The organism is Streptomyces sp. NPDC018610 (genome assembly GCF_044391765.1).
GTDB lineage: Bacteria > Actinomycetota > Actinomycetes > Streptomycetales > Streptomycetaceae > Streptomyces.
Genome location: NZ_JBISAL010000014.1, coordinates 1 through 57671 on the forward strand (window position 1 = coordinate 1; position 57671 = coordinate 57671).

Sequence of the window (57671 nt, forward strand, 5' to 3'; positions counted from 1 at the left end):
GGGGCTGTCTTCCCGGTCCGTTGGGCCGTTCCGACGAGTGAGACTTTAGCGGATTCCGTGTCCCCGTGCGAATCGGGGCTGCGTTCTCGCGAACGTGGATTCCTCATTCCGTAAATGCACGCGCCAATGAAACAACGGCAGACGCATTGCACGACTGTCGTCGAGTAGAGGTGGTGACTTGCGGAGTGGCTGCCCGGGGACCGACCGGAGTCGGCTCTCACGCCGGACAACCCGAAGGACCTTACGGATCGCGGCAAGGCATGTCAACTCGCTGCGGCCCCGAAGCGACGCACCTCCGGCTGCGGCCCACCCTCGACCATGGAGCAGTGCGGGCCGGTGTCAGTGCGTTCGCTTGCGGTGCCATGCGCCCAGGGCCGTGGCGAGGGTGAGTATCGCGAGGACGATCGCCGCTGCCTCGTAGTGGCCCGGGGTGGCCCAGGACGGGCCCGGCCAGACCGACACGGCCACCTCGGCGGTGTCGTCGGCGGGCGTGCCGTCATGGCTGGGGCGGTCGGCATCGCCGTCGGAGACGGTGACGCGCCCGGCCTGGTGGGGGGCGTCCTCGTCGATGCGGAGGGTGAAGGGGAAGGTCGTCGTGGTTCCGGCCGCTCCCGCTCTCGCCGTACACACGTAGCGGCGCGCCCTGGGCTGTCTCGCGGACGGATTGGTCCGAGGCGTGCCGTCCGGGGCGAGAGCACGGCAGTCCTGGTCGATCACTTCCTCCTCCCTTTCGGCGTCGTAGGGGGAGGACACGACGGTGGTGCCCGGCGGTGCCGTGAACTCGACCCGGACCGCGGCGGGCAGCGCCCCGGGGCCGTCGTTGCGTACGCCGACGCGCACGGTGGCCAGGCTGCCGATCGGTCCCCTGGCGGTACCGGCCACGGCGACCAAGTCGGCTTTGTTGTGCACCGTCACCTTCAGTTCCGACAGTTCCGACGACTTCCCGTCCGGCGTGTCCCCGGTCCGGACGCCGACGGGTATCAGTCGGAGTGCGGAGCCGTCGCCGGGCTCGTACTGCGAAGCCAGTCGGTCCGGAGGTATGTAGTCGGTTCCCAGGGCGGCGGCCTGGAACGAGACGCCGGGATACACGGCGTCACGGTCGGCCCTGAGGATCTCTCGTGCGGCGAGGCGGTAGGACCCGCCAGGGGGGATGACGACATCGGCTGCCGGCAGGCGGCACCATGTCGTCGTGCCGCCCTTGTAACGGCAGTTGCTGTGCTTGGCGGTCGGCGCGAGGCCGTCGTGTGTGTCCATGAAGAGGGACACTCCGCGGGCGGGTACGTCGCCGGTGTTGCGTATGGTCAGGGAGACGGCGAGGCTGCCGCCCGGGTCGACGTCGAGACGGTCGGGGTGCGCGTCGACCGCCAACGTCGGCCTGCCGATCATGATGAGGGAGCTTCCGGTGACGGTGGGCAGACCGGGCGAGGTCACTCGGTAGCGCAGCACCGCCGAGTCGCCGGCCTTGGTGCCCCGCGCCGGGCTCAGGTGGAAGTACTGGTGGTTCCCTCCGCGGGCGGGGCCGCCGTCCTGCCCCTCGCATTGGAAGACCGGCAGATGGACAGGGCAGGCGTCCAGCGCCGGTTCGATGATCGCGACGTCCTTCAGGTCGGCGGCGTCGAAGGTGACCGTGACCCGGGCGGCCTGCTTCTCCTCGATGTGCAGGTCGGTCGTGCTGTGGGGGTCGCGAGCGACGTAGAGGACCGACGGCGCGACGAGCTCGGGCCCGGAGGACGGCGCGCAGCCGACGAGGCCCGACAGCACCGCGGTCAGGACAAGGAGCGGCCCGACTGCCGTACGGAACAGCCGGATCGGGGCGGTGGCTCCCTTTCGTCCCGTCCTGGAACGGCGCTCGGCTGCCTCACACGTGTCCATCCTGATCACCTTGCCAGGAGGACATCACGTCCGTGCATCAGTACGGTCACGCGCGCCCCTGCCGTGGGGGGGGTGCTGGTCGCCGCGTCGCTCGTTTGGTCGCTCCTTCTGTGCCGGACGCCTCTACACGGTGTCGGACGTGGCACCGAGCGGCCGCTCCCGGGCGGCCGCTCCCGGGCGACCGGCGCCGCCGGCCGGGGCGTCCGGGTCTGCGACACGGCCCTGATTCACCGTGATCTCTCGCGGGCGGGCGGACCTGGCCGTGCCGGGCGCCGCAATCTCCCCGACCGGCCGTCTGGGCGCCGGGGCCGGGGTGCGGCCGGTCCGCGGCGTCCGGCGCCGCCTGGCACCGCGAGCCGCTGGACCGGCTGTGGGCCGTACCCGTCGCCGAGCAGGTGGCCCGGCCTCCGGCCCGGGAGCTGACGGCTACGACCCCGCCTGCGCCACGGCCCCGGCGTCGGCTGTCACCGCGAACGATCGCGCGCGGCCAGGACGAGCCATCCGCCCAGCGCGCCGACCACGTACCAGAACAGGTCCGGCGCGTTGAAGGCGGAACCTAGGATCAGCCGGGCGGCAGCGCTGTGCCGGGAGAGGTCCGCCGGCACAGAACTGAGCTGCAGGAACTCGACTCCCCAACTGACCGCCAGCGCCAGTGCGCCGGCCCTCCACGCCGTCAGCCTCGGCGCCGCCAGGACGGCGAGGGCGACGATCAGCAGGGTGTAAAGGGCGTCCCCGCCGTACTTGGCCACATCTCCCGCAGCCACGGCCCGCAGGCCCAGTCCCGCGCCGACGACCAGCAGTGCGGCCGCGGTCGCCGAAAGACGCGTCCGACGCGTGCCGTGGTCAACGCTGTTACCGGTTCCCGAAGATGAGGCCATGGGGCCATTCTGCGGGCCGGCCCGGGTCCCGGTGCGGGACCCGGGCCGGCCCGCAGAATGGCCCGCCCGAGTGACCTCGCTTCCACGGGTCGGTGAAGGACCGGCCGGGCACCGGCTTGGCGATGAGCGCCACGGCATCGAACGTGTCGCCATCACCGTCTCCTCCAGCTCGTCACACTGCTTGCACCGTCTGACGGATCGCGACGAAGAAGTGTGACGGCGGCGCGGAAGGTTCCCTGTCCGCCTCTCCCCGGTCCGTCCTATCGGGGTGTGACGGCATCGACCCAGTCGTCGACGGTGAGCACGTCCGCCCATCGCGGGAACAGCCGCTCGGTGAGGAAGCGGTGCACCTCGGGCTCGAGGTCCAGGCAGGCGTCGGCGAGGACGGTGAGGCCGAAGTCCAGGTCGTTCGCCTGGCACAGGGTGTGCAGCACCACGGCGCTGGTGGCGATGCCGGTGAGCACGAGGCTGTCGATGCCGCGCGCCCTGAGGACCACGTCGAGATCGCTGCCCGAGAACGCGCTCGCCCGTCTCTTGGTGACCACCACCTCGCCAGGCCGGGGCGCGATGTCGGGGTGGATCTCCGTGCCGGGGTCGCCCTCGACGTGCAGCCCGGCTCGCGCGACGGCGGCGAGTGCCCTGTTGCTGGCGCCGACCTCCGGGAAACCCGGGCGCAAGGCGATGACCACGTAGATGACGGGGATGCCCGCCGCCCGGGCGGCGTCGATCGCGCCGCGCAGGCGTGGCAGGTATCCGGAACCGTCGTCGGCGATGTCCACGACGGCTCGTTGGACATCCATCACGAGAAGCGCGCTGCTCATGCCACCACCTCCAGGAACGAGATCAGCTCGGCGTCGAAATCGACGGGTTTCTCCATGTTCGGGTAGTGCGCGGCCTCCGGCACCGAGGCGGTTCGCCCGTCGGGGACGAGGCTCACCAGGCGGTCGGCCATGGCGAGGTGGTCCGGGGCGTCCAGGGCGCCGTTGATCGCGCACACCGGGACGCCGATCCCGGGCGCGCGCTCCCAGGTGGCCGTGACCGGCACCCGGTGGTCCGGCTCGCCGGGCGCGTGTTTGCCGAGCGTGCCGAGCGCCATCTCCCGTACGCGGCGCACCACCTCGGGGTCGACGTCGGCCGGGTCTCGGTGGGGGCCGGCGGTGAACCGCTGGAACGCGTCGACCCAGCCGTCCAGGTCGCCGGCGGCCAGCGCCCGTCCCTGCGCGGCGAACACGGCCGACGCCCACGGGTCCTCGAAGAGGGGCTCACTGGTGCCGACGCCGCTGACGACGACCGCGCGGACCAGTTCCGGGTGTTCGAGCGCGCAGTCGACGGCGGTGGCCCCGCCCATCGACACACCGACGAGCACGGCCGGAGCCGCGTCCAGGGCCCTGATCAGTGCGGCGGCGTCGTCGGCGGGCCGGAAGGGGCCGGTCGCGTTGTCGGAGCTTCCGTGTCCGAGGGCGTCGAAGGCGATGACCCGGTGGTGCGGGGCGAAGGTCCGTAACTGTTCCTGCCACATGCGGTGGTCGAGGAAGCCCGCGTGCAGGAACACCAGAGGCCGCCCTGATCCGGTCTCACGGTAGGCGAGGCGGCCGCCCGCGGTCCGCAGGGTGCGGATCGGGAGGGATGCGAGATCGTCACTCATGACGGTCAAGGTGTCATCCTGGGCGGCGACTTGACAACCGGAGTGTCATGATGGGTGCATGACGGACGAACGGGTCGAGGGCCCTTCCACGTCCCTGGCCGACGAGCGCGCCGAACGCCTCATGGAGGTCTTCGACCTGGTCGGCCCGCTCTACCGGCGGGTCCACCGCAAGGTGGAGCAGGGTATGCCGGCCGAGGGCCTGTCGGTCGGTGTACGCGCCGTCCTCGATCTGCTGCGTGCCCAGGGGCCGATGACCGTGCCGCAGATGGGGCGGGCGCGAGCGCTCAGCCGGCAGTTCGTGCAGCGCATGGTGAACGACGCGGCGCGACACGGCCTGGTGGTGGACGTCGCCAATCCGGCGCACCGTCGCTCGTCGCTCATCCGGCTCACCGAGGAAGGCCGCGCCGCGATCGGCGCCGTACGCGCCCGGGAACTCGCGCTGCTGCGCCAGGTGGACGGCGGTCTGACCATGACCGACGTCGACGCGTGTCTCCGGGTGCTCGGCGCGCTGCACACGCTGTTCCACGACATCGACGTGCCGTGAGTCAGGTCAGTGGACGACAAGGGAGCGGCAAGCCCGCGCTGGAACACTTCACGCAGTCAGTGATCCGTCCCCCCTTGCCGCCCGACGCCCGTGGACCAGCCGTCGGAGCGCTCACGGCGACCGGGAGGCATGCGATCTTTGCTCCCCCTGCGACCAGAGGAGTGCTCCATGGACGTGTTGGAAGTCCTGCGGCGCCGGCCCAGCCTCAATCTCTTCCCCATCGAGAACAGGCTCTCCCCGCGGGCCCGGGAGGCGCTGTCCAGCGACGCCAACAACCGCTACCCGTACGTCGAGGGGCCCGTGTCCCACTACGGGGACGTCATGGGCCTGGACGAGGTCTACACCTACTGTGTCGACCTGGCGAAGGAGTTCTACGGCGCCCGGTACGGGTGTGTGCACTTCCTGTCGGGCCTGCACACCATGCACACCGTCATCACCGCCCTGGCGCCGTCCGGCAGCCGTGTCATGGTGCTGCATCCGGAGGACGGCGGGCACTACGCCACGATCACGATCTGCGAGGGCCTCGGGCACTCCGTCTCCCGGCTGCCCTTCGACCGGAAGACCCTGCTCATCGACTACGAGGAGCTGGCCGTACGGCTCGCGGAGAACCCCGTGGACGTCATCTACCTCGACGCGTCCAGCATGCTGCGCCTGCCCGACGCCCGGCTGCTGCGGCAAGCGGCGCCGGACACCCTGATCTGCCTGGACGCCTCACACCTGATGGGCATCCTGCCGGCGGCTCCGCGGACCCTGGTCCTCGACGGGGGCTTCGACACGATCTCCGGCAGCACGCACAAGACGCTGCCCGGCCCGCAGAAGGGCCTGCTGGTCACGAACGACGAGGCCCTCGCCCAGAAGGTCGTGGACCGGGTGCCGTTCACGGCGTCCAGTTCGCACGCGGGAAACGTCGGCGCGCTCGCGGTCACGCTGGAGGAACTGCTTCCCTGCCGGGTGGAGCATGCCGAGCAGATCGTCTCCAACGCGCGGGCGCTGGCCTCGCAGTTGGCGCTGCGCGGATTCGGCGTGGCCGGCGAGGAGTTCGGCTGGACGGAGACCCACCAGGTCTGGGTGGACATCCCCGAGGAGCAGGGGCCGCACGGCTGGGGGCGGGTGCTGACCCGGGCGAACGTCCGCAGCACGACGGTTCCCCTGCCCAGCAGCGACGGTCTGCCGGCACTGCGGCTGGGGACGCAGGAGCTGACGCGCAGCGGCATGAAGGAGGCTCACATGGCGGAGGTGGCCGACATCCTGGAGCGGCTGCTGCTGCGCGGTGAGGCCCCCGAGCGGGTGGCGGGCACGGTGCGCGACCTGGCGTTGCGCTTCCCGGGGGTCGCCTACATAGGCTCCGCGGAGGGCACGTCCGCCGACTGACCCGGGCCGCGGGTGTGCCGGCCCGTTCCACGAAGGCGCCGCTTCCCGGATGCGGGGAGCGGCGCCTCGGCGCACGTGGTGCGGCAGGCGGTCAGTTGTCCACCAGGTCCATGAGGAACGGTCCGTAGCGTTCGCCGTGCACCGCTCCCGGGGGCACCGCCGCCTCGATCTCCCTCAGGTCCCGCTCGGTGAGCGTGACACAGGCCGCGGCCAGGTTCTCGTCGAGGTGGTCCCGGCGGGCCGTTCCAGGGATGGTGACGACGTCGTCACCCTGGTGGTGGAGCCAGGCCAGGGCGAGCTGGGCGAGCGTGAGGTCCAGTCGGCGGGCGACGGTGCGCAGAGCGCCGACGAGGGCCAGGTTGCGGCTGATGTTCTCCCCGGTGAACCGGGGAAGGCCGCGCCGGAAGTCCGCCTCCCGCAGCCCGGCCGCCGAGGTGACGTCGCCGGTGAGGAAGCCGCGGCCGAGCGGGCAGCTCGCGATGACGCCGATCCCCAGCTCGCGGCAGGTGGGCAGGACGTCCCGCTCGATGCCGCGCGTCCACAGGGACCATTCGCTCTGCACGGCGGTGACCGGGTGCACCGCGTGGGCCCGGCGGACGGTCTCGGCGGAGACCTCCGACAGGCACACGTGGCGCACCTTGCCCTCGGCCACGAGTTCGGCCATGGCTTCCATGGCCTCCTCGATGTGTTCGCCGGGGGCGGCCCAGTGCTTGGTGTAGAGGTCCAGGTGGTCCACGCCGAGCCGTCGCAGCGAGCCCTCGCAGCGCTGCCGTATGTAGGCGCGGTCGCCGCGTACGCCCAGGAACTCGCCGCGCGCCGAGCGTTCCAGACCCACCTTCGTGGCGATCATGACGCGGTCGCGCCGTCCGGCGACGGCGGCGCCGAGCAGCCGCTCGCCCTCGCCGAGGCCCTGCACGTCGGCGGTGTCGAGCAGGACCACGCCCCGGTCCACCGCGCGGTGGACGGTCGCGATCGCCTCGTCCGGGTCCGAGAGCCCGTAGAAGGAACTCATGCTCAGGCAGCCCAGTCCCTGGGCCGGGACCTTCAGCGTCCCCAGTCTGCTGACGGGCAGCGGCGCCCCGGCGGGGTCATCCCATGAGTTCGGCACAGCACTCCTCGATGACGTCGACGGCGTCGGTCAGCAGGGGCGCGGGGATGACGAGCGGGGGCAGGAAACGCAGTACGTTGCCATGGGTGCCGGCGGTCAGCAGGAGGACGCCCCGGGCCTGGCAGGCCTTCGCGAGCCGCTGCGCCAGACCGGGATCGGGCCGCTTGCCGCCCGGCTCGACGATCTCGACGCCCACCATCGCCCCGCGCCCCCGTACCTCGCCGACGGCCGGGTGCCGTTCGGCGAGGGTGTTCAGGCGGGCGGTCAGGGCGTCGCCGATGGCCCGGGCCCGGTCCGCGAGCTGGTGGGTGCGCATCACGTCGATCGCCGCCAGGGCGGCGGCGCAGGCCACCGGGTTGCCGCCGTAGGTGCCGCCGAAGCCGCCGAGCTGCACGGCGTCCATGACCTCGGCGCGCCCGGTCACGGCGGACAGGGGCAGCCCGCCGGCCAGCGCCTTGGCCGTGATGACCAGGTCCGGTACGACGTCCTCGTGCTCGCAGGCGAACCAGGCCCCGGTGCGGCAGAAGCCGGACTGGATCTCGTCGGCGACGAAGAGGGCGCCGTGTTCCCGGCACCATCGTGCGAGGGCGGGCAGAAAGCCGGGGGCCGGCACGATGAACCCGCCCTCGCCCTGGACCGGCTCGACGACGACGGCGGCGACGTTCTCCCCGCCGACCTGCCGCTCCAGTGCCTCCAGGGCGCGCTCGGCGGCTTGTTCGCCGGTCATGCCGTCCGGGTCGCGGTACGGGTACGAGGTGGGGATCCGGTGGATGTCGGGGGCGAAGGGGCCGAAGCCCTGCTTGAAGGGCGCGTTCTTGGCCGTCATCCCGAGGGCCAGGTTGGTGCGGCCGTGATAGGCGTGGTCCAGCACCACGACGGCGCTGCGGCCGGTGGCGGCCCGGGCGACCTTGACGGCGTTCTCCACCGCCTCGGCACCGGTGCTCAGCAGCACACTGCGCTTGGCGTGTGTTCCCGGGGTGAGGCTCGACAGCTCCTCGCAGACCTCGACGTATCCCGCGTAGGGGCTGGTCAGGAAGCAGGTGTGGGTGAACAGGCCGGCCTGTTCCCGTACCGCGTCGACGACCCGGGGGGCCGCGTTGCCCACGGCCGTCACACCGAGGCCGGAGGCAAGGTCGATGAGCGCGTTGCCGTCGACGTCGTGCAGCAGGCCGGGCTCGGCCGCGGCCGCGTAGACCGGCAGCGCGCTGCCGACGCCTCGGGCGACCGCGGCGCGGCGCCGCTCCTCGAAGGCGGTGGAACGCGGTCCGGGTAACTCGGTCGCGAGATGGCGTCGGGCCGGCCGTACGGAGGGAATGGAAGTGGTCAAGGGACTTCTCCTGTCCGTTCATTCGGTGGCTGCCGTGGCGACGGAGGCAGGAGCCGCCGTCATGCGTCGGCGTGGGTGAGGAAAAGACCGATCGAGGGGACCCGCTGCGGGCGCCGCGCCGCGCCCGCGGCGGGGTCGTGTTCGACACTAGCCGCCCGCATCGGTGCGGAACACCGCCGATCGCGCCGCGGCGCCGGTGCGCAAGAGAGCGTCAAGGAACCGTCGGGAGCCGGAGTGCGGGCGGAAGCGGGTGCGGCCGTGTCCTCTCGGGTGTGCGCCGGGGGGAAGGCGACGGCGTTCTCCAAGGCGCGTTCAAGGATGCCGTCAAGCTTCCCGCACACCTGCGGTGACTCCCGCTCTCAGGCGCGGGGTGTCGAAGCACGGGGCGGGCAGTTCCCGTCGGAGGGTCTCGCCGCGGGAGGGCGTCGGCGCGCACGGTTCGCCGTCCGGGCAGCCGGAACAGCCGACGGCCGTCAGGCGGGCCATCCGGGCCTGCAGGGCGCGGTCGGCACACGCGGCTTCCCTCTTGAGGGGGCGGGTGCGCAGGACGGCGGACGCCTGTGCGAGCCACATCCACGCGTCGCCCCGCCGGTTCAGCCGTTCGGCCCGGTCGGCCAGGGCGACCATCGGGCGCAGCGCCTGGTGCGGGTCCAGGGCCATGGCCGCCTGGGCGCAGTGGTGGCTGAGCTCCGGGCCGGCGACCGACAGGGCCCCGTGGGCCGTACGGTCGGCGAGCGCCTGGGCGATGCTCAGGTGCAGCTGTGCCTTGAGGACGGTGTCCAGCCCGGCGAGCAGGTGGTCGCGCACCAGGTACTGGCTGAACCGGAGGTCGCCGGGGTCGGCGGGGTTGCGGGTGAGGAGGCCGGTCTGGAGTGCGTCGGCGACGGTGCCCGTCATCTGCCGCTGCGCCAGTACGGCGGTCAGCAGGCAGTGGTCGATGGCGGGGCCGAGGACCGCGCACACCTCGAGTACGGCGATCACCTCGGGCGGGTACTCCGCGAGCCGGCTGTGGAGCACGGTCCTCATGCCGAAGGGCAGGGCGCCGAGCAGGTCGTGGTGGACGCCGGTGAGGTCGGCGCACTCGGCGAGCCCGGTGAGCAGGTACGGGTTTCCTCCGGTGGCGCGGTGGAGGAAGGACACGTGGTGCCAGGAGACGGGCGCGCCGTGGAGTTCGTGGATCAGGGCGTGCGTCTCGACCGGGGAGAGCGGCGTCAGGTGGAGGTTGCCGACGCTGTCCGCGCGCAGCAGGTCGGCCATCGCCCGTCGCAGGTCGGGACGGAGGGCGAGCCGGTGTTCCTGGACCGTCGCGATCACGACGAGGGGGGCGTCGTGGACCTCCATGGTGAGCAGGTGGAGCAGTTCCAGGGTGTAGGCATCCGCGAGGTGGAGATCCTCCAGCATGATCACCAGCGGCTCGTCGGCGGCGGCGGTCAGGAGCAGCTGCACGACGGCGTGCTGGTAGTCGAGGTCGTCGAGCCGGGCCAGGGCGGTGTCGCCGTCCGCGGGCCGGTGGTGCTCGTGACCGGGAGGGCAGGCCCGTAAGCCGGCCGGCACCCGGGCCGGCCCACGGCCCCGTGCCTTCCAGACCTTCTGGACGACCTGGTGCCATGTCCGGCGTGTGGGTTCGCGCGGTCCGGTGCAGTGGGCCCAGACGACCTCGGCGGGTGTGTCCGCCAGTTCCTGTTCGAGTTCCCTGAGCAGGCGGGTCTTGCCGATCCCCTGGTCGCCGGTGATGAGGACGGTGCGTTTGGGGAAGTCCCCGGTCACCAGGGACCGGAGTTGTTCCCTCTCGCGTTCCCGACCGACGAGGCGGCCCAGCGGGGGCGAGGGCCTGGCCGGCCGGACGGGCCGGGCCGTCCCGGCCGTCCGGACCGGTCGGGGCGTCCGGACGGGCCGGTCGGCGCGGCCGGGCGGTGCGGCGACGGCCGCGGGGACCGGAGCGTCGGGCAGCCGCGTGGTCCGGCTCTCGGGAAGCGGCTGGGAACGGGAGGGCGGCAGGTCCTCCTGGCGCAGGATGGACCGGTGGATCTCCTGCAGCTCCTTGCTGGTGTCGGCGCCGAGCTCGGCGGAGACGTGGGAGCGGATCCGTTCGTAGGTCATCAGGGCTTCTGCCGGGGACCCGCTGTGGTACTGCGCGAGCATCAGCTGGCTGCCCAGCCGTTCCAGCATGGGGTTGAGCCGGATCTCCTTGCCCAGGGCCCAGACCACCTCGTCGTAGGAACCGAGGCCCAGGCAGGCGTCGGCCCATACCTGGAGTCCCTGCAGGCGCAGTTGGTCGAGGCGGGCCGCCTCCAGCGTCGCGAAGTCGTAGGAGGCCAGTTCGCTGTAGGGGGTGTCGGTCCACAGCTCCATGGCCCGGCCCAGGGTGCGACGGGCCGAGGCGAGGTCCCCGGCGGTGAACCGGTCCCGGCCGAATTCCACCAGTTTTTCGAACCGGTTGACGTCGGTGCCCTCCGGGGAGATGTCCAGCTGATATCCGGGCACCGTGTGCCGCATGCTGACGAGGATGTCATGATGGGCCGGCGCGGCCTCGGAGAATGCCTTGCGCAGCCGGGAGACGTATGAGTGCAGCGTTCCCATCACGGCCGAGGAAGGAGACGGCCCCCACAGGGAGTTGACGATGTCGTGCACAGGCACCGTCCTGCCGACGTTGATCAGGAGCAGTGCGAACAGGGCACGTTGCTTCGGAGAGCCCAGGGAGACGTCACGCTGACCGAAACGGACTCTCATGTGACCGAATACCGTGATGGACGGGGCGGTTTGGTCGGCGAAGTTGGGGACAACGTTGTCTGCCGGTAACATGAATGCCCTTCCGTTCACATGTGGCAGCGCCCGGGGTCCGGTGCCACATCGTCAACCCCCGTCGTGCACAAGCAGATTCGGCCACCGCACGGTTGAGGCACGACAGGGGGTCTCCGCGTCCGCACACACCGCCTCACCGTCCGGACGGCCGCCAGGGAGGAGTCGCTACGGTCATGCGCGAACTCCGTCCGTCATGCGGGGTGGGGCGCGGCCGAGAACGGCCGCCGCCTCACCCGAAATCACGCGGAGAAATACCGGCCGGGACGCGTCAGGATCACGGAACGGAAGTTCGGTGCTGCGACTTTGGCCATTTTCCAGTCCTTCGCTGGCGCGTTTCCCGGCTCCGGACTCGAAGCCCATTCAAGAAAAGGCCAGGTCACGTCGTGCCGTCAAGTAGCGCTTTCGGCAGTTGAGGAGGATCGTGCGGCATCAAGCCAACGTGATCCGCTGCGGGGACTTCTCCAGACCGACCTAAACGGGATCATTCGGGCCGCCCGATCGGGGCGTGAATGTCATGGTCGTAAGGTTTCCCGGGCGCACGGGAGAGGAGAAGCGTGCAGCCGCAAGGCCGCTGGGACTCCACCCGCCATTCACAGCGGGCAGGCCATTCAATTGCCGAAAACAACGCGTCGGATATCGCCGCGCGCTTACGATGATTCTCTGTGTGACCGGCGCACCGTCGGGCGGGCCGGAGACGCCGCCCCGACGCGCCGTCGGGCGGTAGTGCCGCGCGGTGGCTCCGCGCCGCCCCGGCCGCACGCGGACCGTCCCGGCGGCCGGTGCGCAGTCACCGGCCGCCGCCGGCTTCCCGCACCGGTCACCGGGATCCGCGTTCCGGGACCGTCACACCGTCTACCAGGTGTCGAGGTGCAGGATCTGGTCGAGCGGCTGTCGGGGGGCGGGCTTGAAGTCGGTGCCGATGGAGAAGGCCGTCGGGATCAGCGCCGACTGGATGACGCCGTCGGGGATTCCCAGCAGTTCGGCGATCTCCTTCTCGTACATCAGGTGCAGGGTGGTCCAGGCGGTGCCCAGTCGCCGGGCCCGCGCGGCGAGCATGTAGCTCCAGCCGGCCTGGACGATCGACCCCCACATGCCGGCCTCGTTGTACTCCGGGGCCTCGTTCACGTCCAGGCAGGGGATGACGAGCACGGGCACCTCGCCCATCCTCTCCCCGAGATGGGCGACGCTGTCGCCCACGCGCCGCTGCACCGCGTGACGGGCCGGGTCCTCCGGGTAGAGCGTCCCGCAGGAACCCTCGGACTCCAGGTACGTCTTCACCGCGCGCCGGTAGTACTGGCCGACCTCCGCGCGCTGTCCGGCGTCCGTGACGACCAGCCAGTGCCAGGTCTGGCGATTGCTCCCGGTGGGAGCCTGCAGGGCGATCTCGATGCACTCCTTGACGAGGTCCAGCGGCACCGGGCGGGTCAGGTCGAGCCGCTTGCGCACGGACCGGGTGGTGGTCAGCAGTTCGTCCGGGGTCAGGTCCAGAAGAGGAAGAGACATGGGGATTCCTGGGGGTCGGCGGTCCGGTGGACCGGGTGTGACGGACGGGCACGTGCGCGCTGTCGCGGCACGCTGTTCTTCTCCGCCTGCACTCGTCCCGGGGCGCAACGTCGAGCGACCCGCGAGGTGCCGGCAGTCGGTGGGGGGAGGTATCCCGGTCAAGGGCTGGGGAAGCGGGGTCAGGGCTGGAGAAGCGGGTCCGGGTCCTGCACGGGGTCGCGGCGCAGGCGGGCCAGGACGACGTGGACGGCGGCGGCCACCACGGCCAGCGCCACGCAGGCGTTCCAGACCGCGGCGGTGCCGGAGGCCTCGATCAGCTGGCTGCTGAGCAGCGGCGCGAGGGCCACGGACGAGCTCCACACCAGCAGCAGCCGCCCCTGGTAGCCGCCCTGGGCGTGCGGCGGCGCCAGGAGGGCCACCAGTGCCATGCACCGCGGCCACACCACGATCTCCCCCAGGCTCCACAGCACCACGGTCGCCGCGTATCCGGGCAGGGTGTGGACCACTCCGGTCAGGCCGAAGCCGATTCCGGAGAGCAGGGTGGCCGCGGCCAGCGCGGTCTCCGGGCGGAACCGGTCCGCCAGCCGGCTCAGCGGAAGCTGGAAGACGGCGATCACCAGGCCGTTCACCATCATGGCGGTGCCGTACTCCGCCGGTGAGCGGCCCTGTTCCGTCATCGCCAGGGGCAGTGCCACCAGCGGCTGCTGGAACATCAGGCCCAGCAGGAGCACCGAACCGAGCAGCACCAGGAACGGCCGGTCCCGGCGGACCCCCGGCGCCCGCCGGCCGGCCGGTTCCCGGCGGGGGCGGGCCGCGTCCGGGCGGGTCTCGGGGATGTAGCGGTAGGCGACGACGCCCGCGGCCACGTTGGCGGTCGCGTTGACCAGGAACAGCAGGAAGAAGCCCTGTTCGGCGGCGGCGCCGGCGCTGACGGCCGCCACGGAGAAGCCCATGTTGGTGGCCCAGTAGAGCAGGGAGTAGGCGCGCGGCCGGTCCGCCTCGTCCACCAGGTCGGCGACGGCCGCCGCCCGGGCGGGCCGGGTGGCGTTGAGGCCCACCCCGACGACCAGGGTGCCGGCGACCACGAGGGCCTTGGTGTCGGCGAATCCGAGCCCCACCATGCCGATGACGGACAGCGCCTCGCTCGCCAGCAGCACCGCCCGGCGGCCGAGTCGGTCCGCGAGGACGCCTCCGACGAAGGAGGCGAGGCCGCTGCCGATGCCGAACACGGTCATGACCAGCCCGGTGAAGGCCACCGAGTAGTCCCGCACGGTGGTCAGGTAGATCGCGAGGTACGGCACGACGAAGCCGCCCGCGGAGGTGATGAGCGTTCCGCCCCAGAGCCACCAGAACGTACGCGGCAGGCCGCCCCGGGACGCGGCACGCCGCTTCGCCGGCCGGCCGGCCCGCGGCGTGGCGCGCCGCCTCACGAGCCGGCCGCCCGCGCCAGGCCGGCGCGCGGCGCCGGCCGGGTCACCCCTGCTCCTCGTACTCGATGTGCAGCGTCCGCGCGAGGTGGTCGCGGAACCGGACGGCCTCGGCGTCCGACTCGTGGTGGGACAGCACGATCGCCGGGTAGGCGGACCACGCCGGGTAGGGGCGGAGCACCGTGCCGGGGAGGACGGCCTGCGCCACGTGGTCGACGCGGGGATCGACGCGCACCTCGTCGAGGCCGCGCAGCCGGCGGAACGTCCCTCCGGTGCCGACCGGGACGAGGTAGGCAGCCGCGTGGCCGGCCGCCTCCGGTTCCCGCGTCCAGCACAGCGGCTCACGGCCCAGGTGGACGCGGACCGTCTCGGCGGCGAAGTCGATGCCGCTGCTGCCCTGGACCAGATGGTGCATGAAGCCCCCGCCGCCGATGCGGGCGCCCATCTCCAGCAGGACCGGCCGTACCCCGCCGACCAGCCGCAACTCGGTGTGGGTGGCGCCCTCGTCGATCCCGAAGGCGTGGTGGGCGGCGACGACCTCCGCCTCGACGGCGGCCAGGATCTCGGAGGGCAGCCGGGCGGGCGCCCGGAGTGTGGTCTCCTCGAAGTAGGGACCGGTGAGTTCGCCCTTCCAGGAGACGGCGCACACCCGCACCCGCCCCCGGTGCACCAGGGACTCGGCGGAGATCTCCGGCCCGTCCAGGTACTCCTCGACCAGGACGCCGCTGCCGCCGCCCGTCTCGGCGGGCTTCCCCGCGCGGGCCCGTACCAGCTCCCAGGTGCTGGTGACGGCCTCTTCGAGCTGCTCCTTGTCGTCGACCCGGACGACTCCCAGACTGGAGAATCCGCGCGCCGGCTTCACCACGACCGGGAAGCGCAGGGTCAGCGCGTCGGTCCAGTCCTCCTGGCGCTCCAGGACGGTGAAGCGCGGGGCCGCGAGACCCGCCTCGGTCAACCGTTGCCGCATGCTGCGCTTGTCGCGTACGACCGCCGCGGCCTCCTCGGCCAGGCCGGGGAGGCCGAGGGTCCGTGCGGCGCGCGCGGTGAAGGGGACCACCAGTTCGTTGCCCGCCATGATCCCGTCGAAGGGGTCCGTGCGGTGGCGCTCGACGAGGGCCGCCAGCGCGCCGTCCGGGTCCGTCTCGACGTCCAGGGGCAGGACTTCGGTGACCGCGATGGCCCGCCGTGCCGCGTCCATGTCGGTTCCCGTCCAGGGGACGAGCACCACGTCGACGCCGACGCGCTGGGCGGCGTCGAACACCCACGGGGCGGTGACGAGCTGGCCGACGAGAACCATCTTCGGGCGTTGCGGCATGGCGATCTCCGTAGGAACGTGTGGCTGAGGGGTGTGCCATTCGGTGGGGGCGGGCCCGGGCCGACCACGACGGCCCACAACGCAGCCTGTCCTACGGGTCTTGACGCGCTCTTGCAGGCGACGTGGCGCACGCCTGCCCCGGACCCTCACAGCCGTCGGCCGAGGGGGCGGGGCAGGCATGGGTCAGCACCGTGCCGCCGGGTGTCCGGGCCGGGACGGGTACGAGATGGCCTGTGCCGCCGCCCGGTGTGCGGGCCGGACCGAGCACGGGACGGCCTGAACCGCCCGGCGTCCGGGCCGGGCCCGGTACGGGGTGGCCCGGCGTGAAGCCGCGCGGGGTGCGGTTACGGGTGCTCGGGAGGAGTGGGGCGGCCGGCGGAGCGGTAGGCCTCCAGGTCCGCGCGGCCCCCCGCGCCCAGGACGTCGGCGTCGGCGATCGGGAGCGTCGGGGACTGGCGGCGCAGTTCCCGACGCGCGAGGCGGCTGACGACGGCCGGGAACACGGGGCGCAAGGGCTGGCCCCAGCGCAGCCACGGGGGTGCGTAGACGTGGCGGGCCCGGCGCGCGATGCCGAGGGCCAGCCAGTCGGCGACCTGTGCGGCGCTGTGCACTTCGCGGGTGAACCGGGGCTGGTTGCGCCGCAGGGCCCGCAGGACGGGATGGTCGTCGATGCCCGTGACCATGTCGGTGTCGGTCCAGTGCAGGTAGGCGATGCCGACGCTGATCCCGTCGGGTTCGACCTCGCCGCGCAGCGCCTGGGCGAAGGACTCCACGCCGGCCTTGGACGCGCAGTAGGCGCTCATCATCGGGGCCGAGCCGAAGGCGGCGGTCGAGGCGATCTGGAGGAAGTAGCCGCGAGTGCGGGCGAGGTGGGGCAGGAAGGCCCGGGCGGTGTTGGCGGATCCGGTGAGGTTGACGTCGATGACCCGCTGCCACAGGTCCGCCGGGGTGTGAGCGAAGGGGCCGGCCGCGGCGATACCGGCGTTGGCCACGACCACACTCGCCCGGCCCAGTGTGTCGCCGATCCGGTGGGCGGCGCGCTCCAGTGCGGCGTAGTCGGTGACGTCGGCCTCCACGCACACGGTCCGGCCGGGCAGGGAGTCGGCCGCCCGGCGCAGGGTCTCCTCCTCGCGGCCCACCAGCGCGACGAGCATCCCGGCGTCGGACAGGCGCCGCGCCAGGGCCTCGCCCACGCCGCGCGCCGCGCCGGTCACGACGGCGACCCGTCCCCTCAGCGGTGATTCGGGGGCGCCAGGTCGGGGGCCGGCTCCGGGAATGACGCGCATACGCTCTCGTTCCTTCACGGCCGCCCGCCCCGCCGGCGGCGCTCCTACCGGTATGGCTCGCGGTGACGCCAGGCGTCGACACGCGGTGGTGCGTCGTGTGGACGCGGTGGTGCGTCGTGTCGAAGGGCGCCGTCCGCTGTGGGTTCGTGTCGGCGTTCTCACTGATCGGTTCGCGGGGCTCCCAGCAGCATGTGCCCGCCGGCCTGCCGCTGTCGACGACGCGCGCCGTGCGGGGAGCCGCAACCAGCCGGGCGGCTCAGGCCCGCCGTGTGCGGGGACCGGCTCGGGCGCGCCGCTCGCGCGGACCGTTCGAGCCGGGGTCGCGCCGCGCGAGCTGCGAAGACGCCCGCGACGCTGTTGACTGCCGGGTATGGGAAGGTTCCGGATCCCCACCCCCGGGGACGACCGCCCCAAGGCCGCGTGGTCGAGGGGGCTGCTCGACAGACGCCGTGCCTGGGGCAGGCGCCTTTCGGCGGGTACGGCGGGGCGACTGCGGCGGCGTCTCGGCGCGGCGGACGTCTTCGGCCACGCGTTCCAGCTGGCGGCGCTCGCCTTCCTCTGCTTCTTCCCCTTCCTGATCCTCCTGACCACGGCGGTCGGCCAGGACACGGCCGAGGTCCTGACCGGCTGGCTGGGGCTCGACCAGAAGGCGGGCCGGGCGGTGGCCGCGCTGTTCAGATCCGGTTCCGGCTCCAGCACCCTGACCTTCGTGAGCGCCGTGCTGCTGATCGCCGGGGTGGCCGCCGTGGCCGGCACCCTGCAGAGCTGGTACCAGTTCCTGTTCGACGTCCGTCCACGCCGGTGGCCCGACCTCGGGGCGCAGCTGGCTTGGCTGACCCTGCTGGTGGCGTACAGCGCGGTACAGACCCGGGTCGACGCGGCACTCCCGGCGCTGCCCCTGAAGGGGTTGTGCGGCTTCGTCCTGGCGCTCTTCTTCTGGTGGGGAACCCTGTGGCTGCTGCTCGCCGGCTCGGTCGCCTGGCGGTTCCTGCTGCCCGCGGCCGTGGCCACGGACATCTGCTGGACGGGTCTCGGGCTGTTCTCCTCCCGGTTCTTCTCCGCGACCGTCGTGGCCAACAGCCAGAAGTACGGGCCTGTGGGCGTGGTCATGGTCATCCTGTCGTGGCTGGTGGCGGTGGGAGTCGTCGTCCAGCTCGGAGCCGTCGTCGGCCGGGAGTACGCCGAACGCCGTGCCGGCGCCCCAGCGCGTTGACGACCGTTCCACGGGCACGACCGAGGACGTACTGCCTGGTCACGGGCGCGTCGGCCGGGTGCGGCGCGCGGGCGGGCGGAAAAGCTGTCAGGGTGAGGTGGAGGGCGAGCCCTGTGGGTGGTGAGCGTGGTGACAGCGAACGACGAGAACCCGGAGAGCTTTCCCGTCCCGAGCGTCGATCCGATGGGCGATCCGTTCCTGCGCACGAGATTCGCCGTGCCGGCCAGGCCCGGGACGTTCCTGCGCCGGGAGCGCCTGGCCGAACTCCTCGACCGGGCGCCGCGGGCACCGCTGGTGATGGTCGACGGGCCGGCCGGCGCGGGCAAGACCCTGCTGGTCGCCGACTGGGCCGCGGGACTCGGGAGGCCGGTCGCCTGGCTCACCCTGGACGCGTCCATCGGGGAGCCGCACATGTTCTGGCCCCATGTGGCACGGGCCCTGCACACCAGCGGCCCGCGGCTGCCTCTCGGCCTCGGCCGCCCCGCCGCCGGGCACCGGGCGGGTCACTCGCTGCTGAACCGGCTCGCCGCCCGGCTCAGCGGCGAGGAGGGCGAGGAGGGGCCCGTGACCCTGGTGATCGACGACTACGACCGCGCCACCGCGGACGTCTCGGAGCAGCTGGCCTACCTCTTGCGCCATGCCCGGCCGGGACTGCGGCTGGTCCTGGTCACCCGCACCGAACCGCTGCTGCCGCTGCACACGTACCGGGCGGCCGGTGAGATGTCCGAGATCAGGGCCGCCGACCTGGCCTTCACCCCGGGAGAGGCCGTAGCGCTGCTGGAGCTGCACGGTCTCGACCTCGGCGTCGGCGCGGCCCACGCGCTGGTGGAGCGGACCCGGGGCTGGGCGGCCGGCCTGCGGCTGTGCGCCCTGGCCGCGCGGGAGAGCCCCGATCCACGGGCGTATCTGAAGGAGTTCGAGGCGGGTCACAGCACCGTCGCGGACTTCCTGCTGGCCGAGGTGCTCGGCCGGCAGTCGTCCCGGACCCAGGACCTCCTGCTCCGCGTCAGCGTGCTGGAGCGCTTCTGTCCCGATCTGGCGAACGCGCTGACCGGGCGGACGGACGCCGCGGCCGTCCTCGCCGCGCTGCACCGGGAGAACGCGTTCGTCGAGGACCTCGGGCACGCCTGGTACCGCCTCCATCCGCTGTTCCGGGAGATCCTCCACGCGCATCTGCTGGAGCGCCGCCCCGGCCTGGAGCCGGATCTGCACCGCCGGGCCGCGCACTGGCTGCGGCGGTCCGGGACGCTCGCGGAGATGCTCGCCCACGGGGCCGCCGCGGGCGACTGGGAGTTCATCGCCGGGGCGCTGGTCGAGGACCTCGCGATAGGACAGCTGATGAACGGTCTGCGCCTCGGCGACGTGCCCGAACCGTTCGCCGTCGTGGAGACCGGAACGACCGGTCCCGCCACGGAGCTGGTGCGGGCCGCCCGTCATCTCGCCGAACAGGACGTCGCCCGCGGTCAGGTTCACCTGCGCCGCGCCGGGCAGCGGCTCGCCGCCGACGACAGCGGTCCGGCGGCGGCCCGGCTGAGCGGCGCTCTGCTGGAGGCACTCGCCGCCCGCCTGTCGGGATCCCCAGCACGGGCGGAACGAGCCGCGAGGGCGGGCCGGGAACTCGAGCGGGAGGTGCCCGCGCAACTGCTCGACCGGCACCCGGAGGTCCCCGCCCTCCTGCTGACCCACGTCGGCGCGACCCGCGTGTGGGCCGGTGACTTCGACGGGGCCCGGGCCGCCCTGGCCCCGGTCGCCGACGGCCGTGCCCGGGCCGCCACGGCGGTGCCGCGCCAGGACGCGCTGGCCCTTCTGGCTCTGATCGACTGCCTCGACGGCCGGCCGGGCGGGGCGGAGCGCGCCGCGCTGGCCGCGCTGGCCGAGACCGACCGCTTCAGCCTGCCCCGCTCCCCCGGGCGCGCCCTGGCGCAGCTCGTCCTGGCCGCCGTGGCCGTCGACCGGGACGAGCTGCGCCGGGCCCAGGACCTGATCGGCCCGGCGTCCGGCCCGGTGGTGCGGGACCCGGTGGCGGCCGCCGGCAGATCCCTCGCCGTGTCCCGGCTGCTCCTCGCCCGGGGCCGCCCGGATGCCGCGCTCCGCGCCACCGCCGCCGCGGCCGCGGTGCCGACCGACGTCGCCTCGCCCTGGGCGCGGTGCGAGGCCGCGCTGGTCGTCTCCGCCGTCCGCCTGGGCGAAGGCGACCCGGACGCGGCCGTCGAGGCGCTGCGGGAGGCGGCCGACGGGCACCCGGCGGGCGCGGTGGGCGAGGCACGGGCGCGCCTCGCCGCGGGTGACCGGCGCGCGGCCCTCGCGATGCTCGACATGGCGGTCGCCGACCGGCGGGCCGGCCCTGCCGTGCGGGTCCGCGCCGCACTGGTGCGGGCTCGGGCGGCGTACGGGGAAGGGGACGACGCCGCCACCCGCCGACTGCTCGCCGACGCCCTCCGGGGAGCCCGTCGCGACCGCCTGCGCCGCCCGTTCCGGGAGGCCGGCCCGTGGATCGAGCCGTTCCTCGCGTCGTCGGCGCTGCGCTGTCTGGCGGTCGGCTGGCTGGTCCCGGACGGCCAGGGGCCGGCCCCTGAGGCCGCGGCCGAGCCGGTGATGACGGAGCGGCTCAGCGGCCGGGAGCACGACGTCCTGACGCGGCTCGCCCAGGTGATGTCGACCGATGAGATCGCGGCTGATCTGTACGTGTCGGTCAACACCGTGAAGACGCATCTCAAGAGCGTGTACCGGAAGCTGGGGGTGAACCGCAGGCAGGACGCGGTGCGGCGGGCCCGCCGCCTCGGCCTGCTGTGAGCGTCCCGGACCGATGACCGGCACAGGACCCCTGAACCCCCGGTCCGGGCCCTGGACGCATGCCCCCCCGCCACGGGTGAGGCGCCGCGTGACCGTCTCAGGTGCGATGGAGGGCACGGAACGGACGGCGGGGGGACCGACGAGGCGGGCCGGGCCGTCCGCGCCTCAGCGATGCTGGGGCGCGAGCAATGCGCCATGGACCACCGACTGGAGAGCAGCGCATGCGCTACGAGATCCGCGTCGAGGGACACCTGTCGGAGACGCTGGCCAAGGTCTTCCCGGAACTGGACCACGTGGTGATCGACGATCAGACGCTGCTGTACGGACCAGTGGTCGACGAGGCGCACCTGTTCGGCCTGCTGGCCCGCCTCCGGGCGGTGGGCCTCCGGGTGATCGAGATGAGGCAACTGCCCGGATGACCCGTGACCGGACGGACGAGGTCCGTCCCGGGTCCCGCCCGCGTCCGCGTCGTCCCCGGTCCCGGCGAGCGCGTCCGCTTCGGACCTCGCGAGCGCGTCCACTTCGGACCTCGCGAGCGCGTCCGCTTCGGACTTCACCCGTCCCGGGTGAGGGCGGTCGTCCCATGGCGTGGGCACGCTGAGAGCGACCGGTGTCGGTGGCTGGGCACTCGCCCGGAACGGAGCAGAGATGAACACCGAGACGTACCTCGCCTACGACTATCCGCTGCTGAGCATGTTCTGGACGCTCCTGTGGTTCTTCCTGTGGATCATGTGGTTCGTCCTGCTCTTCCGCGTCATCGCCGACATCTTCCGCGACGACACTCTGAGCGGCTGGGGCAAGACCGGGTGGCTGATCTTCGTCATCGTGCTGCCCTTCCTCGGCGTCTTCGTCTACCTCATCGCCCGTGGCAAGGACATGGGCCACCGCGAGATAGCGCACGCCCGTGCCCAGCAGGCGGAACTGGACGCCTACATCAAGCGGACGGCGGAAGGGGGCAGCCGGCCCACGAGCGCCGACGAACTGGCCAAACTCTCCGGCATGCGCGCACGCGGAGACATCACGGAAGAGGAGTTCCGGCGCGCCAAGGAGCTCGTCCTGAGCGGCGAGGGCCCGGCGGCCGGCGGCGCCTCCTCGGCGTCCTCCTCGACCTGAACCGGAACAGGGAAGCCGGGTGCGCCGCGCACCGGGAAGACGGGTGCGCCGCACGCCCACCGCCCCCGCGGTCCGTCCCGCGCGACGGACCGCAGGCGCACGCCCGGACTTCGCGGGCCGGGGGCGGGGCGCGGGCAGCCCTCCCGTGCGGCGGCCCGTCCGGTCACCCCGGCCGGTGTCGCGGAGGCGGAGCCGCACGGGCGGAGTCATACGGGCGGAGTCATACGGGCGGAGTCATACGGCACCTGGCGGCGCCTCGGTAGCCTTCGGCCTCATGACACGCGCTTGGATCGTCCCCGTATCGCTGGTGCTCTGCGGCTCGGTCGTCGCTGCCGGACCGCTGTCCGGCGGGAGGCCGGGCGTGGCCGCGGCGCTGCTGCTGGTGTTCGTGCTGCTCGCGGTCGTGAACTCGCCCCTGGCCTTCCCCAGGTCGATCAGCGCGCCGGAGGCGCAGCGGCGCAGCGCGGTGGACGGACGGCCGGTCGTCTTCTGGCGGCCGGGGTGCACGTACTGCATCCGGCTGCGCGTCCGGCTGGGCCGCAGCGCCCGCCGGCTGCACTGGGTCGACATCTGGCGCGACCCCGACGGAGCGGCGGTGGTGAGGGCGGCCAACGGCGGTGACGAGACCGTGCCGACCGTCGTCGTGGCGGGCCGGCCGCACGTCAACCCCGATCCCGGATGGGTGCGCGAACAGCTCTCCCGCTCCCGGTGAGCGCGAGCGACGGCATGAGGCGGCGGAGGGGCTTCGACCGGTCCCGCCGGCGACCCGCCGGCAGCCGGGCCACATGCGCAGGAATGTTTGCGCAGTCCAGACTGCGCAAGTTACTCTGCATTCATGAAGGAGACGAAGCAGGGCCCGGAGGGCGTGTCCGCGTCGGCCGCGCACGCGGCTCACGAGGTCCGCGTGGTGTTCAGCCGGTTGAGGCGCCGCCTGCGGGAGACCTACGGCCGCAGCGACCTCACCCCCTCCCAGACGTCCGTGCTCAGCCGGCTCGACAAGGACGGCGAGGCGTCGGTCAGCGACCTGGCGGCCGCTGAGGGCGTACGGCACCAGTCCGTGGCCGTCGTCGTCGGCGTCCTGGCCGAGCGCGGTCTGGTCGACCGCCGCCCGGACCCCGAGGACGGCCGTCGTCAGCTGGTGTTCGTCACCGACAGCGGACACGCCTTCCTCGAGGACCGCCGCAGGGCCGGGGAGGGCTGGCTCGCCCGCGCCCTGGAAGACCGGTGCACGGAGGAGGAGCGCCGCGTCCTCCTGGAGGCGACGGCCGTGCTGGAGCGGATCGTGCGCTCGTGAGCGCGGGTCTGGCGCGCGTCCTCCAGCGCCTGCGGCCCGACAAGGGCGGCGGTTCCGCGGGCGGGTTCGACCGGCGCCTGCTGGCCCCGATGATGACGGGCGCCGCGCTCAACCCGGTCAACTCCTCCATCATCTCCGTCTCGCTGGTGCCGATCGGCGCCGCATTCGGCGCCCCGCCCTCCCGGACGGCATGGCTCATCTCGGCCCTGTACCTGGCCACCGCCATAGGCCAGCCCGTCATGGGGCGGCTGATCGACCTCTTCGGGCCCCGCCGTCTGTTCCTGACCGGGACCGCGCTGACCGGGATCGCCGGCGTCGTGGGCATGCTCGCACCCGACCTGGGAGTGCTCATCGCGGCTCGGGTGCTGCTCGGCTTCGGCACCTGCTCCGGCTATCCGGCCGCCATGTTCCTCATCCGCAGCGAAGCCCGGCGCACCGGACAGGAGAGCCCCGCCGGGGTGCTGACCGCGCTCGCACTGACCACCCAGACCATCGCCGTCGTCGGCCCCAGCCTCGGCGGTCTGCTGATCGGCGTCGGCGGCTGGCGCGCCACCCTGGCCGTGAACGTCCCGCTCGCCCTCGTCGGGCTGTACCTCGGCGCCCGGCGTCTTCCGGCGACCCCGGGAACGCGCCGCGAGGACGGCCGCCGTCCGGTGAGGGACCTGGACCTGCCGGGGATGGGCCTGTTCGCCGTGGCGCTCGTGTGCCTGCTGCTGTTCCTGATGGACATCGGCGCCGGCGCCTGGTACCTGCCGGTCCTGACCCTCGCGGCGGGCGCCGGCTTCACCTGGCGCGAGCTGCGCACCCCGAGGCCCTTCATCGACGTGCGGGTGCTCGGCGGCAACCTGCCGCTCGTCGCCACCTACGGCAGGGCCCTGCTCTGCTACGTCGTCAGCTACGCCTTCCTGTACGGCTACACCCAGTGGACGGAGCAGGGGCGCGGCCTGTCCGCCTCGCAGGCCGGCCTGGTGCAGCTGCCCCTGTTCACCACGGCGATCGTCGTCTCCGCCCTCACCGGACGGCGCAAGGCGGTGCGCGGCAAGCTCCTGGTCGGCGCCGTCGGCCAGATCGTCGCGTGCGCCCTGCTGCTGCTCCTGCGGGGCGACAGCCCGCTGTGGATGCTGTTGGCCGTGGTGATCGTCCTCGGTGTCCCGCAGGGCCTGAACAGCCTCGCCCTGCAGAACTGCGTCTACCACCAGGCCGACGCGGAGCGCATGGGTTCCTCCGCCGGGCTGCTGCGGACCTTCGGCTACCTCGGCGCCATCGCGGCGTCCTCGGCCGACGGCGCCTTCTACGGGCAGCGCGCCGACACCGGCGGGCTGCACCATCTCGCCTGGTTCATGCTCGCCGCCGGCGTCCTGTTCCTGGCGGTGACCGTCGCCGACCCCTCCCTGCGCCGCATCGGACGCGAGGACGCCACCGCCGAAGCCGAGCCCCGGGCCGCCGGCCGCTGACCGCACCGGTCCGGCCCCGGAGAGCACACCCCGCGGCGCACCACCGCGCCCGGCCGCTCGTTCCGCCCCACGCCATCGGCACACCCCGCACCGTCGACGCCTGGGCCCCCGGTCTCACCTGACATCGCCCGCCCCCCTGACGGGGCCTCGCCCTCCCGCGCGACGGCGAGGCGCCCATGGTGTCGTCCCGTCGCCCGGGCCGAGAGATCGGCCGTGTCGACGCCCGGCGCCCGATCGGGCCAGTACTGCTCGCTCCATCCGGGCCGGGCTCGTTGACTGGCCTCCGAGGGCACGGCACGAGGGCCTTCGAGGGCACCGAACGAGGAAGGGGGCGGCATGACGTGGACGGGGCGGCTGAAGCGTCTGCGGACCACCGCCGAACAGCGCTTCCCCGTCGTGACCGAGCTGACGAACCGGCTGCTGTCCGCGAACCTGCTGGACGCCGGCACCCGGCTGGCCGCCCAGGCGTTCCTGGCCTCGGTGCCCCTCCTGTTCGCCTTGTCCGCGTTCGCTCCACAGGGCGTGCGCGACCAGCTCCTGAATTCACTGCGCTCCATGTTCGGGCTCGGCGGCAAGGCCGACGAGCAACTGCAACAGGTCCTTGCCGACCCCGCCGGCAAGAGCCTGCGCGAGACCACCGGAATCATCGGCCTGCTGATCGCCCTGCTCTCCGCGACCAGCTTCAGCCGCGCCATGGCCCGGGTCTGCGAGCGCGCCTGGCGGCTGCCCAGGGCGGCTACCCGGATCGCGGCCTGGCGCTGGGTGGTCTGGCTGCTGATCATGGTCCTCGTGGTCTTCTTGCAGGGACCGGTCCGGGACGGCTTCGGTGTCGGTCTCTGGCTCGGTACTCCGCTGCTCTTCCTGGTGGGGACAGGGGTGTGGCTGCTGACACAGCACCTGCTGCTGGCCGCCCGGGTGCCCTGGCCGCCGCTGCTGCCCGGGGCGCTGCTCACCGCGGCGGCCACGACCGCGCTGAGCCTGACCGCCCGGCTCTACATACCCGGTGCGCTCGACCGCGCGGTGGCCGAGTACGGCTCACTCGGCATGGTCCTGGCGATGCTGTCCTGGCTGATCGTGGTCTGCGTCACGATCTCCTTCACGGTGACCATCGGCGCGGTGCTGGCCGAGGGACCGCCGCTCCACCGCTACCTGCGCGGAAGCTGACGGCGACCTCCCGCGCGCACCGCCGGCCTGCTCGGCCGGCGCCGGAGTCCGCACGCCCTCCCCCGGTGGGCGGCACGGCCGACGCCGGCACGCCCCGGCACCCCGCGGTCCCACGCCCTGCGGGACTCCGGACCCGCAGGTCTGCGGCCGGGTCCTCGCCCCGCGGTCACTCATAAGAGGCAGTCGGTGCGGCGCGTGCACGCGTGGGCGTGCGCGCACGACGGATCGTCCCCATGGTGGGAATCACGGAACCGCACGGCGGAGAGCGAACATGACCGTACTGATGGTGTCGATGCCGGAGGGGACCGTCACTCGCCCCGATCTGGCGGAGGCCCGTGAACGCCTGGCCGTGTCCGACTTCCTGCTCGTCGACGTACAGACCTCCGGCGAGCAGCCGTCGATCACCGAACGACTCGGCCTGGAAGCCGAGTGCCCCCGCTGGTTCGGCGGTCTCGACGCCCAGGCCAGGGCCGATTTCCTCGGGGACAGAGCGGCGTTCGCCGTACCCGCGTTCGAGGACGACCGGATCACGCACATCCACGCCCTGGCGACCGAGCGGCACCTGGTCACGCTGCACCGAGGAGCTGCCGCTCCTCTGGACAATCTCGTGGCGCGGCTGGGGGCCGAGGCGCCGCCCGACATCGTGGCCGTGCTCTTCCTGCTGTTCCACGAGGCCCTGGACACCTTTCGCCGAGCCGCCGTGGCGGGGCTTCTGACGGCGGAGGACCTCGAGGACGAGATGTTCGAGAGGCGGCGCCCGGAGCAGGTCTACCGGCTGGCACAGTTGCGGCGGCGCGCCGCGCTGCTGCACCACACCCTCCTGCCGTATCTCCAGGTGACGGACGAGGTCTTCACGAGGCGGATGCTGAACCGCGATTTCCCCGAGGAACGACAGCGCATGGCCAGGGAGTTCCAGCACGCCGGCAGACTGGTGCTCGCGGACGTGGAGGCCTTCCAGGACGCGACCCGCCGGGCCTTCGCCAGCTACTCGTCGCTGGCCTCCGGTGAGCAGAACGGCGTGATCAACCGGTTGGCCATCGTGTCGACGATCTTCCTGCCTCTGACGTTCTTCACCGGCTACTTCGGCATGAACTTCAGTTACCTCACGGACGAGATGGAGAGCAGGGCCGTCTTCTGGCTGCTCGCGGTCGGGCTGCAGGTCGGTGTCCTCGTCATGGCGCTCTACGTGCTGCACCGCACGCGCATCTGGCGGAGGCTGCACGGGGACGAGGACCTGGAGGACCGGTGAGCCCGGCGGCCCACTCCTCCTCCACGGTCCGTGCCGCGACTCCCGCGGTCCGGACTCAGCCGGCCGTGGGAGTCGCCTCCGCTCTCGGACCGGGGGCCGGCGGAGCGGCGGGCGCGGGCGGCTCGTCGAGGAACTCGACCAGCGCCATCGCGCACAGCAGCACCAGCGCGATGACGAGCACCACCCACCCCGTGGGGTAGCTCCACAGAAGGTACGTCACGACGGCCGCCGCGACCAGGATCCAGGTGATCCATGTGCGGAAGCGGTGGACGAAGGGGCCGGCCGGGCCCGTACGGAAGCCCGTGCGGTCCGCCGCTCCGCGCACCGCGCGGATGCCCGACCGCCACGCCTCGCGCAGGAAGGTCGCCCGCCGTCCCCCGCCGGTCAGCCAGGCGGCCAGCGCGATGACCACGGCCAGCGCCACGATCCTGCGTACGGACGTGCGCAGGAACCGGACCAGGATGTCGTAGACCGCCCCGGCCGCCGGCTGCGAGACGGTGTCCGGCAGGGCGTTCAGGTAGACCTCGCGGAAGACCGTGAGGCCGAGGCCGAGGATCAGCATCGCGAACGCGGCGCCGAGGACCGCCGCCACGAGGACGCGCCGACGGTGGACGGAGAGCAGCACGCCCGCGGCGATGAGCAGCGCCGCCAGCACCGGCAGCCAGAACCCTGCGAGCCTGAGCAGCCGCAGCCAGGTCTTCAGCTTGCCCAGATGGTCGGAGCGCAGCACGGTGATGTCGGTGTGGACCTGCGGGATCCGCGCGGCGACCGCCAGCCCCTCGTCGACGAGACGCTGCTTGACCCGGTCCACGACCGGAGCCAGGTCGACGGTCACGGACTGGTTGTTGACCCTGACCGCGCCGCCGCCTCCGGTGAGCGCCTTGTCCACCGCGCCGTGGATCCCGCGGTTGGCGTCGACCCACACGCGTTGGAAGAAGTCGGAGGCGATGACGTCCTGGGCCTTGCCGTGGACGAAGCCGCGGACGGCGTTCTCCAGCGGGTTCCCCAGCGCGCCGAGTGCCTTCTCCAACCGCGGCCTGTCGGCGGGGGCGGCGTCCGCGAGCAGATCCGGCAGGTGCAGGTGCCCCATCACCGCGTCGGTGACCCGGTTCGCCGCGGCCGCCTGGACCGCGGGATCGGAGGCGAGGGGCGCCACCGTGGCGACGTACCGGTCGGTGTCGTCGACCTCGGACGCCGTCCAGGCTGCCACGGCGGCGAGCGGGGCGAGGACGCAGCCGACGATCACGAGCAGCGCCGACAGGAAGGACCTCCAACGGTGGTGTGTGGGCCGAGTGGCCCCGCCGGCCTCCAACGCGGCGACGCGTGCCCTCAGTTGCTCCAGTTCGGAGCGTTCTTCGGACGGATCCGGCGATCGCTGCGCGTCGGCGGCCATGGTGTCCTCCTCCGGCGTGTGATCTGCGGGTCGCGACCGCGGCGCCGGCCGCCCGGAGGCGCCGGGCGGTCGCGGGGCCGTGGCGGAACGTGGAGGCGTGCCGGTGACCGGCCGTGTGCCGGCGGCTCAGGAGTCACACAATCACCACGGGCGGGCTACGGCATTCCGCAGGGGACCCGGTTGCGCCGCACGACCCCGGATGTTCACCCGGTCGGAGGAGGTGTGACACCGCTCGCCGCGGCGACGTCGCGGGACCTCCGCGAGACGTCCGCGCCGCCCCGGACGGCGGCACCCGCTCCCGGCCGTGTCAGCCGGGATGCTCGTCGTGGCCGTCCCGCCCCGCCGCGGATCGGGTGGCCGGCGGCGTCGCGCGGCCGGCCGGCAGCAACTGGACGGTCACGAAGCCGGCCACGGCCGCGAGGAGCACCAGGGGGATCATCTCGGTGCTGCCGAGGAGCAGGACGACGAACAGCGCACCGCTGACCGGGAGGCGCATGGCGGCCGCCGAGGCGGCGGTCATCCCTGCCGCGAGACCCGGGACGACGCCGAGGCCCGGCAGCGGGGCGAACAGCACGCCGGCCGCGGCGCCGAGGAACAGCGCGGGGAAGATGGGGCCGCCCCGCAGGCTGCCGAGGCACAGCGCGTAGCCCGCCGCCTTGCACAGCAGTACGGCGACCAGCGCGCCGATCCCCCAGGCGTGGGGATCGGCGGCCAGTCGCTCCAGCACGGCCTGGCCGGAGGAGGCCACGTCCTCCGGAGACCGGCCGGTGGCCCACGCGTAGATCGCGGCGCACACCCCCGCGGCGAGGGCGAAGGCCGCCGTGCGGGTGACCGGCCGCCGTACCCGCACCTGGGCCGCGACCAGCCGCCCCGCGCACAGCATCAGGTGGACGACGGCGGCGACGGCGACGGCCATGACCAGCGTCCAGAGCACGTCCCCGGCGTCGAGACGCGGCACCGGGACGCCCAGCTTCAGCGAGAGGCCGCCCGTCGACAGGCCGGTCCAGCGGCCGAACCCGGTGAAGACGAGGGAGCCGATCCCACTGGCGAGCAGTGCCGGCAGCATGACCGCGAACAGTCGCGAGCCGCCCGCACCGGCCACTTCGACGAGGAACACCGCGCCGACCAGCGCGTTCCCGAAGAGAGCGCAGAGGGCCGCCGCGGCGCCGGACGCACCGAGCAGCGCGGTGCCCCCGGCCGTCGCCGGGGCACGGACCAGGTTCCGGAAGAGCAGCGCCAGGCCGCCGCCGAGCGCCATCAGCGGGGCCTCCGGGCCGAGTACGGCGCCGAACGGGAGACTCGCCACGGCGGCCAGGACCACCCCCGGCAGCGTGGCCGGACCGGCCCCCGCGGTGTGCAGTCCCGCGGCGGGTACGTGTCCGCCGGCTCCCGGCAGACGGGTGATGACGAGCCCGGCAGCGGTGCCTCCCAGTGCCAGCAGCGGCAGCGGCCACCACCACGGCGGGGCGTGCCAGCCCAGGGTGTGCGGCAGCTCGGACCACAGCGCGTGCTGCAGCTGGTGGATCCCGGCGAGGAACCAGAAGGCCACGAAGGCCACCGGGGCACCGACGGCCGCCGACAGCGCGAGGGTCCTGCGGTATGCGGGAGTGCACAGCAGTTCCCTTAAGCGGTCCGCCTCCTCCGGTTGCGTACGGGCGGTGGGCGCAGCGGTCGGGCCCGGCTCCGTCACGGCGTCCTTCCTCACGTGTCGGCCGAGGGTTCGGCCCTTCGGGGTCTCGCAGTCCTCATCGGTGCGCAGGCGTCCGGCCTTGAGTTCGGACGGTCCCTCCGGACGTTGCGGCACTCGGCCGGGGCCCGCACACCCGGCAGGGAAGGTCGCGTAGCGCCGGGGCCGAGGACGGCGGAGACTCGGTGCGGCCGTGCCTCGTCCTCCCGGGATCCTCCGCGGGCTGCTCGTACACTGCCGACGCGACGGTCCCGGGCCGCGATCGCGCGCGGCGGTGACCGCCGGGGAGCACCACACCGGACGCCTCGCACACACGGCCACGGCGGGGAGCACCCGCCCGCCGATCGGAAGGGGCACACGATGAGCGGCTCATCACCTCCCGATGCCCGCGGCCCCGCCGGTGAAGGGCGCCCGGCGCACGAGGGCCGGCGGTCTCGCGCCGGGCGACGGGAGGCCGTCGTGGTCGTCTCCCGTGCCCTGTCGGTGGCCACCGGGCTCGTCGTCGTGTATTACCTGCTGCCTCTGGAAGGGCACTACACGGACCGCACGTCGGCCGTGCTGGCGCTCGGCCTGGCGGCCACCGCGGCGCTGTTCGGGTGGGAGGTGGCGGTCATCCGGCGCTCCTCCCGGCCCCGTCTCAGGGCGGTCGAGGCCCTGGCGGTGACCCTGCCGCTCTTCCTGCTGCTCTTCGCCGTCGCCTACTTCCTCCTGGACCGCTCGGCGCCGGGCTCCTTCAACGAGTCGCTGACCAGGACGGACGCCCTGTACTTCGCCATGACAACGTTCACCACGGTCGGGTACGGCGACATCGTCCCCCGCTCGCAGACGGGACGTGTGCTGGCCATGTTCCAGATGACGGGCGGCCTGCTGCTCGTGGGTGTGGCGGCGCGGGTGCTGACGGAAGCGATCCAGGCGGGACTGCGTCGCCGGGACCGCGAACGGCCGCCCGGGTAGGACGGCGGCGATCGGGCGGTGTGCTTCCGCCGCGGGCCGGGGTGATCGTCAGTGACTCGATCGCCGGGGGCGGATCACGGGGCCTCAGGTACGCACACGTGTATCGGCGTACGGCGTCGCGGTGCGGGACGACCGAATGTCGCCGGCCCGACTGTCGCAGGCGTACCTGACCGCGCTGTTCCACGGCGTCGACCTCGAGAACGGCACGACGGTGGTCGGCTCGCGCACGGCAGGCCGTCCGTGCTCGCGGTGCTCGGCGTCGGCAACGCGCCGGACGGCGCCGCCGGGTCCTCCCGTGCGGCACGACGGCCGGGGCGTCCGAGGTCGCCGGGATCGGCGCGCCGGCCCCGGCGTGGCGGGGCCGGCGCGCGGGTCACTCCTTGGGGGGCTTGACGGCGATGTCGAGGTAGAAGGCGTCGATGCTGCGGACCGCCGCCTCGAACTCCTCCAGGTTCACCGGCTTGGTGACGTAGGCGTTGGCGTGGTGGTGGTAGGCGCCGGTGACGTCGTCGGGGGCGGCAGAGGTGGTCAGGACGACGACCGGGATGGTGCGCAGGTCGGCGTCCTCCTTCACCACGGCGAGGAACTCGCGCCCGTTCATGCGCGGCATGTTGAGGTCGAGGACGATGAGGTCGGGGCGCTCGTTGCCGGGGTCGCGCAGGTAGTCGAGGGCGGCTATGCCGTCGGGGACCTGGGTGAGGTTGCGGGTGCCGCGCTCGGCCAGGGCGTCCTGGATGAGCATGGCGTCGGCGACGTCGTCTTCGACCAGCAGCACGTCGTAGGGGCGGGTTGCGGCGGCAGCCATGTTTCACGAGCTCCGGGGTGTGGGATGGGAGGCGGGGCGGTGTGTGCCGTTGGTGATCAGCCCGGGCCAGCGGCGTCGGGCTCCTTGCCGGCTCATGCTCACGGCCTGGCCGATCTCGGGGTAACCGGCGCCGTTCGCGGCGGCGGTGTGGGCGGCCTGGTCCTCCAGGTGCCGGACCGCCTCCTTGACGCCTGCCAGGACGCGCAGGCGCACGAGCGCGCGGCGACGGGCGTCGTCGGTCCCGTCACGGGACTCCGGCGGCGGGCGGAGGGCGTCCGGCGTCAGAAGCCGGGCCAGTTCGTCCACCACCTGTGTCACCAGCGCGGCCGTCTCTGCGCCGGCGGCGCGCGGGGTGGAAGGCGGACCAGGCATGTCTGCACCCTACGGCGTCGATCCGGTCCGAGACAACATACGTTGTCAGGCCGCGGGTACAGTGGGGTTGCCGCGCGCCGCGCCGCGGCCCGGACGAAGGAGAGACGCGAACCCCGATGGACAGCAAGCCGCCCGGCCCCAACGGTATGTTCTCCCAGTGGACCACCCGGCGCTGGCTGCGGGTGGGGGTCGCCACCACGCTGCTCGTCCTGGCGGTGGTGGGATCACTGGGCGGCTGGGCCATGTGGCGTACGTCGCAGATCACGGACGAGCTGGTGAGCCGGCGGTCCCCCGCCCTGATCGACGCGATACGGGTGCAGGAGGCCCTGGTCAATCAGGAGACCGGCATCCGCGGCTACGGACTGTCCGGTCACGCCGACTTCCTCCAGCCCTACGCGCAGGGCGTGGCGGACGAGAGGGCCGCCCTGCGGCGGCTTCACTCCCTGACCGACGGCGACGCCCGGACCCGTGCGGACCTGGCCGAGGTGGAGCGGCTGAGCGGCGCCTGGCAGGAGCGCATAGCCCGCCCCATCGCCTCGGCCCCCGCGAAGCAGGCCGTGGAGCTGGCCACACAGCGGGCCACGGAGGGCAAGAACATCTTCGACTCGCTGCGCGGGGCGATGGGGCGCCAGCAGTCGCACCTGGAGAGCGAGCGGACGGCCGCCGGCCACGACCTGCGGCGGGCGGAGACGCTGCGGAACTGGATGTTCTCCGTCATCGCCGGCGTCATCCTCCTGGTGGCGTTTCTCGTCTCCGAGGGGCTGCGGCGCGGCATCACCGGCCCGCTCGGCCGGCTCGGCTCGGCCGCCCGGGACGTCGCCGAGGGCCGTTTCGACCGCAGCCTGCCCGGCACCGGCCCCGCCGACCTGCGCCGGCTGGCCTCCGACGTGGAGTCGATGCGCCGGCGGCTGGTGGAGGAGCTGCAGTTCAGCGAGGACTCCCGCGGGCTGCTGGACGAGCAGGCGGCCGACCTGAAGCGGTCGAACGCGGAACTCGAGCAGTTCGCCTACGTCGCCTCGCACGACCTGCAGGAGCCCCTGCGCAAGGTGTCGAGTTTCACCCAGCTCCTGCAGCGTCGGTACGGCGGACAGCTCGACGACCGGGCCGACCAGTACATCGGCTTCGCCGTCGACGGGGCCAACCGCATGCAGGTCCTCATCAACGATCTGCTGGCCTTCTCCCGGGTCGGCCGCGTGCACAACGACCACCAGACCGTGGATCTGGAGCAGGTGCTGGCCCGCTCCCTGGACAACCTCAGTGTGGCGATCGAGGAGAGCGGTGCGGAGATCACCCACGGCCCGCTGCCGGACGTCGTCGGCGACACCACCCAGCTGAGCATGCTCTGGCAGAACCTGCTGTCGAACGCCGTCAAGTTCCGCAGCCCCGACCGGCCCCCGCGCATCCGCATCAGCGCGGTCCGTCAGGACGGCCAGTGGGAGTTCGCGGTCGTCGACAACGGCATCGGCATCGCGCCGGAGTTCCAGGAGAAGGTGTTCATCCTCTTCCAGCGGCTGCACACCAAGGACGCGTACCCGGGCACGGGCATCGGTCTGGCGATGTGCAAGAAGGTCGTGGAGTTCCACGGCGGGACGATCGCCATCGACCCCGGCCACGAGCCCGGCACGCGGGTCGTCTTCACCCTGCCCGCCGCCGACGGCTCGCCCACGGCGCCGGAGAGAAAGTCCCAGCCGTGACCGAACACGCCGTGAACCGCCCCGGGCAGTACCACATCCTGCTGGTCGAGGACGACGACGGGGACGCCCTCCTGGTCGAGGAGCTCCTCTACGACACCGACCTCCCGCACACCCTGACGCGGTGCCGCACGGCCGCGGACGCGCGTGAGGCGCTCGCCGCGCACCCCGTGCACTGCGTGCTGCTCGACCTTCACCTGCCCGACGCCTCCGGGGTGGAGACGGTCCAGGCGATACAGACGGACACCGGAGCCGCCATCATCGTCCTGACCGGGCTGGACGAACCCCGGGCGGGAGTGGAGGCGCTCGCCGCCGGCGCGCAGGACTACCTCGTCAAGGGCAAGGTCGAACCGGACCTGCTCCAGCGGGCCGTGCGCTACGCCCTCCAGCGCAAGCAGGCCGAGCGCGCCAACGCCGCCCTCCAGATCGGGCGGCTCAGGGCCGAGGAGAACGCGCGCCTGGAGCGCGGGCTGCTGCCCGAGCCCCTGCTGTCCTCCGCCGTCGTCACCGCCTCCAGCCGCTACTACCCCGGCCGGGCGCAGGCCCTGCTGGGCGGCGACTTCCTCGATGTCGTGCAGACCGACGACGGGCAGGTGCACGCCATCATCGGCGACGTCAGCGGCCACGGCCCGGACGCGGCCGCACTCGGCGTCTGCCTGCGCATCGCCTGGCGCGCCCTGACGCTGGGCGGCCACCGCAACGAGCAGCTGCTGCACCTGCTGGAGCAGATCCACATAGCCGAGCGCACCGGCAACGACCTGTTCACCACCTGCACCCTGATCACCGTGGACCCGCGGGCACAGACCGCCACGCTGCACCTGGCCGGCCACCACGAGCCCCTCCTCCTCACCCCTCAGGGCGCCCAGGAGGTCACCGCGGCCCACGGCGTGGCCCTCGGCATCGTCCCCGGTCTGGGCAAGTGGCCGGCGACCACCCTCGCCCTGCCCCCGCGCGGCGCCCTCGTCGCCTACACCGACGGTCTCATCGAGGGCTTCGCGAACAGCACCGGCGACCGGCTCGGGGTGGACGGCCTGCTGCGGATCATCGACACGATCCACACGCCGGATCCCGGCGCCCACCTCGACGAGCTGATCGCCCGTACCCGCACCCTCAACGCCGACCGGCACAGCGACGACCTCGCCGTGCTGCGACTGGACTGGAGCACCGGTACGGCCGCGCGTACGGCGAGCGCCTGGCGCACCGCGCCGTGACGGCCGCCGTACCGGGGCGCGTCGCGACGTGACCACGGGCGCCGGCGCGCTTCGGCGCGGCGGGCCCCGCAGCCGGGCCGGTCCTGTCCGGCGCATGGCCGAGCGGCGTACGGGTCGTGGCGATTCATGCGCGCGGCAGGCCGATTCCGCCCGTTCGTGTGGACGGCTCCGCTTCGTGCGCCGCGGTGCTCGCGCCGGCCGGATAGTGGAGCAGCCGCCGGATCACGGGTCCGGTGGCCGTCCGGCCCCGTCGACGGCGTGGGCCGCCAGACCGGAAGGAAGGTGAGGCGCCGTGCGTACCACTGAGGCGACCGACCGTGTCCAGCTCGTCTTCTCCTTGTTCGACGCCGACGGAAACGGCTACCTGGAGTCCGACGACTTCGACCTGATGGGCGGCCGGGTGGTCGCGGCGGCGCCCGCGGCCGGCGACGCCGCGAAGGACGCGCTGCTGGCCGCCTTCCGCCGGTACTGGACGACGCTCGTCACCGAGCTCGACGCCAACGGCGACGGGCGGGTCAGCCGGGAGGAGTTCGAGGCCTGCGTGTTGTCGCCGGAGCGGTTCGAGTCGACGGTCCACGAGTTCGCCGAAGCGCTCGCCTCGCTCGGCGACCCCAAGGGCGTCGGCTTCGTGGAGCGGTCCGACTTCGTGGCGCTGATGACGGCCATCGGCTTCCGGCGGCCCAACATCGAGACGCTGTTCGACGCCTTCGGTCCCGTGGACGGCGACCGTATCCCGGTGGCCACCTGGGCCGAGGGCATCCGGGAGTACTACCGCCCCGAGAAGGCCGGTATCGCCGGGGACCACCTGGTCGGCGACGGCACGCACTGACGAGGCCCGCTCGCCCCGGCGGCGCGGCAGGCGGAGGGCACGCCGCCGAGGGGACGGGCCGAGGGGTGCGTGCCGTGCGGGGTCACTCCACGTCGATGCCGAAGTCGCGGACGAGTTCCTCCAGTCCGCCGGTGTACCCCCTGCCGCCGAGGACGAAGTCCCAGTCGCCGTTCGTCCGGCGCCGGAAGGAGCCGAGGACCAGGGCGGTCTCGCCCGGCCGGCCGTCGGAGACCTCGAGCCGTCCCAGTTCGGCCAGACCCGGGTCGAGGAGACGGATGTGTGCGTCGGTGAAGCCCGAGAGGTCGGCGTCCGGGTTGACCTCAGGGTCGACGGCGGCCACGAGGACGAAGCGGTCGGCCTCGTCGGGCAGCGCGTCGAAGGCGACGCAGATCGCGGCCTTGTCGGGTGCGGTCGCGGGGACGGCGCGCACGGAGCCGTCCGGCGTGCCCGGGTTGTTGAAGAAGACGAAGTGGTCGTCGCTGAGGATCCGGTCGCCGCGGCAGACCAGGGCGCACACGTCCAGGGCGACGCCACCCGTCCAGGACATGCCGAGGACGTTGTGGTCGTCGGGCAGCCGGGGCTCCGCGGCCGCGGGCTCCGGCTGTGCCGCGCGGCGGCGGGCGCCGTCGCCCAGGCGCCCGCGCAGTCCGTGCCGGTGCAGCAGGTCGACGAGTTCGGCGCCCCGGATCAGTTCGAGCGGCTTGCCGTTGGCGAAGGTGTGCGATCCGGGCCCGAACTTCGACGTGGTCACGAGGACGCCCTTGTTGGCGCCGGTGTCCTGCACGGTTCCGTACAGGTCGCGCACGGCGGTGGGGGGCACCGTGTTGCGGTAGCGCTTCACCTGCACGACGATCTTGCCGCCGCGGATGGGGGTGGGGTCCAGCGCGTCGACGTCCACCCCGCCGTCGTTGGAGCGCTGGGTGGTGACCGCCTGCATGCCCATGGCCCGGAAGAGATCGGCGACGAGGTTCTCGAAGGCGATCGGGTCCATCTCGTACAGGTCGGGGTCCTCGTCGCCGCCGTGGGTGACCACACGGTCGCCGACGTCCTCGGGCCGCCTGCCGGGCCGGACGGGTGTGAGCTGGTCGGGGCGGGCCGAGAGCTGCCCGCGCAGCGCGTCGGCCAGGCAGCTCCCGGCGTCCACCTGCGCCAGGTGCAGGTCGCAGAATGTCGATCGCGCGGCCATGACGGTGGCCAGGTGGATGTGGCCCGGGCGGCCCGTCGTGGGGTCATGGCCGTCGACGAACCCGTTCAGGGTCACCGACTCCAGCGCGTCCAGCTCGTCGGCGGCGAAGAGTTCGTGCAGGACGAGCAGCATGCACTGGGCGAGGACCTCCCGGTACAGCGCCCGGCGTTGGCTCACCGGCCGGGCGGTCTCCTTGTCCTGGTCCGTGCCGGAGACGTACCGGACGGACTTGGTCGCGGGGACGACGTCGTAGGCGGGCAGTTCCCAGTCGAGCACCAGCTGCCGGGCCGCCGGGTCGTAGGCGACCGTCACCTGGCGGGGGAAGCCCTCCGGCCAGGCGGTGGAGGCGTAGAGGGCGGCGGAGAAGTACTCGACCACGCAGTCGGGGTCGCCGCGCCCGACTCCTTCGGTGAGTTCGACGACGCCCGCGTTGTGCCGCCGCAGTTCGGCCAGTCGGCCGTCGGCCCACCGCTGGTACTCCCGCTGGTAGGCGGCGAGTTGCTGCTGCCGCTGCGCCTCCGCCGCCTGGGCGGCGTGCCAGTCCCGCTCGAAGTGCTCGCGGGCTTCGGCCTGAGCCTGCGCCCGCCGGTTGGCGGTCCACCCGCCCTGGGTGCGGTAGTGCTCGAAGTCCGGCACGGGCACGGGCTGGGCCAGGGCACCCGGGGCGAAGGGCTCGATCTCCTCCGTCCGCATGAGGGAGGAGGCCCGGAAGGCGGGGGCCCGGCAGCCCGCGGCGAGGAGCCCCCGCAACGACGCCACCCGTGCGTCCAGTTCCTCGGTCCGGCGCTGTGCCTCGGCCTGCCGGTACTCGCGGTAGCCCTGGGCGGCCTGACGTTGCCGCGCGCGGGCCTGCTGCGCCTCCTGTCTGCGCCGTCTGGCCTCGGCCTCCGTCCGGCGCTGCTGCTGCCTCTGCATCTCGGCCCAGACACCGGCCGGACCGGTAGAGCGACGACTCATGTGCTGCAAGCCCTCCCCGAGGTGCCCTGGTTGTCCCCACAACCAGTCGTAACGGGACGACTCTATCCAGCGGGGGCCGTACCGCATATCCGCCCGGCACGGCCAACCGGCGTCCGCGGCACGTCCGGTGGGTGACGTGCGTGTGCACGGCAGGGGACGCGCGGGCCCGGCGGCCGTGGGCGGTGGCGGCCCGCGGACGCCGGGTCCCGGGTGTGCGGCGGCCGGCAGGTGCCGGGGAACGGCGAACGGCCGGCGCGGCTAGTGCTGTGGCCGGAAAGATTCACCGGCTCGCGGCGCCCGGCACGGCGCTAGAGGGTGCGTTCCATCCTGTCGGCCACCAGCTTCACGAACCGTCCGGCGTCCTTGGGCTGTCCGCCCTCGGCGAGGAGCGCGAGGCCGTACAGGAGGTCGGCGGTCTCGGTGAGTTCCGAGAGGTCCTCGCCCTGCCGGGCGTGGGCCCGCCGGATGCCCTTGACGAGCTGGTGGTCGGGGTTGAGTTCGAGGATGCGCTTGGTCGGCGGCACCTCCTGGCCCATCGCCCGGTACATGTTCTCCAGCGCGGGCGTGAGGTCGGCGGCGTCCGAGACGACGCAGGCCGGCGAGACGGTGAGGCGGGAGGAGAGGCGGACCTCCTTGACGTCCTCGGCCAGGTGCTCCGTCATCCAGCCGAGCAGGCCGGCGTACTCCTCGGTGTGCTTCTCCTTCTCGGCGGCCTTCTCCTCGTCCTGGTCGCCGCCGAGGTCGATCTCGCCCTTGACGACCGAGCGGAACCGCTTGCCGCCGTACTCCCCCACCGTGTCGACCCACACCTCGTCGACCGGGTCGGTCAGCAGCAGCACCTCGACGCCCCTGGCGGCGAACGCCTCCATGTGCGGCGAGTTCTCGACGCTCTGCCGGGACTGGCCGGTGATGTAGTAGATGTCCTCCTGGCCGTCCTTCATCCGCTCGACGTACTCCTCGAGCGTCGTCGGCTCGTCGGCGTCGTGCGTGGTCGCGAAGGACGCGGCGGCGAGGAGGGCGTCGCGGTTGTCGGGGTCGGTGACCAGGCCCTCCTTCAGCACCGCGCCGAACTCCCGCCAGAAGGTGCGGTAGCGCTCCGGTGCGGCGGAGCGCATGTCCTTGACCGTGGCGAGGACCTTCTTCGTCAGGCGGCGCCGCATCAGCCGGATGTGGCGGTCCTGCTGGAGGATCTCGCGGGACACGTTGAGCGAGAGGTCCTGGGCGTCGACGACGCCCTTGACGAAGCGCAGGTAGGACGGAAGCAGTTCCTCGCAGTCGTCCATGATGAAGACGCGCTTGACGAAGAGCTGGAGTCCGTGCCGGTGGCCCTGGGTGAACAGGTCGTGCGGGGCGTGGGCGGGCAGGAAGAGCAGCGCCTGGTACTCGAAGGTGCCCTCGGCCTGGAGGCGGACGGTCTCCAGCGGATCGCGCCAGTCGTGGCCGATGTGCTTGTACAGCTCGTGGTAGTCCTCGTCGGACACCTCCTCGCGCGGGCGTGCCCACAGCGCCTTCATGGAGTTGAGCGTTTCGGGCCCGGGGGCGTCCTCCCCGTCGCGGGCCCCGGGGACCAGGCGGACCGGCCAGGTGATGAAGTCCGAGTACCGCTTGACGATCTCCCTGATCTTCCAGGCGGAGGTGTAGTCGTGCAGCTGGTCGTCGGCGTCCGCGGGCTTGAGGTGGAGGGTGACGGAGGTGCCCTGCGGGGCCTCGTCGACGGCCTCCAGCGTGTACGTGCCCTCGCCGTGCGAGGACCAGCGGGTGCCCCGGGGCCGGCCGGCCCGCCGGGTGACCAGGGTGACCTCGTCGGCGACCATGAAGGCGGAGTAGAAGCCGACGCCGAACCGGCCGATCAGCCCGTCGTCCCCGGCGCCCTCCTGCGCCGCGCGCAGCTCCTCGGCGAAGGCGGCGGTGCCGGAGTTGGCGATGGTGCCGATGAGCTCTGTGACCTCGTCGTACGACATGCCGATGCCGTTGTCCCGCACGGTGAGGGTGCGGGCCTCCGGGTCGGCCTCGATCTCGATGTGCAGGTCGGACGTGTCGGCGTCGAGCGCGTCGTCCCGCAGGGCCTCCAGGCGCAGCTTGTCCAGCGCGTCGGAGGCGTTGGAGACGAGTTCCCTGAGGAAGACGTCCTTGTTCGAGTAGACCGAGTGGATCATCAGCTGCAGCAGCTGACGGGCTTCAACCTGGAACTCAAACGTTTCGGTCGGCATGGTTCGCGAGTACCTCACAGGTGCGCTGTCGCCTGAAATGGGGATACCACTTTACCGGCCCGGGCACCGCCGGTTGATCGGATGACCGCCGGTGCAACGGGCCGGCGTCGGCACTCCGCAACCCCGGCGCGCCGCCCGGGCGGCGGCGTCGTCCCGGGTACTCGCTCCTTGCCCGTCCGTCGGTGTCTCCCGACGGTCACGCCGTGGAAGCACAGCCGCTCACGCAGCACGACGAGATGATCGGAAAGGCGCAGGCGCCGGCCCGGCTGCCGCGGCGCGGGCCGGCCGAGCGGGCGACGCGGGCCGTGCCGGCCACCCTGGCCGAACGGCTGCCGTCCGGACTGGCCGGCCATGTCGCCGCCCGGCTGCCGCCGGAGCCGGCCGCCGCCCTCCGCCAGGCCTCGGACGCCTCCTACGAGGACGGCGCGAAGGCGTCGGGGAGCGCTTCGGCCTGACCACCTGCGTCGCCCCAATCGCCGCCCGCGTCGGCACGGACGAGGACACGGCCCTGCGCGACGCCGCGGCCGTGCCGGCGGTGCTCGACGCCGCCCTGCCCCCGGAGCTGACGGAGAAGCCGGCCGGGGCGCCGCCCGCGGGCGTCCGTGAACTGCTTCCGCTGGGCCGCGCCGCCGAGGACACGGAGTGACACGACCGCGGTGACAGTTCGCTCCGGCGGAAACCCCACGGTTCAGCCCGCGGACGGCCGCGCGGAAACGGGGGTTCTCGCCGGTGCGGGGGCACGCGGTGTCCGATCAGGGGGCTTGCACCCGCCGACTCCGGGGCACTCGGCAGTGCACCGACACGGATCTCGCCGCGGCACGGCCCCGGCGAGCGGCAGGCCGCCGAGCCTGCCGGAAGACGAGTGAGAAGACGCGGCGGAGGCGTGACCGTGCCGGGCCCGGCCGTCCGGGCCGAGCCCCCCGCGTCGCGACCTAGGAGAGTCCTGCCGTCATGCCCCGCACGTTCCCGCCCCCGTTCCCGTCGTCCTCGCCCCGGGCCGCCGCCGCGCGCACGGGCGGCCGCGCAGCGCGGCGGCCGAAGCCGCCCGAGCGGTCCGCCGGGAAGCCACCTGAGCGGTCCGCCGGAAGGAGGCCCCTCTGATGTGCGGTCTCAGCGGCGAGGTCCGCTTCGACGGCGGGCGGCCCGACGTGGCCGCCGTGGAACGCATGACCGACCGGCTGGCCCCGCGGGGCCCCGACGGCCGGGGACTGTGGTCCCAGGGCCCGGTCGCCCTCGGCCACCGCAGACTCAAGATCATCGACCTGTCGGAGAGCGGCTCCCAGCCGATGACCGATCCCCGGGCCCGGCTGACCGGCGTCTTCAACGGCTGCGTCTACAACTACCGCGAGCTGCGCGAGGAGCTGCGCGGGCTCGGCCACCACTTCTTCTCCGAGTCCGACACCGAGGTGGTCCTCAAGGCCTACCTGGAGTGGGGGTCGGCGTGCGTCGAGCGCTTCCACGGCATGTTCGCCTTCGTCGTCGTCGAGCAGGCCACCGGGCGGGTGGTCATGGCCCGCGACCGGCTCGGCGTCAAGCCGCTGTACCTGGCGGAGACGCCGGAGCGGCTCCGGTTCGCCTCGTCCCTGCCGGCCCTGCTGGCCGCCGGGGACGTGGACACCTCGCTGGACCCGGTCGCCCTGCACCAGTACCTGAGCTGGCACGCCACCGTCGCCGCGCCACGGACCGTCCTCAACGGCGTGCGCAAGCTCCCGCCGGCCACCGTCCGGGTGATCGAACCTGACGGCGCCCAGCGTGACCACTGCTACTGGCAGCCCGCGTACACGCGCCGCCCCGAGTTCGCCGGCCTGAGCGCCGACGACTGGACGGACGCCGTCCTGGAGGCGCTGCGCACCGCCGTGCGCCGCCGCATGGTGGCCGACGTGCCGGTCGGCGTGCTGCTGTCGGGAGGCCTGGACTCCAGCCTCATCGTGGCGCTGCTGGCCGAGCAGGGACAGCGGCAGCTGGCCACGTTCAGCGTCGGCTTCGAGTCGGAGGGCGGCGACGACGGGGACGAGTTCGAGTACTCGGACCTGGTGGCACGGCGCTTCAGCACCGACCACCACCAGTTGCTGGTCCCCTCCGACCGGGTGTCCCACGCGCTGGACGACGCGGTCGCGGCCATGAGCGAACCCATGATGAGCCACGACGTGGTCGCCTTCCACCTGCTGTCCGAGCAGGTCGCCAAGGAGGTCAAGGTCGTCCAGAGCGGGCAGGGCGCGGACGAGGTGTTCGCGGGCTACCACTGGTACGAGGCCATGGCGGCCGCGCCGCGGCAGGACGCGGCCGAGGCGTACATAGACGCCTACTTCGACCGCTCGCACACCGACCTCGCCCGCATGCTGGAACCCGGGATGCTGCCGGACCACGACGCCTCCGCGGACTTCGTCCGCGCCCACATGGCGGCCCCGGGGGCCGAGAGCGCGCTGGACGCGGACCTGAGGCTGGACACGCACGTCATGATGATCGACGACCCGGTCAAACGCGTCGACAACATGACCATGGACTGGGGGCTGGAGGCCCGCGTGCCGTTCCTCGACCACGAGCTGGTCGAACTGGCCGCCGCCTGCCCGCCCGAACTCAAGCTCGCCGACGGCGGCAAGGGCGTCCTCAAGGCGGCCGGACGACGGGTGCTGCCGCACCGGGTCGTGGACCGCCCCAAGGGCTACTTCCCGGTGCCGGCGATCACCCACATGGCCGGACCGGTGCTGGAGCGCGTACGCGAAGCGGTCACCGCTCCCGAGGCCAGGGCCCGAGGCGTCTTCCGCCGGGAGTACGTCGCCGAGCTGCTGGCGGCGCCCGACGCGCACCGAACCCACCGGGGGGCGAACACGCTGTGGCAGGTAGCTCTGCTGGAGATATGGCTGCAAACGCACGGGATCAGCTGACCGGCGGCCCGGTCCCCCGCTCGTCCGTGTCCCGGGCACGGGGCGTCGCGGAGGGCGACGCCCGCCCGGCTCCGGACCCGGGGGGCCCGACGCCCGCCCCGACGCCTGCTCCGCCGGCCCCTGCTCCGGGCCTGTCGGATCCGGCGGAGCAGGCGGATCCGACGGGTCCCACGGGTGCGAGGTGGACGGCTTCGGACCTCACGGAAGCGGCTCCGGGCCGCGCGGGGGCCGTCGCCGAGCGGGCGTGGTCCTCGCCCGGGGCCGCGGCGGGGGGCGCGGCGGCCGGGGCGCTCCTCAGGCCCGGCGGGCCCGGGGCCACCGGGCTCGGACGGGAGGCGGCCGACCGGTGGCCGGGCCCGGCGGACGGCACGCCGTCCCCGTCGTCGCGCACGCCGCTGGCCGCGCCCGCGCCGCTGACGCTGCCGGACGTCGCCGCCGCCCACGACCTGCCCCAGCCGGTGACGGCCCACGGCTGCTGGTACCCCTCGGTGGACCCCAGCGGCCGGCAGGTCGCCTTCATCTGTGACCGGGGCGGCGTTCCGCAGCTGTGGACGGGGCCGGTCGACGGCGACACGGTCCACCTCCTCGACGGCGACCCCGACCCGGTCACCGAGGTGTCCTGGTCGCCGGACGGCCGGTGGATCGCGTACACCACCGCCCCGGGGGGCGGGGAGCTCACCCGGGTCCTGTGCGTGCGCCCCGACGGCACCGATCGGCGCGTCCTCGCCGGCGCCGAACCGGGCAGCTCGGCCCACCTCGGCTGCTGGCGGCACGACGGTACGGCCCTCGCGGTCACCGTGGCCGAGCCGTCCGCCGGCGCGGAACCGGGCACGGTGGAGGCCGCCCCCGTGCGCGCGCAGGCCGGGTCGCACGTCCCGCCGCACCCGCCCGGCTGGGCCGCGCGCGGCGGGCACGCCGTGCTGCTCGGCGGCCCGTCCCCGGCCGCGCCGCGGGCGTACGCGCCCGTGCTCGGCGGGCCCGCCGCGCCCGGCGGCGGTGCGGGGAGCCCGGACGGGCCGGTGCCCCTGACGCTGTCCGCCTACCTCGTCGATCCCGAGGGCGTGGCCGCCCCCGTGTTCCTGGCGAGCGAGCGCGGGGCCGCCACCCTGCGCGTGTGCGACCTGAGCCGGGACGGCCGGCTGGCCCTGCTGCGGCGGGGACCGCGAGCCCGCCGCGAGGCCCTCGTGGTCCGGCTGCGCGACCTGAAGGTCACCTGTACCGTGCCGGTGGCCGACGACGATCCCTGGATCGGCGGTTTCGCGCCGGACGGCCTGACGGTGTGGCTGCGCAGCGACCACGAGCGCGAGTTCGCCGCCCTGTTCGCGCTGCGGCTCGACCCACGAGGGCAGCGCCGGGGACTCGCTGTCGCCGCCGGACGCCCTGATCGCGGCCTGGAGTTGCTGGCCCTGGACCGGACCGGGCGCGGTGCCCTGCTCTCCTGGAACGCGCGCGGCCTCAGCGAGCTGCAGATCGCCGCCCTCGACCCCGCCGCCGCGGCCGGACCGACGGCGGACGCCCCCTCTTCGGACACCGCGGCGGTGGGCGCCACGCCGGACACCGCGCCCGAACCCGCACCGGCGGCGCCGTCCGCACCACCCGCCGCGGGCGGCGGCGCCACGGGCGTCGTACCGCTCGGCACGGAGGTGGACGCCTGGGACGTGCCGCTCCCCCACGAGGTGGTCACCCGCCTGGTGCCCACGCCGGATCCGGACGCGCCCGTCGTGGCGCTGTCCGGGTCGCAGCGCCGCCCCGGCGTGTGGTGGTTGCCGCAGGGGACGGCGCTGCGCACCCCGTGGTCCTCGCGCGACGAGGACGCGGCCCCGGGCGGGCGGACGCCCGTCCGGCCGGTGCCGATGCGGCCCGTCGCCCGGGACGGACTCCCTCTCGGAGGCTGGTACTACCGCGCCCCGGGCCGCTCGCCGGGCGAGCCCGCCCCCTGCGTCGTCCACCTGCACGGCGGCCCCGAGGAACAGGAACGCCCCGTGTTCGACCCCCTGTACCACGAACTGCTCGGCCGGGGGCTGGACGTCTTCGCCCCCGACGTGCGCGGCTCCGGCGGCCACGGGCGGTCCTTCGTCGACGCGGACCTGGGCACGGGCCGGTTCGCCGCCATCGACGACGTCGCCGACTGCGCGGCCCACGCGGTGCTGGCCGGGCCGGCCGACCCGCAGCGGCTGGCGGTCATGGGCCGCTCGTACGGCGGCTATCTGGTGATGGCCTCCCTGGTATGGCATCCGGAGCTGTTCCGGACCGGTGTGGCGGTGTGCGGGATGTCGGACCTCACGACCTTCTTCGCGGGCACCGAGCCGTGGATCGCGCAGTCGGCGGCCCACAAGTACGGGCATCCGGAGCGCGACCGCGACCTGCTGCGCGCGCTGTCGCCGATGAGCCGGATCGACGCCCTGCGCGTCCCGGTGCTGGCCGTCCACGGCGAGCACGACACCAATGTGCCGCCGGGCGAGTCCGAGCAGTTCGTCCGGGCGGCCCGGGAGCGGGGGCTGGAAGCGGCGCTCCTCCTCCTGCGCAGCGAGGGCCACGACTTCCAGCGCGCCGACAACCGCCGTCTGTTCCGCCGGACCGCCGCGCAGTGGATCCAGCGCCGTCTGACGGGCTGACGCCGGCGTCGGCCGGGCCGGCGACGAGGGCGCCGGGGAGCGGGGCAGGGCGCCGGCCGGCGCGAGGGGCCGCGGCGCGGAGGTCCCGGCCGGGGCGCCGCCATCGCCTCGTCCCGTTCACCCGGCCGTGGCGGGCTGTGGCGGTACGTCGCCGGGCCGGGGCCTGACCGGGCTCCGCGCGGGACGCGGCCGTGATCCGCCCGCCGGGGAGGGGCCCGCGCCGCCTCGTGGAGCGTGTGCGGCGCGCGGTCGCGGTGGAATAGTGGGAGAAGGCCCCGGCTCCGCCCGGTGCCTGGCAACCACCGAGGCCGGGCCCCGGTCCGACGGCGGGCAGGGTGGTACCGATGTGCGATGACTCCACTGCGGACGGTGTTCCCGCCGCGGGGCGCCCCGCGGTCGCGGCGGGCCGCGGTGAGCTGCGGGAGCTGGGTGTCTGCCTGACCGGCGTGGTGTCGGGGCTGGGCGCGTACGGCGGCGGCGTGTACCTCCTCGACCCGGGCGGAGAGGCCTTGGAGCTGGCCGTCTTCACCGGGCTGCCGCCGCAGTTCGCCGGCCCCTGGCGGCGGATCCGGCTGGACGCCCCGGTCGGGGTCGCCGAGGCGGTGCGCGAACGGGAGCTCGTCTGGGTGGGCGACACCCAGGAGATGGCCCGCCGGTATCCGCGCACCGCGCTGATCCTGCCGTACCGGCTGGCCTTCGCGTGCCTGCCCCTGGCGACGGACGGGCGGGCGCACGGCGCGCTGTTCGTGAACTGGGCCGGCTCACGCCCGCGGCTGCTGGACGCGGACGAGCGCGAGGGTCTGCGGGCCGCCGCGTCGGCCCTGGGCCGCGTCCTTACGCACGCGGCGGACACCGGACGGCCGATGCGGCCGGCGGCGGAGCCCCTGGTGCTGCCGGGGCTCCCGCACGGCGGGGACCGGACGCCGGACGGTTCGGCGCTCGCCCGGCTGCCGGAGGGGCTGTGCGTGCTGGGTGTCGACGGCAGGGTCGCCCTCACCACGCCCGTGGCCGGAGTCATGCTCGGCACGGCGCCGGACGCGCTGCTGGGCCAGTCGCTGTGGGAGGCGCTGCCGTGGCTGGCCCATCCCGTCTACGAGGAGCGCTACCGCGCGGCGGCGATGAGCCGGCAGCCGACCGCGTTCACGGTGCTGCGGCCGCCGGACCGGTGGCTCTCCTTCCAGCTGTATCCGGACGCCTCCGGGATCACCGTGCGCATCACCGAGGCCGGGCCGAAGGCCGCCGGGCCCCGGCTGCCCGGCGGCGAGGGCGCGCCGGAGGGGCCGGCGCGACTGGACGGCGTCTACCACGTCCTGCACCTGGTCGGCGCCCTCGCCCGGGCCACCGGTGTGCGGGACATCGTGCGGCTCATCGCCGACGAGATGCTGCCCGTCTTCGGCGCCGCCCGCGCGGTGCTCCTGGCCGTGGAGGCGGACGGGCGGCTGCGGGTGATCGGCGCGCACGGCTACCGGCCCGGCGTCCTGGAGCGCATCGACCGCCCTGCCCGGGGAGCCGAGACCCCCGGCACCTCGGCCCTGTCGACGGGCGCCCCGCTCTTCCTGGAGGACCGCCTGGAGCTGCTGCGCCGCTACCCCCGGCACGCCGCGCTCGCCAACGGCTCGGCCTGGGCGGTCCTGCCGCTGCTGACGCCCGAACGCGGCGTCGGCGCGTGCCTCCTGTCGTACGACCGTCCCCACCGGTTCCTCGCCGAGGAGCGGGCCACCCTCACCGCGCTGGCCGGCCTCATCGCCCAAGCGCTGGTGCGCGCACGCCAGTACGACGCGGCCAGCGGCCTCGCGCGCGACCTGCAGGACGCGCTGCTGCCCCACCGCCTGCCGCGCATCCCGGGCCTGGAGACCGCGGTCCGCTATCTGCCCGCGGCCGAGGGCCTGTCCGTCGGCGGCGACTTCTACGACCTCATCGCCCTGGACCACCACCGGGTGGCCGCCGTCATCGGCGACATCCAGGGCCACAACGCCCCGGCCGCCGCGCTGATGGGCCAGATCCGCACCGCGGTGCGCGCCCACGCGAGCGGCGGGGCCGACCCCCGGCGGGTACTGGCCCTCACCAACCGGCTCCTGACCGCCCTGGACACCGAGCTGCTGGCCAGCGCCGCGTACGTGCGCCTCGATCCGCGCAGTCACCGCGCGCTGCTGGCGCGGGCCGGGCATCCGCACCCGCTGCTGCGCCACGCCGACGGCCGTGTCGAGGCCCTGAAGTCCGCGGGCGGGATACTGCTCGGCATCGACCCGAGGGCCGCCTACCCGCACACCCGGCTGTGCCTGCCCGCGGGCGCGACCCTCGCCCTGTACACCGACGGTCTCACCGACGTGCCGGGCACCGACCCCGATCACGCCCTGACCGCGCTCGCCCGCCGCCTGTCCGAGGCGGGCGGGCCGGGCGCGCCGCTGGACGAGGTCGCCGACGCCCTGCTGCGGGACCACCCCGCCGGGACCGACGACACCACCCTGCTTCTGCTGCGCACCACGGCGCCGGTGTCCGGGGCGTCTGAGTAGGCGCACCCGGTCCCTCTGAGCACGCGCGCTCATGTCGGCCGGGCCGGGCGCACGTGTACTGGTGACGTACTCGACACGGAAGCCCGGAAGGACACCATGCGCGGCGACACCCGTTCCCGGTCCGGCGGCCTGCTCGCGCGGTTGCGCGCGCACTGGCTGAGCGCGGTGTATCTGCTGGTGACCGCGGCCGTCTGCGTGTGGGTGGCGGTCGACTGGGAGCTGGTGGCGCACCAGGACGCCTCGTTCGCGGCCGTCTGGCCGTTGGCGCTGACGGCTCCCGTCAGTCTCCTGCTCCTGCTCGTGCCGGGCGACTCGGTGTTCGTGTACGCGGCGTGCGTCGTGCTGGGGGTGGGTGTCAACGCCTGGCTGCTGCAGCGGATGGAGCCGGGGTCCAGGGCGTCGGAGCGCTGAGGGCCCGCGGCGGGCGCACACCTGGGTGCGCCCGCCGGCGCGCGCCGCCCCGGTGACGTGCCGGCCGTGCCCGGCCCGGTGTCCTGTTCAGGCCGCCGCGGTGCCCGGCGGTGTCGACAGGGCGGCGGGCGGGTGTCCGGTCGGCGGTGCCTCGCCCGCCGCGGCCGCCGTGTCGCCCTCGGGAACCGGGTGCCGGAGCCGGGCGAGCCGGGGGAAGGAGCGGGAGGCGGCCAGGAAGGTCAGCGTCGTCAGGACGAACGGCCAGGTCAGGGCGTGTCCTCCGGAGGGCGCCAGGAAGGCTTCGAGGGCCGGCGTGACCAGGGTGGCGGTGACCGCCCCCGACACGGCGTACGGCACGGCCGCCTTGCCCGCCCGGAGGAACACCCCGCACAGCGCGAGCGCCACCAGGACCGCGTTGCAGCCCAGGCTGCCGTCGGCGATCCGCTGCGCGGGCGCGCCCAGCGCCCACGCCGTCGCGACCGCCGTGGCGCTGCCCGCGCAGGCCGCCAGTCCCGCCGTCCGGCTCGCCAGGAACACGCCCGCCAGCAGCAGCGCGCCGGTGAGCCACCCGTCGAGGAAGAAGACCTGCGCCACGTTGCCGAGGAAACCCCGCGTCAGCTCGGCCGCCGTCGGCGCGTCGGCCCCGGCCGCCGCCCGGGGCAGCGCCGCCGGGCCGTGCGCGGACGGCCGCACATGGGTGAAGGCCGGGGCGGCGAGCGTCGTCGCGGTCGCCAGCAGGCAGTACGGCAGGGTCAGGGCCGGCAGCTCCCACCCGCGCAGCAGCCGGGTGACCGCCGCCGTGACGACGGTGACCAGCACGGCGCCCAGGCAGGCGAGCAGCGCGGTCGAGACCCGTGCGGGGCCGAGGAGGACGGCGCAGCACAGGGCGAACAGGCAGGAGTTGAACCCCTCCGCGCCCGACTCGACCCGGTCCCGGGCGACGCCCAGCAGCCGGGCCGTCGCGGTTCCGACGGCGGCGCCGGCCAGCGCGTACGTCCCGAACTCCCAGCCCGCCGCGAACAGCGCCGCGACGAACACCGCGCCCGCCGCCGCGTGCCCGAGCAGCATGACCTGGCCGTGTCCCCGCAGGACGTGCGCCGCGCAGCCGATCGCGGCCGTCGTCCACCGTTCCCGAGCACCGTTCGCCCCGCGCATGGGCAGCCTCCAGACCTTCGCCTCCGCAGTGCGCGCCCACACCTGGCGTCCGGCACTGTAGCGGTGAGCGGTCGGGGGCGGCCCCCGTGTCCGTGGTGCGGACATCGCGAAGCGGCGGGCCGGCCGACCGGCCCGTCGGTCAGGTCCTGCCGGGCCGTCAGGTGCGACCGGGTCCGGTGTGCCGCGTGGGGTGGTGTCCCCGGCGGCCGGTCAGGCCCAGCGTCGGCCGGAGCGCCAGAACTCAGCGAGCGCGGCGGCGAGTTGCTCGGGCGCCTCCTCCGCCATGTGATGCCCGGAGTCGATCGGCCCGCCTTCCAGGTGTCCGGCCGCCCAGTCGCGCCAGACGCCCGGCACGTCGCCGTAGAGGTCGCCCATGTCGTCGTCGGCGGCCCACAGCACCTGGAGCGGGCAGGCGATGCGCCGTCCCTCTCGCCGGTCGGCCTCGTCGTGTTCGCGGTCGATGCCGAGGCCTGCCCGGTAGTCCTCGCACATGGCGTGCACGGTCGCGGGGTCGTGGACGGCGCGCCGGAAGTCGTCGTACGCCTCGGCTCCCATGTGCTCGGGCGTGGCCCTGTACCAGGCGTCGGGGTCGGCGTCGATGACCCGTTCGGCGGGCTTGTCGGTCTGCCCGAGGAAGAACCAGTGCCACCAGCGCGCGGCGAACGTCGCGTCGCAGCGGCGCAGCGCCTCCGCGATGGGCACGGCGTCCAGCACGCTCAGCGCGGCCACCGCCTCCGGGTGGTCCAGTGCCAGGCGGGAGGCCACGTAGGCGCCCCGGTCGTGGCCCACGACGGCGAACCGTTCGTGTCCCAGGCCCCGCATCAGCGTCAGGCAGTCGCCGGCCATGGCGCGCTTGGAGTAGGGACGGTGGCGAGGGTCGGTCGGGGGTTTGGCGGACCGGCCGTAGCCCCGCAGGTCGGGGCAGACCACCGTGTGACCGGCCGCGGCCAGCAGGGGTGCGACACGGTGCCAGGTGACGTGGGTGCGCGGATGCCCGTGCAGGAGCAGCACGGCCGGGCCGTCGCCGCCACGGCGTACCCGGAGCCGGACCCCGTCCCCCTCGCACCACATCAGTTCGAAGCCGTCGAACACGAAGCCTCCTTCTGGCTCATGGACCACGACTCCGGTGCCCCGCGGCGCTCGTTCCACGCCCGCCTCGGCCGCCACGCGGGTGGGACCCCGTCGCGGGCGCGGTTCCTTGTCGGGCGCCGCCCGTCGCAGCCGCAGTCCCTCGCGGACGCCGTCCGTTCGGGACCCCCGCCCGTCACCGGCGCGAGCCGTCGCGGGCGTGGTGCCGGGTCAGGCCACGCGGGTCCATCGCCGGGCCGTGCGCTCGGCCGGGCGGTCGGCCGGTCGTTCGGTCGTGCGCGGGTCCGTGCGCCGGGTCGCGGCCGGGGTGCGCGCGGACCGGACGCGGTAGGTCGTTCTGTTGGCGTCGACGAGCGGATCGCCGAGCGTTATCCGCCCCTTCTCGCGCAGCAGGTCGCATTCGGCGGTGGCCAGGGCGACGTAGCAGCCGCCCTGGCCGGTCCGCGGGTCCAGCGGCTGCCAGTATCCGTACCTGCGGCGCCCGTCCGCGTGCACGGTGAGGAAGACGGGGTGGCGGGAGTCGCAGACGATGCGCAGGATGTCGGCGCCGGGCGGGGCGGCGGAGCGACCGCCCGGGGACACCTGCCCCGGGTGCCGTGAGCCGGATCGCGCGGCAGTGCCCGCTCCGGCGGGTGTCCGCGCGTCCTCCGTCCGCTGCCGACGGGCGGTCAACGACACTACGTGGGCCTGTGCCTGGCCAGGGACGGGCTGCATCAGTGGTGGCCTTCCTGAAGACGGAGACTGAGGATCGCTTACCCGGTGCAGGCGATGTTGATCTCGTTTCTTCGTGGACGGCATTGTGCAGCACGGCACTGACACAGCCGGCCGGCGCCGAGCGAGGCCGGCCGGCTGTGCCGGTCGGTGCGGAAGCGGCCGTCAGCGGCCCGGGGCGGCGGGCGTCACACCGATCCGAGGTCGGAGGACAGCCAGCGCTCCGGCCGCATGCGGACGACGACCTGCTCGCCGTGGCTCTTCCAGGCGAGGTCGACATAGCCGTCGACCTTGTCGGCCGGAAGGTAGCGGGCCGACATCTCGCGCAGCTGCTCGACGGTGGCGGGCGAGGTGTCGGTGACCGGTCCCTCCACCGACACGTAGCGCACCGTGGGTTCCAGCCGGTCGACCATCAGCGAGAACCGGCCCGCCTCGCTGATGAGCGCGTTCTTGCGGGAGTGGAGCCCCGTCATGATCCACACGGTGCCGCCCTGCGCGTACTGGTACCAGATCGGCACGGTCAGTGGGGCTCGTCCCGGCCCCGCGTCCACCGCCAGGGCGGCGATGTGCGGCTCGGCGAGGAAGCTCTCGCGCTCTTGGGGGGTCAGGGCCATGTCGCTGTCCTCCAGGGGTTCGGACGGGACGTCCGTGTCATAGTGCCCCGCCCCGGGGACTTCCGCACCGGTGGGACGCGGCCGCCGCCGCGCGACGACGCCGCCGCGCGGGATCGACCTCGAGGTCGGCGTACGGGATCGACGTACGAGGTCGGCGTGCGCGGCCCCGCGAGCCCGCGCACGGTCCGGCGCACGCGGTCTGGTCAGAGTGACGGCTGTGCGCTATACCTTCCCTCGCATGCTTGATTGTGCTCGATTCAGCGCTGTATCAAGCAGGTTCAAGCATCGAGGCACCACGGCAGGTTCAGTCCGGGGCCCTGGTTCGGCCGGGCCCGCACCGCTCGACGTGTGCGAAGGGATCGACATGACCGCTCCACCCCGCAGACGCAAGGCCTCGCGTTCCCGAGGGGCAGTCCTGGCCGCCGCGGCCGTGTTCGCGGTGCTCGGGGCGACCGCCGCCGGGCCGGCCGCCCCGGCCGCCGCCGCGACGTCCGGCAGCGCCGCGGCCGACACCGTCATCGGGGCGGTCACCGGCTTCTCGCGGTCCGGCGCCGCCTACACCTTCACCGCGGGAACGGCCAGGGCCAGGGTCACCTTCGTCTCGGCCGACACCTTCCGCATCGAGGCGGCCCCCGACGGGACCTTCACCGACCCGGTCGGCGACGACATCGTGCTTCCGCGGGGCAAGCCGCCCGCCACCCGCTGGGCCGACCGCGGTGACCGATACGAACTGTCCACGGACAAGGTGACGTTGCGGGTGTACAAGTCCGCGCTGCGGTTCGCCCTGTACCGGGCCGACGGCACCCGTCTGTGGGAGGAGGCCCGCGGCATCAGCTGGAACGGCGCCTCCACCACCCAGACCCTCGCGCGCGGCGCCGACGAGCAGTTCTACGGCACGGGCGAGCAGAACGGCAGCGGCAACACCTCGCAGCGCGGCAGGACGCTCGAGGTCGGCGTCGACTACGACTGGGACGAGGGCGGCCATCCCAACTCGGTGCCGTTCTACCTGTCCTCGGCCGGTTACGGCGTCTACCGCAACACCTACTCCCCCGGCACCTACGCCTTCACCGACCCGGTCACCACCACCGAGCGGGAGAACCGGTTCGACGCCTACTACTTCGCCGGGAACACCGCCAAGGACGTCATAGGCCGGTACACCGAGCTCACCGGGCGGCCCATGCTGCCGCCCGTCTACGGCCTGGAGATCGGCGACTCCGACTGCTACCTGCACAACGCCAACCGCGGCGAGCGGCACACCCTGGACGCCCTCGAGGTCGCCGACGACTACGTCAAGAACGACATGCCGCTGGGCTGGATGCTCGTCAACGACGGCTACGGCTGCGGTTACGAGGACCTCGCCGAGACCGCCGAGGGTCTCAACTCCCGCAAGACGCAGATGGGTCTGTGGACCGAGAACGGCCTGGACAAGCTGGCCGACCAGGTCAAGGCGGGCCAGCGGGTGGCCAAGCTGGACGTGGCCTGGGTGGGCGACGGCTACAAGTTCGCGCTGGACGGCTGCAAGGCGGCGTACCAGGGCATCGAGGACAACAGCGACGCCCGCGGCTTCACCTGGGCCCCGGAGAGCTGGGCGGGTGCGCAGCGCTGCGGCGTGCAGTGGAGCGGCGACCAGTCGGGCGGCTGGGACTACATCCGCTGGCAGATCCCGACGTACGCCGGCGCCACGATGTCGGGCCTGGCCTACACCTCCGGTGACGTCGACGGCATCTTCGGCGGCAGCGCCAAGACCTACACCCGCGACCTGGAGTGGAAGTCGTTCCTGCCGGCCGTGATGACCATGGACGGCTGGGCCGCCCAGGACAAGCAGCCCTACCGGTACGGCGAACCGTACACCGGCATCAACCGCAAGTACCTCAAGCTCAAGGAATCCCTGCTGCCGTACATGTACACGTACGCGGCCGAGGCGCACCGCACCGGTGTCGGCGCCGTGCGCCCGCTGGCGCTGGAGTACCCCGACGACGCGACGGCGGCGAGCGACGCGGCCGAGTACGAGTTCCTGACCGGCCGGGACTTCCTGGTGGCGCCCGTCTACAGCGACACCGCCGTGCGCGACGGCATCTACCTGCCCAAGGGCGACTGGATCGACTACTGGACCGGCCGGACGTACCACGGCCCGACCACCGTCGACGGCTACCAGGCCCCGCTGGACACCCTGCCGCTGTTCGTCAGGGCGGGCGCGACCGTGCCGATGTGGCCGGGCGTCAACTCCTACCAGGACCGCACCGCCGACTCCCCGCTCGCCTGGGACGTGTACCCGCAGGGCCGCAGCTCCTTCACCCTGTACGAGGACGACGGCGTGACGCGGCGCCACCGCTCGGGCGAGTACGCCGAGCAGCCGGTGACCGTCACCGCCCCGCGCAGCGGCGCGGGCGCGGTGCGCATCGCCGTCGGAGCCGAGAAGGGCGACTTCACCGGCAAGCAGAAGAGCCGGCCGTACGCGTTCACGGTGCACACCGGGTCGGCGCCCGGGCGCGTCTCACTGGACGGCCGCGCCCTGCCCCGGTTCACCTCGAAGGCCGCCTTCGACGCCGCCGGCCAGGGCTGGTGGTACGACCCCGCGGACCGGGCCGGGGTGGTCCAGGTCAAGACCCGCTCGCTGAGCACCGCCCGCGGGTTCCGGATCGACCTGGACGGGGCGAGCGCGGTGGGCGGCAAGGTCCCCGCCGCCACCGGCGCCGTCTCCCTGACCCCGCCCGAGGAACTCGGCGCGGGGGTGTCCGGCCAGGTCACGGTGGACTTCACCGCGGGCCGCACCGGCAGCTCGGCCACCCGGCTGTCGGTGACCGCGCCCGCCGGGTGGACGGTCTCGCCGGGGCGCGACCTCGGCAGGCTCACGCCGGGTCAGCGGGTGAGCGCGGACTTCACCGTGACAGCGCCGGCCGACGCCTCCGCGGGCGAGGCCGTGCTGACCGGGACCGCGCGCTACCGGGCGGCGGGTGAGGACCATGTCACCACGGAGCGGACCGCGGTGCACACCATGCCCGCCCCGCCCCGGGGCGACAGCTGGGCCAGTGATCTGACCTGGCTGAACTCCACCAACGGCTACGGGCCGGCCGAACGGGACCACAGCAACGGGGAGTCGGCCGCCGGCGACGGCCGCACCCTCACCCTGAACGGCGCCGCCTACGCCAAGGGCATCGGTGTGCACGCCGACTCCGCCATCGAGTTCTGGCTCGGCGGCCAGTGCTCCTCCTTCACCGCGACCGCCGGGATCGACGACGAGATCAACGGCTATGGCGGCGTGTCCTTCTCGGTCGTCGCCGACGGGAAGAAGGTCTGGTCCTCCCCGACCGTGAGCGGCACGTCCGATCCGCTGCCGGTGGACGTGCCGCTGGCCGGCGCCCGCCATGTCCGTCTGGTGGTCACCGACACCGACGGCACGAAGTCCGGCGACCACGGCGACTGGGCGCAGGCGCGGTTCCACTGCGCGGCCCGGCCCCCGGCCCCCTGACCGTGTGACCTCTGACCGCGCCGCCGTCCCGGCCGTCCCTCCGGGCGGACCGGCGGCGCGGTCGGCCGCTCCGGGCCCCCTGTCATCCGCTCCGGGCGCTGTCGCCCCGTCCCGGGCCATGTCACCCGACCCGGGCCATGTCATCGAGGGCCGCCGCCGTCCGGCGCGGGCCCGCACCGAGTGAGGAGAACCCCTTGCCGATCCAGCGCAAGCAACTGGCCGCGGCGCTCGTCGCCACGGCGCTGGCCCTGGCCGGCGCCGTGACGCCGGCCGCCCTCGCGGCGCCGGCGGCCGCCGCGGACCCGCCCTCCTACACCGTCACCGTCGACGGCAAGGGCAGCTGGACCCAGCCCGACGACACCCCGGCCGCGCCGTACATCGACAAGGACGGCACCTTCCACTTCCAGCAGGCCCACTCCCTGTACGGCGCGGCCGACAGCCGCGAGTGGAACTTCTTCACGGGCGAGGACTTCGACAGCGCCACCCGTGACGCCGCCCTCAGCGGCGCGGTGAACCCGGCCGACCCCGCCGACCGCAACGACGACACCACCTGGCGCTGCAACAACAGCCCCACCGGCCTCACGGCCAGCTACGCGCCCGCCGGTTCCGGCTACGCCCAGAAGAACTACTGCGACCTGGCGGGTGTGTGGGTCGACCCGGACACCGGCGACTGGTACGGGCTCGTGCACAACGAGTTCACCCCGCAGCCCTTCGGCGACGGTCTGCACTACGACGCCGTCGACTACGCCGTCTCCGAGGACCAGGGCAGGACGTGGACCGTCGAGGACCACGTCATCACCTCGCCGTACAGCACCGAGCGCGGTGACACGGCGGCCTTCCCGCAGCAGACGTTCGACTACGGCGACGGGGACCCGCGCCTGTTCGCGGACGCCGCCTCCGGTTACTTCTACGTCTACTACGGCTCGCGGATCGTGGACAAGGGCGGCAGCTGGAAGGCCTTCCACGCCCATGTGGCCCGCGCCCCGATGTCCGCGAAGATGGCGCCCGGCTCGTGGCGGAAGTGGTACGACGGGGCCTGGTCGCAGCCCGGCGCGGGCGGCCGGGAGAGCAACCTGGTGCCGGTCGACGCCGCGCACCCCACCGGCTACACCCCGGTGGACGACGAGTACGACCCGGCGAACAGCGGCACGGTGAGCCAGCAGGTCGCGGCGGGCACGATACCCGCGACCTCTCCCCTGTTCGTCATGGACATCACCTACAACGCCCACCTGGGCCTGTACGTCGGCGAACCGCAGGGCGTGGACCAGAGCGGCGACGCGCCGCAGCGGTTCTACGCCACCGCCGACCTGGCCTCGCCGAAGTGGCGGCTGATCGGCGACACCGGCAGCCTGACCAACGCGTCCTGGTACCGCTGGTTCCTCGACCCCGCGAACAGGACCAGCTCGAACATCGTCGGCAAGTCGTTCCGCTCGTACTGCTCCTTCGGCTGTTCGAACGGCTCGTCCGGCGAGTACGCGAACGTCACCATCGGCACCTCGGCGCCCGCCGCCCCCGTCGACACCAGCCGGACCTACCGCGTCTCCAGCGGCGGCGGC

At 73.6% G+C, this 57671-nt stretch carries 43 protein-coding genes (1 of these 43 running past the window's edge); 22 read left to right on the forward strand and 21 right to left on the reverse strand.

Annotated elements, in window-relative coordinates:
• Nucleotides 1–339 precede the first annotated feature (339 nt).
• From ACH5A8_RS30665 to ACH5A8_RS30680, 4 genes are all read right to left on the reverse strand, one after another.
• Nucleotides 340–1872 (reverse strand): hypothetical protein, encoded by a 1533-nt coding sequence (locus ACH5A8_RS30665; RefSeq protein ID WP_399007240.1) that lies wholly within the window; start codon nt 1870–1872, stop codon nt 340–342.
• Between the two features lie 464 nt (nt 1873–2336).
• Entirely contained in the window at nt 2337–2750 is a 414-nt protein-coding gene (locus ACH5A8_RS30670) for a DUF2809 domain-containing protein (protein WP_399007241.1), read from the reverse strand.
• A gap of 260 nt (nt 2751–3010) precedes the next feature.
• The gene (locus ACH5A8_RS30675; protein WP_399007242.1) at nt 3011–3571 is read right to left on the reverse strand and encodes a cysteine hydrolase family protein; all 561 of its coding nucleotides are present in this window, start codon (nt 3569–3571) and stop codon (nt 3011–3013) included.
• A complete protein-coding gene (locus tag ACH5A8_RS30680; protein WP_399007243.1) occupies nt 3568–4395 on the reverse strand; it encodes an alpha/beta fold hydrolase in 828 nt (275 codons plus the stop codon). The genes ACH5A8_RS30675 and ACH5A8_RS30680 overlap by 4 nt, the downstream gene beginning before the upstream one ends.
• A 58-nt stretch (nt 4396–4453) precedes the next feature.
• Here ACH5A8_RS30680 and ACH5A8_RS30685 point away from each other — a divergent pair, with 58 nt between their 5' ends.
• Together ACH5A8_RS30685 and ACH5A8_RS30690 are read left to right on the forward strand one after the other, a co-directional pair.
• Nucleotides 4454–4939 (forward strand): MarR family winged helix-turn-helix transcriptional regulator, encoded by a 486-nt coding sequence (locus ACH5A8_RS30685; protein WP_399007244.1) that lies wholly within the window; start codon nt 4454–4456, stop codon nt 4937–4939.
• 168 nt (nt 4940–5107) lie between these two features.
• Nucleotides 5108–6310 carry a serine hydroxymethyltransferase gene (locus ACH5A8_RS30690; protein ID WP_399007245.1) on the forward strand — a complete coding sequence of 401 codons (1203 nt, stop codon included), beginning with the start codon at nt 5108–5110 and terminating at the stop codon, nt 6308–6310.
• 91 nt (nt 6311–6401) lie between these two features.
• Here ACH5A8_RS30690 and ACH5A8_RS30695 read toward each other — a convergent pair whose 3' ends face one another.
• The 7 genes from ACH5A8_RS30695 to ACH5A8_RS30725 form a co-directional block, all read right to left on the reverse strand.
• A complete protein-coding gene (locus tag ACH5A8_RS30695) occupies nt 6402–7418 on the reverse strand; it encodes an aldo/keto reductase (RefSeq protein ID WP_399007246.1) in 1017 nt (338 codons plus the stop codon).
• Entirely contained in the window at nt 7399–8745 is a 1347-nt protein-coding gene (gene gabT, locus ACH5A8_RS30700; protein ID WP_399007247.1) for a 4-aminobutyrate--2-oxoglutarate transaminase, read from the reverse strand. Before gabT ends, ACH5A8_RS30695 begins: the two co-directional genes overlap by 20 nt.
• Nucleotides 8746–9069: 324 nt before the next feature.
• Nucleotides 9070–11475 carry a BTAD domain-containing putative transcriptional regulator gene (locus ACH5A8_RS30705; protein ID WP_399007248.1) on the reverse strand — a complete coding sequence of 802 codons (2406 nt, stop codon included), beginning with the start codon at nt 11473–11475 and terminating at the stop codon, nt 9070–9072.
• 924 nt (nt 11476–12399) lie between these two features.
• On the reverse strand, nt 12400–13050 hold the full coding sequence (locus ACH5A8_RS30710) for a nitroreductase family protein (RefSeq protein WP_399007249.1): 651 nt from the start codon (nt 13048–13050) through the stop codon (nt 12400–12402).
• A 179-nt stretch (nt 13051–13229) separates the two neighbouring features.
• A complete protein-coding gene (locus ACH5A8_RS30715; protein ID WP_399007250.1) occupies nt 13230–14480 on the reverse strand; it encodes an MDR family MFS transporter in 1251 nt (416 codons plus the stop codon).
• A gap of 43 nt (nt 14481–14523) precedes the next feature.
• Entirely contained in the window at nt 14524–15792 is a 1269-nt protein-coding gene (locus tag ACH5A8_RS30720; protein ID WP_399007251.1) for an ATP-grasp domain-containing protein, read from the reverse strand.
• Nucleotides 15793–16136: 344 nt separating this feature from the next.
• A complete protein-coding gene (locus ACH5A8_RS30725; RefSeq protein WP_399007252.1) occupies nt 16137–17078 on the reverse strand; it encodes an SDR family oxidoreductase in 942 nt (313 codons plus the stop codon).
• Between the two features lie 370 nt (nt 17079–17448).
• Here ACH5A8_RS30725 and ACH5A8_RS30730 point away from each other — a divergent pair, with 370 nt between their 5' ends.
• From ACH5A8_RS30730 to ACH5A8_RS30770, 9 genes are all read left to right on the forward strand, one after another.
• Nucleotides 17449–18291, forward strand: coding sequence for a YhjD/YihY/BrkB family envelope integrity protein (locus tag ACH5A8_RS30730; RefSeq protein ID WP_399007253.1), 843 nt, complete (start codon nt 17449–17451; stop codon nt 18289–18291).
• A gap of 183 nt (nt 18292–18474) precedes the next feature.
• A complete protein-coding gene (locus ACH5A8_RS30735; RefSeq protein ID WP_399007407.1) occupies nt 18475–21084 on the forward strand; it encodes a LuxR C-terminal-related transcriptional regulator in 2610 nt (869 codons plus the stop codon).
• 221 nt (nt 21085–21305) lie between these two features.
• Nucleotides 21306–21503: a hypothetical protein gene (locus ACH5A8_RS30740; protein ID WP_399007254.1), complete on the forward strand. Its 198-nt coding sequence runs from the start codon at nt 21306–21308 to the stop codon at nt 21501–21503.
• A 229-nt stretch (nt 21504–21732) separates the two neighbouring features.
• On the forward strand, nt 21733–22197 hold the full coding sequence (locus ACH5A8_RS30745) for an SHOCT domain-containing protein (RefSeq protein WP_399007255.1): 465 nt from the start codon (nt 21733–21735) through the stop codon (nt 22195–22197).
• 274 nt (nt 22198–22471) lie between these two features.
• Entirely contained in the window at nt 22472–22909 is a 438-nt protein-coding gene (locus ACH5A8_RS30750; protein ID WP_399007256.1) for a glutaredoxin domain-containing protein, read from the forward strand.
• Nucleotides 22910–23032: 123 nt separating this feature from the next.
• On the forward strand, nt 23033–23491 hold the full coding sequence (locus ACH5A8_RS30755) for a MarR family winged helix-turn-helix transcriptional regulator (protein ID WP_399007257.1): 459 nt from the start codon (nt 23033–23035) through the stop codon (nt 23489–23491).
• Complete coding sequence (locus ACH5A8_RS30760) at nt 23488–24945, forward strand: MFS transporter (RefSeq protein WP_399007258.1); 1458 nt, start codon at nt 23488–23490, stop codon at nt 24943–24945. The genes ACH5A8_RS30755 and ACH5A8_RS30760 overlap by 4 nt, the downstream gene beginning before the upstream one ends.
• A gap of 336 nt (nt 24946–25281) precedes the next feature.
• Nucleotides 25282–26109 carry a YhjD/YihY/BrkB family envelope integrity protein gene (locus ACH5A8_RS30765; RefSeq protein ID WP_399007259.1) on the forward strand — a complete coding sequence of 276 codons (828 nt, stop codon included), beginning with the start codon at nt 25282–25284 and terminating at the stop codon, nt 26107–26109.
• Between the two features lie 271 nt (nt 26110–26380).
• Nucleotides 26381–27358, forward strand: a complete 978-nt coding sequence (locus tag ACH5A8_RS30770; protein ID WP_399007260.1) for a CorA family divalent cation transporter — start codon at nt 26381–26383, stop codon at nt 27356–27358.
• Nucleotides 27359–27413: 55 nt separating this feature from the next.
• On the opposite strand, the gene ACH5A8_RS30775 is transcribed toward ACH5A8_RS30770, so the two are convergent.
• Both ACH5A8_RS30775 and ACH5A8_RS30780 read right to left on the reverse strand, forming a co-directional pair.
• On the reverse strand, nt 27414–28751 hold the full coding sequence (locus ACH5A8_RS30775) for a hypothetical protein (RefSeq protein ID WP_399007261.1): 1338 nt from the start codon (nt 28749–28751) through the stop codon (nt 27414–27416).
• Between the two features lie 307 nt (nt 28752–29058).
• Complete coding sequence (locus tag ACH5A8_RS30780) at nt 29059–30441, reverse strand: chloride channel protein (protein ID WP_399007262.1); 1383 nt, start codon at nt 30439–30441, stop codon at nt 29059–29061.
• A 456-nt stretch (nt 30442–30897) separates the two neighbouring features.
• Between ACH5A8_RS30780 and ACH5A8_RS30785 the strand changes: the two genes are divergently transcribed.
• The gene (locus ACH5A8_RS30785; protein WP_399007263.1) at nt 30898–31392 is read left to right on the forward strand and encodes a potassium channel family protein; all 495 of its coding nucleotides are present in this window, start codon (nt 30898–30900) and stop codon (nt 31390–31392) included.
• A 373-nt stretch (nt 31393–31765) separates the two neighbouring features.
• On the opposite strand, the gene ACH5A8_RS30790 is transcribed toward ACH5A8_RS30785, so the two are convergent.
• Nucleotides 31766–32197: a response regulator gene (locus ACH5A8_RS30790; RefSeq protein ID WP_360968031.1), complete on the reverse strand. Its 432-nt coding sequence runs from the start codon at nt 32195–32197 to the stop codon at nt 31766–31768.
• Between the two features lie 3 nt (nt 32198–32200).
• Complete coding sequence (locus ACH5A8_RS30795; protein ID WP_399007264.1) at nt 32201–32569, reverse strand: hypothetical protein; 369 nt, start codon at nt 32567–32569, stop codon at nt 32201–32203.
• Between the two features lie 116 nt (nt 32570–32685).
• Here ACH5A8_RS30795 and ACH5A8_RS30800 point away from each other — a divergent pair, with 116 nt between their 5' ends.
• The 3 genes from ACH5A8_RS30800 to ACH5A8_RS30810 all read left to right on the forward strand — a co-directional run bounded on the left by ACH5A8_RS30800 (nt 32686) and on the right by ACH5A8_RS30810 (nt 36300).
• Nucleotides 32686–34263, forward strand: a complete 1578-nt coding sequence (locus ACH5A8_RS30800) for an ATP-binding protein (protein WP_399007265.1) — start codon at nt 32686–32688, stop codon at nt 34261–34263.
• Entirely contained in the window at nt 34260–35471 is a 1212-nt protein-coding gene (locus ACH5A8_RS30805; RefSeq protein ID WP_399007266.1) for a PP2C family protein-serine/threonine phosphatase, read from the forward strand. The genes ACH5A8_RS30800 and ACH5A8_RS30805 overlap by 4 nt, the downstream gene beginning before the upstream one ends.
• Nucleotides 35472–35763: 292 nt before the next feature.
• Nucleotides 35764–36300, forward strand: a complete 537-nt coding sequence (locus tag ACH5A8_RS30810) for an EF-hand domain-containing protein (RefSeq protein ID WP_399007267.1) — start codon at nt 35764–35766, stop codon at nt 36298–36300.
• 82 nt (nt 36301–36382) lie between these two features.
• Here ACH5A8_RS30810 and ACH5A8_RS30815 read toward each other — a convergent pair whose 3' ends face one another.
• Nucleotides 36383–38443, reverse strand: a complete 2061-nt coding sequence (locus ACH5A8_RS30815) for a restriction endonuclease (protein ID WP_399007268.1) — start codon at nt 38441–38443, stop codon at nt 36383–36385.
• A gap of 308 nt (nt 38444–38751) precedes the next feature.
• Nucleotides 38752–40653 (reverse strand): molecular chaperone HtpG, encoded by a 1902-nt coding sequence (gene htpG, locus ACH5A8_RS30820; RefSeq protein WP_399007269.1) that lies wholly within the window; start codon nt 40651–40653, stop codon nt 38752–38754.
• A gap of 203 nt (nt 40654–40856) precedes the next feature.
• Between htpG and ACH5A8_RS30825 the strand changes: the two genes are divergently transcribed.
• The 5 genes from ACH5A8_RS30825 to ACH5A8_RS30845 all read left to right on the forward strand — a co-directional run bounded on the left by ACH5A8_RS30825 (nt 40857) and on the right by ACH5A8_RS30845 (nt 49077).
• Nucleotides 40857–41108, forward strand: a complete 252-nt coding sequence (locus ACH5A8_RS30825) for a DUF2267 domain-containing protein (protein WP_399007271.1) — start codon at nt 40857–40859, stop codon at nt 41106–41108.
• 645 nt (nt 41109–41753) lie between these two features.
• Nucleotides 41754–43538, forward strand: a complete 1785-nt coding sequence (locus ACH5A8_RS30830; protein WP_399007272.1) for an N-acetylglutaminylglutamine amidotransferase — start codon at nt 41754–41756, stop codon at nt 43536–43538.
• Nucleotides 43511–46153: a S9 family peptidase gene (locus tag ACH5A8_RS30835; protein WP_399007273.1), complete on the forward strand. Its 2643-nt coding sequence runs from the start codon at nt 43511–43513 to the stop codon at nt 46151–46153. Before ACH5A8_RS30830 ends, ACH5A8_RS30835 begins: the two co-directional genes overlap by 28 nt.
• A gap of 344 nt (nt 46154–46497) precedes the next feature.
• Nucleotides 46498–48666, forward strand: coding sequence for a SpoIIE family protein phosphatase (locus tag ACH5A8_RS30840; protein WP_399007274.1), 2169 nt, complete (start codon nt 46498–46500; stop codon nt 48664–48666).
• A gap of 96 nt (nt 48667–48762) precedes the next feature.
• Nucleotides 48763–49077, forward strand: a complete 315-nt coding sequence (locus tag ACH5A8_RS30845) for an SCO4225 family membrane protein (RefSeq protein ID WP_399007275.1) — start codon at nt 48763–48765, stop codon at nt 49075–49077.
• 87 nt (nt 49078–49164) lie between these two features.
• Here the strand turns inward: ACH5A8_RS30845 and ACH5A8_RS30850 are convergent, their stop codons facing one another.
• The 4 genes from ACH5A8_RS30850 to ACH5A8_RS30865 all read right to left on the reverse strand — a co-directional run bounded on the left by ACH5A8_RS30850 (nt 49165) and on the right by ACH5A8_RS30865 (nt 52646).
• Nucleotides 49165–50232 (reverse strand): urea transporter, encoded by a 1068-nt coding sequence (locus ACH5A8_RS30850; RefSeq protein ID WP_399007276.1) that lies wholly within the window; start codon nt 50230–50232, stop codon nt 49165–49167.
• A 210-nt stretch (nt 50233–50442) separates the two neighbouring features.
• Nucleotides 50443–51324 carry an alpha/beta fold hydrolase gene (locus tag ACH5A8_RS30855; RefSeq protein WP_399007277.1) on the reverse strand — a complete coding sequence of 294 codons (882 nt, stop codon included), beginning with the start codon at nt 51322–51324 and terminating at the stop codon, nt 50443–50445.
• A 207-nt stretch (nt 51325–51531) separates the two neighbouring features.
• On the reverse strand, nt 51532–51903 hold the full coding sequence (locus ACH5A8_RS30860; RefSeq protein ID WP_399007278.1) for a cell envelope biogenesis protein OmpA: 372 nt from the start codon (nt 51901–51903) through the stop codon (nt 51532–51534).
• A 317-nt stretch (nt 51904–52220) separates the two neighbouring features.
• Nucleotides 52221–52646: a pyridoxamine 5'-phosphate oxidase family protein gene (locus ACH5A8_RS30865; RefSeq protein WP_399007279.1), complete on the reverse strand. Its 426-nt coding sequence runs from the start codon at nt 52644–52646 to the stop codon at nt 52221–52223.
• A gap of 364 nt (nt 52647–53010) precedes the next feature.
• Here ACH5A8_RS30865 and ACH5A8_RS30870 point away from each other — a divergent pair, with 364 nt between their 5' ends.
• Together ACH5A8_RS30870 and ACH5A8_RS30875 are read left to right on the forward strand one after the other, a co-directional pair.
• Nucleotides 53011–56115: an NPCBM/NEW2 domain-containing protein gene (locus tag ACH5A8_RS30870; protein WP_399007280.1), complete on the forward strand. Its 3105-nt coding sequence runs from the start codon at nt 53011–53013 to the stop codon at nt 56113–56115.
• A gap of 194 nt (nt 56116–56309) precedes the next feature.
• Nucleotides 56310–57671, forward strand: the 5' portion of a protein-coding gene (locus ACH5A8_RS30875) for an RICIN domain-containing protein (protein ID WP_399007281.1). Its footprint extends 462 nt past the window's final position; the window shows 1362 of its 1824 coding nt (coding positions 1–1362); it begins with the start codon at nt 56310–56312; the stop codon falls past the right edge of the window.

Excerpts from the sequence above, each read along its gene's own strand:
- ACH5A8_RS30665 (WP_399007240.1), bottom strand. The coding sequence starts at position 1,872 with ATGGACACGTGTGAGGCAGCCGAGCGCCGTTCCAGGACGGGACGAAAG.
- ACH5A8_RS30670 (WP_399007241.1), bottom strand. The coding sequence starts at position 2,750 with ATGGCCTCATCTTCGGGAACCGGTAACAGCGTTGACCACGGCACGCGT.
- ACH5A8_RS30675 (WP_399007242.1), bottom strand. The coding sequence starts at position 3,571 with ATGAGCAGCGCGCTTCTCGTGATGGATGTCCAACGAGCCGTCGTGGAC.
- ACH5A8_RS30680 (WP_399007243.1), bottom strand. The coding sequence starts at position 4,395 with ATGAGTGACGATCTCGCATCCCTCCCGATCCGCACCCTGCGGACCGCG.
- ACH5A8_RS30685 (WP_399007244.1), top strand. The coding sequence starts at position 4,454 with ATGACGGACGAACGGGTCGAGGGCCCTTCCACGTCCCTGGCCGACGAG.
- ACH5A8_RS30690 (WP_399007245.1), top strand. The coding sequence starts at position 5,108 with ATGGACGTGTTGGAAGTCCTGCGGCGCCGGCCCAGCCTCAATCTCTTC.
- ACH5A8_RS30705 (WP_399007248.1), bottom strand. The coding sequence starts at position 11,475 with ATGAGAGTCCGTTTCGGTCAGCGTGACGTCTCCCTGGGCTCTCCGAAG.
- ACH5A8_RS30710 (WP_399007249.1), bottom strand. The coding sequence starts at position 13,050 with ATGTCTCTTCCTCTTCTGGACCTGACCCCGGACGAACTGCTGACCACC.
- ACH5A8_RS30720 (WP_399007251.1), bottom strand. The coding sequence starts at position 15,792 with ATGCCGCAACGCCCGAAGATGGTTCTCGTCGGCCAGCTCGTCACCGCC.
- ACH5A8_RS30725 (WP_399007252.1), bottom strand. The coding sequence starts at position 17,078 with ATGCGCGTCATTCCCGGAGCCGGCCCCCGACCTGGCGCCCCCGAATCA.
- ACH5A8_RS30730 (WP_399007253.1), top strand. The coding sequence starts at position 17,449 with ATGGGAAGGTTCCGGATCCCCACCCCCGGGGACGACCGCCCCAAGGCC.
- ACH5A8_RS30735 (WP_399007407.1), top strand. The coding sequence starts at position 18,475 with ATGGGCGATCCGTTCCTGCGCACGAGATTCGCCGTGCCGGCCAGGCCC.
- ACH5A8_RS30740 (WP_399007254.1), top strand. The coding sequence starts at position 21,306 with ATGCGCTACGAGATCCGCGTCGAGGGACACCTGTCGGAGACGCTGGCC.
- ACH5A8_RS30745 (WP_399007255.1), top strand. The coding sequence starts at position 21,733 with ATGAACACCGAGACGTACCTCGCCTACGACTATCCGCTGCTGAGCATG.
- ACH5A8_RS30750 (WP_399007256.1), top strand. The coding sequence starts at position 22,472 with ATGACACGCGCTTGGATCGTCCCCGTATCGCTGGTGCTCTGCGGCTCG.
- ACH5A8_RS30755 (WP_399007257.1), top strand. The coding sequence starts at position 23,033 with ATGAAGGAGACGAAGCAGGGCCCGGAGGGCGTGTCCGCGTCGGCCGCG.
- ACH5A8_RS30765 (WP_399007259.1), top strand. The coding sequence starts at position 25,282 with ATGACGTGGACGGGGCGGCTGAAGCGTCTGCGGACCACCGCCGAACAG.
- ACH5A8_RS30770 (WP_399007260.1), top strand. The coding sequence starts at position 26,381 with ATGACCGTACTGATGGTGTCGATGCCGGAGGGGACCGTCACTCGCCCC.
- ACH5A8_RS30775 (WP_399007261.1), bottom strand. The coding sequence starts at position 28,751 with ATGGCCGCCGACGCGCAGCGATCGCCGGATCCGTCCGAAGAACGCTCC.
- ACH5A8_RS30790 (WP_360968031.1), bottom strand. The coding sequence starts at position 32,197 with ATGGCTGCCGCCGCAACCCGCCCCTACGACGTGCTGCTGGTCGAAGAC.
- ACH5A8_RS30795 (WP_399007264.1), bottom strand. The coding sequence starts at position 32,569 with ATGCCTGGTCCGCCTTCCACCCCGCGCGCCGCCGGCGCAGAGACGGCC.
- ACH5A8_RS30800 (WP_399007265.1), top strand. The coding sequence starts at position 32,686 with ATGGACAGCAAGCCGCCCGGCCCCAACGGTATGTTCTCCCAGTGGACC.
- ACH5A8_RS30815 (WP_399007268.1), bottom strand. The coding sequence starts at position 38,443 with ATGAGTCGTCGCTCTACCGGTCCGGCCGGTGTCTGGGCCGAGATGCAG.
- htpG (WP_399007269.1), bottom strand. The coding sequence starts at position 40,653 with ATGCCGACCGAAACGTTTGAGTTCCAGGTTGAAGCCCGTCAGCTGCTG.
- ACH5A8_RS30830 (WP_399007272.1), top strand. The coding sequence starts at position 41,754 with ATGTGCGGTCTCAGCGGCGAGGTCCGCTTCGACGGCGGGCGGCCCGAC.
- ACH5A8_RS30835 (WP_399007273.1), top strand. The coding sequence starts at position 43,511 with ATGGCTGCAAACGCACGGGATCAGCTGACCGGCGGCCCGGTCCCCCGC.
- ACH5A8_RS30840 (WP_399007274.1), top strand. The coding sequence starts at position 46,498 with ATGTGCGATGACTCCACTGCGGACGGTGTTCCCGCCGCGGGGCGCCCC.
- ACH5A8_RS30845 (WP_399007275.1), top strand. The coding sequence starts at position 48,763 with ATGCGCGGCGACACCCGTTCCCGGTCCGGCGGCCTGCTCGCGCGGTTG.
- ACH5A8_RS30850 (WP_399007276.1), bottom strand. The coding sequence starts at position 50,232 with ATGCGCGGGGCGAACGGTGCTCGGGAACGGTGGACGACGGCCGCGATC.
- ACH5A8_RS30865 (WP_399007279.1), bottom strand. The coding sequence starts at position 52,646 with ATGGCCCTGACCCCCCAAGAGCGCGAGAGCTTCCTCGCCGAGCCGCAC.
- ACH5A8_RS30870 (WP_399007280.1), top strand. The coding sequence starts at position 53,011 with ATGACCGCTCCACCCCGCAGACGCAAGGCCTCGCGTTCCCGAGGGGCA.